Origin of the sequence: Bacillus sp. FF-1 (assembly GCF_028548245.1) — a bacterium.
GTDB lineage: Bacteria > Bacillota > Bacilli > Bacillales > Bacillaceae_G > Bacillus_A > Bacillus_A paranthracis.
On sequence record NZ_JAQQGG010000001.1, the window covers coordinates 691,221 to 748,891 of the forward strand.

Below are 57,671 nucleotides of genomic sequence, written 5' to 3' on the forward strand. Positions count from 1 at the left end.
TCATTATAAATGGCAAAATGCTTCAGGGAGTGAAAGGATTAGCAGGAGAGCTTGGTCATATGATAATTGTTCATAATGGAGAAAAATGTAGTTGTGGCGGAGAGGGATGTTATGAGAGATATGCATCGACTTCGGCATTGATTCGTCAGTATAAAGAAGCATCAAAAATTCAAGGGCTAGAGATAGGTACAATCACAGGTGAAGAAATTATAGAACGTATGTACAGAGGAGAACGATTGGCAAAGGATGTATATGAACAGTTTCTACAGTATGTTGTTGCTGGTTTAGTAAATATTACTTATATATTTAACCCCGAATTAATTATTATTGGGGGAGGTATTACAGAGCAAGGTGAACCATTTTTGAAACAAATTCAAGAAAGGTTCCATGATAAAATAATGGATATCTATCAAAATAAGGTGGAAATCGCTTTAGCATCATTACATAATGATGCTGGTGTATATGGAGCTTGTTATGTAGCGTTGAATCAATGTGAGGAAAAGTCAATGAAGAAATAATTTTAGAAGATATTTATCTAGAATAGTTAACACGTAGAGCTTTTTATTTTCAAACAACCATTATCTTGTTTATATATCAGCTGATGGTTGTTTTTGTTTGAAATATTAATAGGAATATACATTTGTTGATGATGTGCTATAAAGTATGTACGGATGTGATTTATCATTTTGGTTCTCGATTTGAAGTATAAGTCAAAGGGAATAGAATTATGAAGAAATTACCAAAAAAGTATGGTAAGATAACATTGTCATACAACAAGGGGGATTTGTTTTATGGAAAATGGAGTTCTTGCTAAAGTAGATGTAACGAAAAGAATTGAATCGAAATCTAAGTACAATAAGAAACTTGAAAAATATCAAAGGCGCTTATTAGCGTTGCAGCAAATTGTAAAAGAAGAAAAAATTGCAGTTATGCTCGTTATGGAAGGCTGGGATGCGGCTGGAAAAGGTGGGGCGATTAAACGAGTGACGGAACACCTTGATCCGCGTGGGTTTCAAGTAAATCCAATTGGAGCACCAGCACCTCATGAAAAACGATACCATTACTTGCAACGTTTCTGGCGGAAACTTCCTCAATACGGGCAAATCACCATTTTTGATCGCTCGTGGTATGGCCGTGTGTTAGTTGAGCGTGTGGAAGGTTTTGCTACACAGGAAGAATGGATGAGAGCATATGATGAGATTAATGATTTTGAAAAATTATTAACCGATGATCATTACATAATAGGGAAGTTCTTCTATCATATCAGTAAAGATGAACAATTAAAGAGGTTTAAAGATAGAGAGAACAATCCTTTGAAAAGATGGAAAATTACAGACGAAGATTGGCGAAACCGCGAAAAATGGGACGAGTATGTTGAAGCAATGGAAGAAATGTTTGAAAAAACAAATAAGCCAAATGCGAAATGGCAAATTATTGCGAGTAACGATAAATTGTATGCTCGTTTGAAAACGTTGAAAGTGATTATTTCGTTAATTGAGGATTACCTTTTAGAACATAATATAGAATTACCTTCGTATTATTATGAGATGAAAGAAGGTAAGACAGAAGATTTTAAAACGAATTAAGATGTAGTTGTAAAATAGTACAAAGTTTGTTTATGAAATATAAAGTAGAAATACCCTGTAATTTTGAACAATAAAATTACAGGGTGTTTTTTATTTAGAAACATTTTACAAATAACAGAATAAGGTATATAATCAATAATCATATTAACATTGTTAATATGATTATTGATTATATACTATGTGGGGGTCTTATTTTGAAAGGAAGAGATGTTGTTTTAGGCTTATTAATGGGAAAAGAATTGTCTGGTTATGATATTAAAATTGTGTTTGAAGATGTATTTACTCATTTCTTTGATGGAAGTTTTGGGATGATCTATCCAACGTTACGTCAGTTGGAAAAAGAGGGGAAAATAAAAAAAGAAGTTGTTATGCAAGAAGGGAAACCGAATAAGAAAATGTACTTTATTACAGATGCAGGGCGTGAAGAGTTTTATCAATACATGCAAACGGATGTAGAGAAAGATGTTTTACGTTCAGATTTTTTAATGAGGATGTATTTCGGTAATTATAGTGATGATAAGACAATTAAAAAATGGATTGAGGATGAAATTGAAAAGAAAGAAGCATATATTACGGATCTTCGTTTGAAATATGAAAAGTGGAGAAACGGTATTACTTTTGTCGAGGAAATTTCACTCGATGTAGGTATTGCATCTTATAGTGCTCAAGTAGAGACATTGAAAAGAAAACTAGAACAACTAGAAGCAAAAGAACACGATAAAATGGAAGAATGAAAAACACGTTCATTATAAATAAAGGAGTAGATGAACATGGAGCAATCAAAGGGTATTAAGATTGTCTTTTTAATGTGCTTAGGTATTTTTCTTTGTATGATTGATACAACAATTATGAATATAGCGTTACCAGCGATACAAACGAGTGTAAATACTTCATTGGAAAAAATGTCTTGGGTATTAAATGTTTATACAATGACAATAGCAGTACTTGCTATCCCGCTAGGGCGGATAGCTGATATCTTTGGAAAAGCAAAGATGTATATTCTTGGTCTGGTGATTTTTGGTGGTGGATCGGTACTTTGTGCTTTTGCTAATACAGGGGATTTTCTTATCTTTTCCCGTTTTATACAAAGTGTAGGGGCAGCGATTTTATTTCCAACTAGTATGGTAATTGGTGTATCAGCTATGCCGTTAGCTAAGAGGCATGTTGCACTAGCAATTTTAGGCGTAACACAAGGACTGTCAGCTGCAATGGGACCAGTAATAGGCGGAATTATTACACAAAATTTCGGTTGGAGATGGGTGTTCTTCGTTAATGTTCCAATTTGTATTCTTGGAATCATTTTATGCTGCTTTATGCTACAAATAAAAAATGAAGAACGTATTACCTCAAAAATAGATTGGATAGGATTGCTATTAAGTAGCACAGCAATTTTTTCTTTTACTCTCATATTAGTAAAAGGTAATACATGGGGATGGCAAAGTAAGATTGCATTGTTTTGTTATGCAATTAGCACTATTTCTCTTATTCTATTTGTTTTAGTAGAGCGAAAGATTCATAACCCCATGGTGAATTTAAATTTATTTAAAGATCGAATGTTTGTCGGAGCATCTATCGTTGTCATATTAAGTAATTTATTTTTAATTGGAGTTACTGTATTGCTTCCGACGTTCTTGACGAAAATACAAGGTCGAACGGAAATTGAAGCAGCTTTTTTAGTGACACCTATTTCAGCAATGATATTTTTTGTCTCACCAGCTGCAGCAACTTTAATTAAAAAACTCGGAAAAGTAACTATTATTTTATCAGGCTTTCTTGTGATGGGCTTATCTTATTATTGGTTGCAAATGATTGATGTTAATTCAACAAATATAGAAATTATTATTCCATGTATGATATTGGGTGTTGGGTATGGTTTAGTAGTAGGTCCAATTACAGTTTTAAGTGCTTCTTCGTTTGAAGGGGAATTATTAACTGCTTCTCAAAGTGTCGTGTCAATGTTGCGGCAAGTAGGTATTGTTTTAGCGGTCGCAATATTTGTATCTAACTTAACTCACAACTTAACTGTAAATAAAGAGAATGTATATCGTTATGCAGAAGAAAAGGTGCGTAATATTCATGTAGGTAATACTCAGCAAGCGGAGATATTACAAATGACAAAAGAAAAAATAGAGAATCAAAGTATAGAAACGAATGTAGAAAAGCATCAAAATGAAAAATTTGTAGGGTTACATAAAGAGAAAAAAGACGAATTAATTCACCAAAAAGTAGATGAAGTGTTAAATGCTGTTCCAGTAGAATATAGAGATATAAAAAGAGAAGAAGTTATGAATCAAGTGACAAATGAAGTTGAAAAACAAGAGGAAAGTATAAAGAAAGAAGTACTCGCATTTTCGAATGATGTAAACCATTATGCTAAGAATCAGATGGCGATGAGTTTTACAGATTTATATAAAGCGAGTGTGCCAATTATTTTAATTTGTGCTTTAGTAAGTTTGTTATTTTCGGAAAGAAAGGTTTTGAGTAAAAAGAAAAGTGGAAGAGTAGTAGAGGAAGTGTAAAGAAAACGGGCTAATAGCAGCCTGTTTTTTGTTTTTTGATTACATATTGTGAATGGTAGTATTTTTAATATAGCATGAGAGAAGTCGAGTTCGGTTAGAAAGTTTTTTAGAATGAAAGAGAAGAATGGAAAATGGCATTGAATATGTAACGTTAAACATAGTACATTAACAAGAGGGTTTAATTTTAAAGGGAGGATGAGGAATTGTTAGATAGGGCGGGGGCTTTAATAAGTAATCGTATGTATACAGAGGAAGAGCAACAAAAATTATACAAAAGAACGTTAATAATCGTAAGTATTTCACAAATGTTCGGCGGAGCTGGGTTAGCTGCTGGGATTACAGTAGGTGCACTTCTTGCGCAGCAAATGCTTGGGACAGATGCATTTGCAGGTTTACCGGCTGCTATGTTTACGATGGGATCTGCGATAGCGGCTTTCTTTGTTGGGAAGTTATCGCAAAAGTATGGTCGCCGCGTAGGGCTTGCAGCGGGTTTTATAGTAGGTGGACTAGGGGCTATTGGAGTTGTATTGGCAGCTTTAATAAATAGTATTATTCTTTTACTAGTTTCTTTACTCATATATGGCGCGGGTACAGCTACAAATTTACAAGCGCGTTATGCTGGAACGGATTTAGCGAATAAGAAGCAAAGAGCAACTGCCATTAGTATTACGATGGTAATGACGACTTTTGGTGCAGTCGCAGGTCCAAATTTAGTAGGTGTAATGGGAAGGTTTGCTCATTCAATTGGAATTCCTGAACTTGCTGGCCCATTCATATTATCAGCGGCGGCGTTTATACTGGCGGGTCTTGTCCTTTTTGTTATGCTACGTCCAGATCCGTTACTTATTGCTAATATGATAGAATCATATAAACAAGAACATACATATAAAGGGCAAGCGGTAATAGAAGAAGCGAAAGAAAATAAAAGAGGCATTACAGTTGGAGCTATCGTAATGATACTTACGCAAATCGTGATGGTTGCGATTATGACGATGACGCCAGTTCATATGGGACACCACGGTCATGCTTTAAGTGCAGTAGGTCTTGTAATTGGTTTTCATGTAGGTGCAATGTATCTTCCATCTCTCGTTACAGGAATATTAATTGATAAAATTGGCAGAACTAAGATGAGTATAGCTGGTGGAGTAATCTTATTAGCAGCAGGTGTCATAGCTGCGATAGCGCCGAGTGATTCTTTAATACTATTAATCGTTGCTTTGTCTTTACTTGGATTAGGGTGGAACCTCGGTTTAATAAGTGGTACTGCTCAAATTGTTGATGCAACTATACCTTCCACACGTGCAAAAACACAAGGGAAGATAGATGTGTTTATTGCGTTAGCTGGAGCTTCTGGTGGAGCGATGTCAGGAATGGTAGTAGCGAATTCAAGTTATGCGGCATTGTCATTAGCTGGAGGAGTGTTAGCTTTCATGCTTATTCCTGTTGTGATATGGTCTCGAAAAGGAGAAAGAAATTAAAGAAGAGGTTCTAGTTATTGACTAGAACCTCTTTTTCATGCATTTAACTTAAATCCCACTCCACAATAAGACCTAAATGTGTAAGACCACCACCAAATCCGTACAGTAAAAGTGTGTCTCCGTTATTTAATTTCCCTTCTTTTCTAGCTAAATCTAGAGCGAGTGGAATAGAGACAGAAGATGTATTCCCCATATATTCCACGCTCGTTAATGTTTTTTGTATTGGAATTTGAGATTTTTCACAAATAGATTCAATCATGCGTAAGTTAGCGCTATGAGGAATGAGCCAGTCTATATCATCTTTTTGCATATTTGCAGTATGTAATAGTTCTTTTATACCTGCTGGCACCGTACGTGTTGCCCATTTATATACTTCTCTTCCATTTTGAACGATTTTTTCATTTGTTTGCAGTTGTGTGCCATTCATAGTGGTAGATAAATTTGTTCTGTATAGGTGAATTCCGCCGTCACCGTTTGTGCCCATGTGATACGCGATAAAGCTTGGTTTGTTTTCATCTCTTTCTAATAAAATAGCGCCAGCACCATCGCCAAATAAAATGCAGGTCGTTCTATCGGTGTAATCAGTAACTTTTGATAATGTCTCTGTCGCTACGACAAGTACTTTTTTATGTGATCCAGAAGTAATCAAGCTATTACCGACGTGCAAGCCATATGTGAAACCAGCGCAAGTGGCATTTAAATCAAATGCCATTGTATGAGGTATGTTGAAGTATTGTTGTATTTGGCAAGCAACACTAGGGAAAACGTAATCAGCAGTAGTAGTAGCGACAATGATACAGTCGACATCTTCTAAGTTTTTCTTATATGTTGTACATAAATTTTCAACTGCTTTAATGGCTAAGTTTGAGGCGTATTCATCTTCGCTAGCGATTCTTCTTTCCTTCATTCCTGTTCTTTGTACAATCCATTCATCATTCGTATCGATCATTTTTTCTAAATCATGATTTGATAATATTTGTTCTGGAACATGAGTACCAATTGCAGTAATACGGGATTTAGAATTCATAGGAACAGCTCCTAACTTTATTTTATAACCTGATACTAATATCAGGTTATAAAAATGTCAATATAGATTTTTAGTGTATTGAACGACTTAGCTTACTATGGAGGAATTTAGCGAGTGTTGTAAAAATAATATACGAGAAGTTTCTAAAATTGATAATGAAGGGAGTTGGGCTCCTTGAAAAGAATTTTACGTATGTTGCCTTTTGTCATTATTTGTAGCTTTATTTTTATTATTTTTCCAGAGAAATCTTATGCTTGTGATTGTATTAACGTATCAGCAGAAGAGGCTTTTCAAAAAAAACGATGTAGTGTTTGAGGGACAAGTAATTGAGGTTGGAAGGAAAGAAGGAGGTGGAATTGAAGTATTATTTGAAGTGAAGAAAATTTGGAAAGGGACAAATTCTTCGCAAATTATTGTATATACAAATGGTGGTGATTGTGTGTTTCATTTTGTGGAAGGAGGAGAGTACTTAATATATTCTTCTCAAAGAGGATCTGAAAAACAATTACACACAAATAGTTGTAGTGGAACGAAGAGATTAGATGAGGCAGGGGCGGACAAAGTGGCTTTACGTCAAATTGCAAAAGAGTCTGTTCCAACGAAGAAAGTGGATTTAAAAGGGGAGATGGTGAGCGGTTTCAGTTGGTGGCAAGTTGCTATCATTTCCATTTGTCTATTATTAATCATTGTTTTTGTTGTGAGAAGAACTCGCAAAAAATGACGATTAAAGTAAATATATAAAGATTTTCTTTCTGTTTCTATAGGTGGTTTAATCTTGTGAAAGCGAATTACTTATGCTACACTTTATGTAACTTAAAATGAACGGAGGGGCTTCCTTTGATCTTAATCAGATTACGTCTCAATACTTTGTGCCAATAATTGAATAGCGCTCAAAGGCTCTGTCTGTGTACAGAGTGAACGGGATTGGTCTGCCTATTTTAAAGGAACCCTTTATTAAGCTTATATGTGAAAAAGAGGGAGGGACGAATACGCCCTCTTTTTGTTTTGCCTTTATAAATAGAATGGGATTGTATAGGTGAACACTTATAGTGGATACGCATACGATCTTGGGACTTTTTAACTATGAGATAGGATGAAAGCACAACTTTCTTCTATTTCTTTGGTGAACCCTTATCCGTTTACGAAAACACAGGCAGCGACCTGTGTTTTTTATTTTACGTAATCGAAATGGAGGAATAAATATATGGAAGAATTATTACAAAGAGCAGTTTTAGTTGGAGTAAATTTAGGTAATGAGGATGATTTTGCATATTCGATGGAAGAGCTAACGAATCTTGCAGAAGCTTGTGATGTAGAGGTAATTGGACAAGTGACGCAAAATTTACAACGTGTAAATCCATCCCATTATATTGGAAAAGGAAAGATTGAAGAAGTAGCAGCCTATGTAAATGAAGTAGGTGCGAATATGGTCATCTTTAATGACGAATTATCGCCTTCTCAAATTCGAAATTTAGAAGCAGATTTAGATTGTAAAGTAATTGACCGTACCATATTAATTTTAGACATTTTTGCGCAACGTGCGAAAACGAAAGAAGCGCAGTTGCAAGTAGAAGTGGCCCACCTTCAGTATATGATGCCTCGTTTAATTGGTCTTCGTGAATCGTTAGGAAGACAGAGCGGCGGTGTTGGTACGAAAAATAAAGGTGTCGGTGAGAAGAAATTAGAGTTGGATCGTCGTAAAATTGAAGAACAAATTTCAGTTTTAAATAAAGATTTAGAAGCTCTTGTTGCGCAGCGTCAAACGCAGCGAAAACAACGTAAGAAAAATGAAATTCCTGTTGTAGCATTAGTAGGTTATACGAACGCAGGAAAATCAACGACGATGAATGCGATGCTTGAAATTTATAATGGGACAGAAGAAAAACAAGTATTTGAAAAAGATATGTTATTTGCAACGTTAGAAACATCGGTGCGAAATATTGATTTACCAGATAATAAATCATTCTTATTAACAGATACAGTTGGATTTGTAAGTAAATTACCACATCATCTTGTGAAAGCATTCCGTTCAACGTTAGAAGAAGTAGCGGAAGCAGACTTACTTATTCACGTTGTAGATTATGCAAATCCGAATTATGAACAGTTAATTGATATTACAAATGAAACGTTAAAGAAAATTGGAGTAGAAAATATTCCAACAATCTATGCTTATAACAAATCAGATATGGTAGATGTTGAAATTCCGAAAGTACAAGAAGACCGCGTTTATTTATCAGCGAAGAAACACGTTGGAATTGAAGAACTTGTCGAAATGATTCGCTCACACATTTATAAAGAGTATACGAAGTGTGAAATGCTAATTCCGTATGATCAAGGACAGGTAGTTTCTTATTTCAATACTCATGCGCACGTTCTATCTACGAGTTATGAAAACGAAGGTACGAAACTAGAAGTGGAATGTAAGACGAGCGATTACGAAAAGTATAAGCGTTTTGCAATTTAATAAAGAAGGCGATCCTAATATGTTTTAGGATCGCCTTTTTCTTATTCCGTAATAGAGGCCCACTTATAAGAATAAATTCCTGCAAATGGACGAACAACAACACCTTTTACTGTTGGACGTTCTAAATATACAAGTCCTGATTGGAAGATTGGAGCGATAGCTGCATCATCTTTAAGTAAGATTTTCTCTGCATCTTGGAACGCTTTCCAACGTGCTGGTAAGTCAGTTACTAAAGTAGAGCTCGTTTTCTCAATTAATTCGTCGTATTGTTTGTTTGAGTAACTCATCTTATTAAACGGTCCGTCTGTGACGAACATATTTAAAAATGTTGTAGGATCAGGATAATCTGGTCCCCATGTAGAAAGTGAAATGTCATAATCACCATTTCCTTCACGATCTAAAAATGCTTTTACTGGAAGTGGTTGTAATGTGATTTTTAATCCAGGTAAGTTTTTCTCCAGCTCACCTTTTAAAAACTCACTAATTTTTTTATCGTTAGACTCATCTGTTGTTATGATTGAAAGAGAAGCGTTTTGTAAATTTGTTTCTTTTTTCGCAGTTTCCCATAGTGTTTTAGCTTCTTTCACATTTGTTTCTACTTTTACATGACTTGTACTGCGAAAATCTTTATTGTCAGGTCCTTTTACGAATCCTTTTGGAACGAATGCATTCGCAGGTATAGAACCATTGTTTAAAATCGTTGTTGCGATTCCTTGTTTATCAAAAGCAAGCGAAATAGCTTTACGAGCATTTTTGTTTGCTAATAAAGGGTTCTTTTGACTAAATCGGAAAAATGTCACAGAAGGACGTTCCATTTTCTTTAAGCTTGGATCTTTTTGATATTTATCAACAAACTCTGAATTGATCGTAATACGGTCTACTTGTTTACTTTCAAATAAATTAACGGCTGTTGAAGTATCTTTTACGATATTTACATTAATTTCATTTAATTTCACATTTTTATTATCCCAGTAGTTCGGGTTTTTTGTCATTTTATAACTTGTATCATGTTTCCATTCACTTAATTGGAAAGGTCCGTTATAAACTACATTTGCAGCTTCAAGTCCGTAATTTTTCCCTTGTGCTTCTACAACCTTTTTGTTTTGAGGATAAAATGTTGCAAATCCCATTAAACCTAAAAAGTATGGAACAGGGTGTTCTAACTGTACTTCAAGAGTTTTATTATCAATCGCCTTTACACCAAATGAATCAATTGGCAATTCTTTTTTATTTATTTTTTCAGCGTTTTTAATATCGAACATAATATGTGCGTATTCAGAAGCAGTTTCTGGATTAACGGCCCGTTTCCATGCATATTCAAAATCATGGGCAGTTACTGGATCGCCATTTGACCATTTTGAATCGTGTAATGTAAATGTATATGTTTTTCCGTCTTCGCTCAGTTTGTATGATTCAGCGGCTGCAGGAACAGGTTTATTGTCAGGACCAGGCATATATAATCCTTCCATTATGTTGTTTAATGCAGCGTAAGAAAACCCATCGGTTGCGATAGATGAATCAAGTGTAGAAATTTCCCCAGCTTCTACAATGTTTAATACTTGTTTCGAAGATTCTTTTTTCTTCTCTCCGGTAGTTGTTGCCTCTTGTTTTTGACCACATGCTGTTAAAAACATAGATAATGTGATTGAGAGTGCAACGATTCCCTTTGTTTTTTTCTTCATAGTTGTCATCCTTTCCTTCATCTCTGCCTTAGTATAAAAGAAAATATAGAAAATTTCTATAAATAAATCCGATAAAGCATATAGAAAAAATATATTATTTAAAAGGTGATATTTCTGGAAAAAGAAATGAAACCATTATAGAATAGAAATGTTTCAAAAGTCAGAATTTATTACACCTACTGTAATAAATATATATTTTGTACAGGAAGGAGAAATACACATATGCAGGCAGTTTCGCAAAAAAACAGAGTAGAAACACCGACAATATATCGAATATTATTTGCGATTAGTTTCGGTCATTTTTTAAATGATTCGATGCAAGCAGTTGTGCCCGCGTTGTTTCCTATTTTGGAAAAAACGATGAATTTATCCTATATGCAAGTAGGGTGGATTGCGTTTGCGTTAAATATGACATCATCGATTATGCAACCGGTTTTTGGTATGTATTCGGATAAGAAGCCGTCACCATTTTTATTACCGCTCGGTATGTTTTCGAGTATGCTTGGGATGATTGGACTCGCGTTTGCACCGAACTTTATTATTGTTATTATTTCTGTTTTATTTATCGGATTAGGTTCCGCAGTCTTTCATCCAGAAGGCGCCCGAGTTGCTTATATGGCAGCAGGGACGAAACGAGGTTTAGCGCAAGCGATTTATCAAGTGGGAGGAAATACAGGTAATTCTTTAGCTCCTATTTTTACAGCGTTAATTTTCGTTCCGCTTGGGCAAATTGGTTCTTTAGGTTTTACGGCCTTTGCAGCGGTAGGAATTGTATTATTAATTTTCGTATCAAATTGGTATAGGAATGAATTAGCGACTGGCGCTGTGAGGAGAAAAAAGAGGGCTGCGCTTGAGGCGGAAAATGCGATTGTAAGTACACATATTAAATTTGTTATTTTACTTCTTGTTTTCCTTACTTTTGTACGCTCTTGGTACGGTGCTGGTATCGGGAATTTTTATCAATTTTACTTAATTGAGCATTACGGTTTATCTATAAAAAATGCTCAGTATTTCGTATTCGCATTTATGATTGCTGGTGTGTTAGGAACCTTCTTTGGTGGTCCATTAGCAGATCGATTTGGAAAGAAAACAATTATTGTATTTTCAATGCTAGGTTCAGCCCCACTTGCACTTTTATTACCCCACGTTTCGCTCGTATGGGTCATACCGCTATTTTTATGTATCGGTTTTATTAGCTCGAGTAGTTTTAGTGTAATTGTTGTATATGCGCAAGAGCTTGTTCCTGGAAAAGTAGGAATGGTATCTGGATTAATTGTAGGGCTTGCGTTTGGACTCGGCGCTTTAGGCTCTGTAGTTCTTGGGAAATTGGCTGACATATATAGTCTACAATTCATTATGTTACTATGTAGTTGTCTACCATTAATTGGACTTACTTCTTGGTTATTACCAAGTGATAAGAAAACGATAGAATAGGGGATGCACTATGAAATTATGTGAAAATGTTACAGAATTAATAGGAGATACACCTGTCGTCCGTTTATCTAAATTTATTCCAGAAGACGCAGCAGATGTGTATGTAAAACTAGAAATGTTTAATCCATCACGCAGTGTGAAAGACCGTGCTGCCTATAATTTATTGCACGTTGCAGAAGAGAATGGTCTTATCAAACCAGGAGATACAATTATTGAGCCAACAAGTGGTAATACAGGAATTGGTTTAGCGATGAACGCGGCTGCGAAAGGATATAAAGCGATTTTAATTATGCCGGACAATATGTCAAAAGAGCGTATAAATTTATTGAAAGCATACGGTGCAGAAGTAGTTTTAACACCGGCAGAACAAAGAATGCCAGGAGCAATTGCGAAGGCGTTAGAATTGCAAGAGAAAATTCCAAATAGTTTTATTCCGCAGCAATTTGAAAATCCAGCAAACCCGAATATTCATCGTTATACAACTGCACTTGAAATTTATGAACAAATGGATGGAGAGCTTGATGCATTTGTAGCAACGGCAGGAACAGGCGGAACGATTACTGGGACTGGTGAAACGTTAAAAGAGAAACTACCCAATTTATATGTTGCAGTAGTAGAACCGAAAGGATCTCCTGTTTTATCCGGAGGTGTTCCAGGTCCTCATAAACTAGTAGGAACAAGTCCAGGGTTTATCCCGAAAAACTTAAATACGGAAGTGTATAACGAAATTATTCAAATTGCAGACGAAGAGGCTTTAACGACAATGAGAAACTTAGCTAGACAAGAGGGGTTATTAGTTGGGCCGTCTTCTGGTGCTTCTGTTTACGCAGCGATTATGATTGCGAAACGATTAGGTGCTGGTAAAAAAGTTTTATGTATTGCACCTGATACAGGTGAGCGTTATTTGAGTATGGGATTATTTGAATGAAAATGATAGAAACCCCTTAATGGTGAAAGAGAGCTATTAAGGGGTTTGTTGTAGATTATTTAGAGAGGAGAAGCACAATGAAACTATTAAAACCAACATATGAATATAGCAAACAAATTATGGAGTATCGCGATGCGTTTTTACATGCTGATGAACAACCACACGGCAGTAGTTCTTTACAAAATTTTGATTCTCTCGATGAATGGTTTGAAAAAGTGAGTATACAAGAAGCGGGAGAAAACTTACAAGGTAATCGAGTACCGTCTAGCCAATTTTTAAGTTTTGAAAAAGGGGAACTTATAGGTTTTGTAAATATTAGACATCGACTAAACTCAGAATTATTGCGGGAAAGTGGTCATATTGGATATAGTGTCCATCCAAATAAACGTCGCCAAGGTTACGCTACAAAACAACTACAATTTGCATTGGATGAAGCACAAAAATTAGGATTGCAGAAAGTGTTAATAACTTGTGATAAAGCTAATATCGCTTCGGCTAAAACGATTCAAAAGGTTGGCGGTGTGTTAGAAAATGAAGTAGTTTCTTCTCAGACTGGGGAAATTGTACAACGTTATTGGGTAGAAATATGATGTAGTGGAACTTTGAAAAGGGAATAAAATGTGTAATATCGAAATAAATAAAAGAAGTAAGGCTGTAATGCAATTATAGGGGGAAATGAAGTGGGATTAAAAGAGAAAGCAATAGAAATGTCAGAGATTTATAGGAAGAACCCAAAAGTGGAGGCTATTATTTTAGCCGGTTCAGTAGCTAGAAAGCTAGAAGATGAACATTCAGATATAGAACTACATATTTTATGGTCAATGCCACCAGAGAATGAGGATCGTAAAGGGCCTATTAACTATATTGGTGGAACAATTTTGTCATATCATCCTTATGAGGAAGAAGAATGGTCGGAAACGTATTTGACGAAAGAAGGAATTAAATTAGAGATTAGTAACTTTTTAACAGAAACAGTAGAGAAAGTGATTTCGGATGTGGTGGATCAATATGATATAAGTTATGAAAAACAATGTATTGTATCATCCGTGCATGACGGTGTTAGTTTGTATGGAGAAGAGAAAGTACATGCATTAAAAGATAGAGTGGTAGCATATCCAGAAAATCTAGCGAAACGGATGATTTCAGAAAATCTTTGGTTAAGCAATCGCTGGCATAATCGAGAGGCACTTTTAAAACGAAAAGACTGGCTTATGCTATATGATGTTATTTGTGAAGCACAAAGGAATATATTTGGTGTCTTATTTGGTTTGAATAAAATGTATGTACATCACCCGGCGTTTAAATGGATGCCATATAATGTGGAACGAATGATTATTAAGCCTGAAAACTTATATGAGCGTATGGCGAATGCTTTAATAGGGAAACCGGAGTATAGTGTACAGGAGTTAGAAGTGTTAATCGAGGAGCTATTACAGTTAGTAGAACACCATGCTCCAGAATTACATATCGCGGAACAGCAAAAGCGTATTCAATATGCGAAATAAAAAACAAAGAGATGTAACCCTTGTTACATCTCTTTGTTTTTTATTTTACTAATTTCCCCAGTATAGGTAAGCGTTGAATTCTATCACCGAGAATATGTGAAGCAAGTCCACTTGTTAATACGAATAAAAGGTAAACAAGCCCTCCTACAGCGCCACATATAACGACAATGAGAAGTGATTCCATATAAGTTTGTCCAGGAATTAACCATGTTAAAATTGATTTTAATGCCATCACAACAGCAGACATTGCTGCGGAGTAAATTGTAATAAGAAATACTGTTTTTGCTGTCTCACCAATTTTAAATTTCGCAAACTTAACGATGCAGTACAACATAATACTATTGGAAACGAGGTATCCAAGAATGGTTCCAAGTACAGCACCGTGTCCGCCAAATAAATGTAAGAGCGGTGTATTTACTACAACTTTAACGAGAATTCCGGCTGAGAATGCAATCATTGTTTTTCGTTGATAATCGATTCCTTGTAAAATAGCTGCTGAAACTGTGAAAATCGCACTTAATATAGCAGACGGTGCGAATGAAATTAAATATTGTGATCCACCAAGTGCGATTTCAGGATTTACATAAACCATGCGGAATGCATCGTAAGCGATGCTAGCAAGACCAAATGCAGCCGGGATTGTGAAGAATAATAAGACTTGAAATATCTTTGAAATTTGTTCTTGTAATTCTTCTAATTTCCCGCTTGTATAAGATTTCGTTATAGCCGGAATGATCGTTAAGGAGAATCCAGTTGCAAGTGAAGCTGGAATCATAATTAACTTTTGGGCATAGTTCGTTATATAAGCGAAAACTGCATTTGCTGTTTCTAACGGCTCTCCCATCGCTCTAAGGACATCAGCTACAGTATATTGATCTACTAACGTGTAGAGTGGAATTGCGATGCCGACAAATACAATTGGGATGGCATATCGAAGTAATTCTATATAAATATTTTTTAATGGAATATTGGATGCTCTTGATTTTAATTCACCTTCGGGAGGTTTTAACCCATTATATTTTTTCCAGTACATCATTAAAATAGAGACGCTTGCAAGTGCTCCGATAACAGCTCCAAACGTAGCAACTGCAACAGAAGAGGCTACGGAACCTCCTAATAGTTTTGAGACGATAAAGCTACCAACTAAAATGAAAACAACGCGTGCAATTTGTTCTACGACTTGAGAAACAGCGCTTGGTTTCATATGTTGAAATCCTTGGAAATAACCACGTGTAACGCTCATTGCTGGTACGAGAATAAGTGCGAAACTTAATGCTCGCATCGTAAGTGTTACGTCAGAGATAAATTGTGGATCTGGCGTTTTCGAGCGAATAATAAATTGTGATATGTACGGTGCTCCAATAAATAAAACTAAAAACCCTAAAAATCCCATAAACAACATTAATTTTACGCTAGAGTTGTATAATTTTTTGCTTGTACTATAATCACCAAGCGCATTATGCTTTGCAACGAATTTGGAAACGGCAATAGGGATACCGGCAGTTGAAAAGCTTAATAAAATTCCGTACCAAGAGTATGCATATCCATATAAAGCGACCCCTTGTGTTCCGACTAATAGTTGAAAAGGGAAGAAGTATATAAAACCTAATATACGTGAAATCATTGTTGCGCCGCTTAATAAAGCAGTTCCTTTTAAAACTTTTGAAGTAGACAAAATTCTTTCCTCCTACTCGTGCTGTCTTACGTTTATCGTATATTACTATAAACCTGTTAGAGTAGTTAATATAGTATGGAACATAAATATTCTAATATTATTCACTTAAAAGTCATATTTTACATTTTCAAATAGAATGTAATACGTAAAAATTCAAAATATAAGTTGACACTATTTTTAATGTGTGATAAAAATGATAGTAATCAATTCGGAAAATAATATTTGGGCAATGAAAGGGTATAGTAGTGAATATCTCCCTATTACAGAGAGCTGATGGTTGGTGTGAATCAGTATATAGATTATTCATGAAGTTCGTCCTGGAGCATCTTTCATAAATCTCACATTATGAGGAAATGAAAGACGGTAGTTTATACCGTTATCAAATAAAGTGGTGAAGATTGTTTCACAACTAGGGTGGTACCGCGATATTTATCGTCCCTACGTATTTACGTAGGGACGTTTTTTATTTAGGTCTTACTTTGTTGTGGCTTCATAACTAGGGTGGTACCGCGATAATTTATCGTCCCTACGTATTTGCGTAGGGACGTTTTTTATTTAGGTCCTAACTTTGGTGTATCTTCATAACTAGGGTGGTACCGCGATATTTTTGTCGTCCCTACGTATTTACGTAGGGGCGTTTTTTATTAGTAGAGAGGAAGTGAACGTATTAGAAAAGAGTGTGGATAGAACAATATAAATACCGAATTGTAAAACAGAAAAAGATAAAGAGAGGAGATTAACAAATGAATTCACAGCAATGGACATCGAAATTAGGTTTCGTATTAGCTGCGGCAGGTTCAGCAATTGGTCTAGGGGCTATTTGGAAGTTCCCGTATATGGCCGGAATTGGAGGGGGCGGCGCGTTCTTCCTTATTTTCATCGGTTTCACATTATTAATTGGTTTACCGCTATTATTAGCTGAATTCGTTATCGGAAGAAGTACACAAAAAGAGGCTGTTGATGCGTATAGAGAAATCGCACCAAAAACATTATGGCCATGGTTAGGGAAATTAGGGATTGTAACTTGTTTCATATTACTTTCTTTCTACAGTGTTGTAGGAGGCTGGATTTTATTATATTTATGGAATGCAATTACAGGTAGACTATGGGAAGGAAATGGCGCATACGAAGCTACGTTTGGTGAAATCATTTCCAATCCGTATTTAGCAGTAGGATCACAGCTATTATTCATCCTTATTACTATTTTTATCGTAAGTAAAGGTGTACAAAATGGTGTTGAAAAAGTAAATAAATATTTCATGCCAGCACTATTCGTTTTATTCTTTGTATTAATCGTTCGTGCACTTACGTTAGATGGTGCAGGAGAAGGGGTTCGTTTCTTCTTACAACCTGATTTCTCACATGTAACATCAGAAGTTATTTTATATGCGATGGGACAATCGTTCTTCTCACTATCAGTCGGAGTAGCAGTAATGGTAACGTATAGCTCATACTTACCGAAAGAGGAAAGTTTACCGCGTTCAGCATTTTCTATCGTAGCTTTAACGCTTGTGATTACATTACTTGCAGGACTTGCAATTTTCCCAGTAGTGTTCGCATTTGGAATGGAACCATCTCAAGGACCGGGACTATTATTTATCGTACTGCCAGCTATTTTTAGTAAAATGGCATTCGGAAAATTCTTCTTCATCGTTTTCTTACTACTATTCTTCTTTGCTACTATTACATCAGCGATTTCGATGTTAGAAATTAGCGTGGCATCTTTAACTGCAAAAGGTAAAGGGAAACGTGAAAAAATGGCTTTAATCGTAGGTTTATTAATCTTCGTTGTAGGAGTACCATCAGCATTGTCATTTGGTATATTAAGCGATCTGAAGATTTTCGGAAAGACAGTCTTTGATTTAGCGGATTATGCAGTTAGTAACGTATTAATGCCACTTGGTGTTTTATTAGTTTCTATCTTTGTTCCTTTAAAAATGAAGAAAGATGTATTAATGAAAGAGCTTGGTGTAAGTAAAAATAAAGGCTATAAATTATTCGTATTATGGTTATTCTTACTTCGCTTCATCGCACCAATTGCGATTATTATCGTATTCTTAAATGTACTTGGCATTATTTAAACAAAAAGGTAGCGTATCATTGTATGATACGCTACCTTTCTTACTTTGTTCTTTTTTGTAGTTCGTTTACTGTTACGAACTGATAGCCCTTCTTAGATAAAGAGTCTAAAATACCTTCAATGGTCTGTAAACTTTCATTAGACTCATCATACATAGAGTGCAGTAAAATGATAGAACCTGGTTTTACATTTTTATTAACATATTCAATTTTATCAGCAGCAGATTTATAAAAAGTATCAGGTTCAAGGTCCCAGGTGATTGTTTCGATATTGTTTTTATTTAAATAATAGGGCAGACCAATTAGCTTTTTCCCGTTAGGTGGTCTAAAATCAATTGCGCCTGTAAATCCTGTTTGGCGGATTAATGCATTCGTTTTTTCTATTTCTTCTTTAATAAAAGAAGGTGTTTTAAAAACCATTCTGTTATGAGAATATGTATGGTTTCCAATTTGGTGTCCAGATTGTACGATAGATTCTCCTAACGATAGGTTTTTCTCTAATTCATTTCCAATTAAAAAGAAAGTAGCTTTTGCATTGTATGTATCTAGTAGCGGTAATATTTGTTTTACATTGTTAGTAGGGCCATCATCAAAAGTTAAAGCAATCACCTTTTCATTTGTTTCTACTCGATTTGTTAAATCTCCAAATAATTGAAAGCTTCTTGCATTCATCAATTTGTATGTTCCGAATAATGCTACAGTAATAATGAATAATGTAATGATTGTAATGATTATTTTCTTTTTCATAAAGCAACCTCACTATAGTTTTTGATTGGACTAAAAAGTATTATATCAAACTAAGTAATTTCATGCTTTAAAAAGGATGTGGATGCAAGGGGAAGGAATTTATCATATAATGTAATGAAAAAGGTATATTAGGAGGTGTTTACATGGCGATTATAATTCAATTGCCAGACACTGCAGCGTCTCATGCAAAGCCAAGTATGGAAATGGCGATACTTTGCGTGAGGTAGACAGGTAATATACAATTCATCGCCAAAATGAGCTTGTATCATTTTTTGTATTTGGCTTTGCACCTTATTGAAATGAACCATAAAAAATAAGGGGCGAGCAGAAATGAAATACGTAAAAGCTAAGGCAGTTTTACCAGAGAGTTTAATTACTGAAATTCAAAAGTATATACAAGGTGAAACAATTTACATTCCAAAACAAGAAACGAAACATTATAAATGGGGAACACGATCTGGAGGAAGAAAACAGTTAGATGAAAGAAACAAAGCCATTAAAGAAGCGTTTAAAAGTGGAATTGCTATTCATCAACTTGCAGAAGAGTATTTTCTTTCCGGAGAAACGATTAAAAAGATTGTGTATTCTAAATGAAAAAAAGAGTCTAGTTCAAATATTATTTTGAACTAGACTCTTTTTTGCTTTGTATCTATTGGATATATAGCTTATGAATGGGAAAGATAATAGAAAAATATGTCGTTTTTTTACTAAATAGAACATTTGAGTGAAAAGCAGAAAGGTGAGCATATATGAATCATATTGGACAAATAACGATAGAGCTTTTAATTGGTTTCTTTGTTCTATTAATTGCTACAAAAATATTAGGGAAAACACAAATATCTCAGCTGACGCCATTTGATTTTATTTCTGCTATTGTTCTTGGTGAGCTCGTTGGAAATTCAATATATGATCCTAAAATTAAAGTGTGGTCTATTTTATATTCAGTATTTGTATGGGTAATTTTAATTTATACAATAGAAGTGATAACGCAAAAAATAAGAGGAACAAGAAGGTTTTTTGAAGGATATCCTTCCATTATTATTCGTAATGGAAAGATTGATCGTGAACAATTAAGTGTAAATCATTTGGACATTAACCAATTACAACAAATGCTTAGGCAACAAAAAGATATATTTTCAATCCGAGAAGTTGAATATATGATATTAGAACCTAACGGAAATATAAGTGTTCTGAAAAAAAGTAAATACGAATCTCCCACTATAAATGATTTAAGTTTAAAACATAAGCCTGTATACTTACCAATTTCATTAATTAGTGATGGAAAAGTAGTGAAAGATAATTTGAGAGAAGCTGGTTTTGATGAAGGATGGCTGTATAAGCAAATAAAACAAAAGGGGATTACTAAGTTTGAAGACGTATTATATGCGGAATGGAAAACAGATGATGGCTTCTTTTGTCAGGAAATGGAGCGGTAAAATATAATCGATGTATGTAATATTCGTTTCTAAGTTATCTTTTACATACCAAAAAGCTAAATCATTGTATACAATAAGATTAGATCAACAATTTGTATGGAGTGATAAAGATGGAAGCTTTTATTAGAAGTGATCAATATAATTTTATAAAATCACAAGCTTATATTTTAGCGAATGGGCACGCAACGGCAAATGATAGAGGTGTCATTCAAGCGTTAAAATCATTAGCAATTGAAAAGATAATACATGTATTTGAGAATTTAACGGATGAGCAGAAAGAGTTAATCGATACGGTATTAACAGTTCAAAATAGAGAAGATGCAGAATCGTTTTTAATGAAAATAAATCCGTACGTCATTCCGTTTCAGGAAGTTACAGCACAAACATTAAAAAAATTATTTCCTAAGGTGAAAAAATTAAAACTTCCTGATATGGAAGAAATGGACATGAAAGAATTATCTTATTTAAGCTGGATTGATAAAGGGTCAAGCAGGAAATTTATTATAGCAAAAAATGATAAAAATAAGTTTGTTGGTCTGCAAGGAACGTTTCAAAGTTTAAATAAAAAGAGCATTTGTTCTTTATGTCACGGACATGAAGAGGTAGGGATGTTTTTAGTTGAAATTAAAGGTGATATACCAGGAACTTTCGTGAAAAAGGGAAACTATATTTGCAAAGATGCCGTGGCCTGTAATCAGAATATGAAATCACTTGATAAATTACAGGATTTTATTGAGAGATTGAAGAAATAAAATGGAAAACCTCTAGTGCTTAAACTGGAGGTTTTTTATTTAAGAAACGGTAATAGATTTCTTTTTTAAAAGATATAATTTATAAATAAAACATAGGAGAGCTAAAGAAATGTTTAAAAAGTTTTTACTTTCTTTACCGGATGTTTTACTTATATGTATTGTTATCTACATAACGTACACAACTACTCTTAGTTTTGTACAGATGTTAGTAATTTCAATTACAATCGGAATCGTTGGTGGTTTTGTTATAAGAATTTGTAAGGATGTATTCACGTATATAAGGTGGACAATGAAACAAAGGAAATCTTGAATATGTTAAATAGCTATAAGGAGAAAATAAAATGACTAATAAAAAGAATAAAACTAAAAATGAGATAATACTTTGGACATTAACAGCTGTTGTTTTTATCATTGTATGGTACTTTTTTCAAAGATAAAAATGCATCGTACTTAAAAGGTACGATGCATTTTTATTATTTTTTTTGCCAATTTTCTTTTATAAAGTCTGCACGGCCAGATTCTTTTTGCTCAGTAGCATATTTCTCTGGATTTTTTTTATAGAAATGTTGATGGTATTCTTCAGCCTCATAAAAAGGTGCAGCCGGGCGAATTTCAGTTACGATTGGCTCTTTAAACATACCGCTTTCCGCAAGAGTTTGTTTTGATTTTTCAGCAAGTTCTTTTTGCGTTTCGGTATGATAAAAAATAGCGGTGCGATAAGATGGACCACGGTCAAAGAATTGTCCGCCATCATCAGTTGGATCGATTTGTGGCCAATATAAATCCAGTAATTTTTCATATGGGAAAATAGAAGGATCAAATGTAATTTGTACAACTTCTAAATGACCAGATGTACCCGCTTTTACTTGTTCATATGTTGGATTTTTTACATGACCACCTGCATAGCCAGAAAGTACTTTATGAATACCGGGAAGTTCATCAAACGGCTTTACCATGCACCAAAAGCAACCGCCTGCGAAGGTTGCGAGTTCGTATGTTTTTTCGGACATTGTTGTAATCCTCCTAAATATATATGTTTTATATAGTATTATATAAAAAGTTTTATTGCGCAATAAAAAAGATTCGAAAATATATGTAGTATTAAAAAAAATCAAAAAACATGTTGACAATGAAAAGAACAACGTCCTATAATACGTTTAACAAATGAAAGTTAATTAAGAATTTTCTAACTTTATATGTTGTATATGCAAAGAAGAGGAAAGTAGATGATTATGATCGTTTCAGAGAGCTACTCCAAGGCTGTGAGAGTAGTAACAATCGAGTCATTGAAGATCACCTCGGAGCATCGCTTGCGAAAGGGAAACTGAGTAGAGGGCGACGGCATCGTCTCCGGTAAAAGGACGGGGGTCTAATTGGACCTACAGAGCTTATATTTCGTGAGAAGTATAAGGAAGCTGAGTGGTAACGCGAAACTCTCGCCTCAGCAATCAAAGCTACTAAATTGTAGTAGTTGATTGCTGAGGCGAGAGTTTTTATTTTAAAAAATAGAATAAGAAAATGCGTAGAAGAGGAGAGTAAATGATAAAGATTGTTTCAGAGAGCTGCCCAAAGGCTGTGAGGGTGGTAACAATCAAATCTTTGAAAATCACCTCGGAGCACTATTTTTGAAAGCTAGTAAAAAGTAGCGGAGTTGTTTCCGATAGAAAAACAAAAGTCTAATTGGACTTGCAGAGCTTACATTTCGTGAGAAGTGTAAGGAAGCTGAGTGGTACCACGATTCCCTCGTCTCAGCAATGGATTGCTATAAGTATGTAATCGATTGTTGAGACGAGTATATTTTTAAGATTTATATACTGAATATTCTGTTAAAAAATACTCATCTCAGCAATCGATATAGAAATAGATTGCAAAAATAGAGAGAAAAAAAGAGGAGCGATGTGAGATGGGAAATCAGTACATTTATATGAATGGGGAATTTGTAGAAAAAGAAAAGGCAGTTGTTTCAGTATATGATCACGGTTTTTTATACGGAGACGGTGTATTTGAAGGGATTCGTAGTTACGGTGGAAATGTATTTTGTTTAAAAGAACATGTAAAACGATTATATGAATCGGCAAAATCTATTTTACTTACAATCCCGCTGACGGTTGACGAAATGGAAGAAGCAGTTTTACAGACACTTCAAAAAAATGAGTATGCAGATGCTTATATTCGGTTAATTGTTTCAAGAGGAAAAGGGGACTTAGGGCTCGATCCGAGAAGTTGTGTGAAACCGAGCGTTATTATCATTGCAGAACAATTAAAGTTATTCCCACAGGAATTTTACGATAATGGATTAAGCGTTGTATCTGTTGCATCAAGACGTAATACGCCAGATGCTTTAGACCCACGTATTAAGTCAATGAACTACTTAAATAACGTACTTGTAAAAATTGAAGCGGCACAAGCAGGAGTGCTAGAGGCTCTTATGTTAAATCAACAAGGATATGTTTGTGAAGGATCTGGAGATAATGTTTTCGTTGTGAAAGATGGAAAAGTATTAACCCCGCCATCCTATTTAGGAGCATTAGAAGGTATTACAAGAAATAGTGTTATTGAGCTATGTGAGCGACTTCATATTCCATGTGAGGAAAGGCCATTTACTCGCCATGACGTATATGTAGCAGATGAAGTATTTTTAACGGGAACGGCAGCAGAATTAATTCCTGTTGTAAAAGTTGATTCAAGAGAAATTGGAGATGGGAAACCAGGAAGTGTAACGAAACAATTGACAGAGGAATTTAAAAAGTTAACGAGGGAAAGAGGAGTACGTGTTCCAGGATTGGCGGAAAGCTTACTGTAGGTAGGGAGAGGAGTTAATTAAAATGGAGCAACAGTATACAACATATGAGAAATTACAGTGTGAAGATGTGACAGGAGCTGGACACGTTATTCAATGCTTGAAGAATTTAGGCGTAACGACTGTTTTCGGTTATCCGGGCGGAGCGATTTTGCCAGTGTACGATGCGTTATACGGAAGTGGTTTAAAGCACATTTTAACTCGTCATGAACAAGCTGCTATTCATGCGGCAGAAGGATATGCGAGAGCTTCTGGAAAGGTCGGGGTAGTCTTTGCTACCTCTGGCCCAGGGGCGACAAATCTAGTTACGGGCTTAGCAGATGCTTATATGGATTCGATTCCTTTAGTTGTCATTACAGGGCAAGTTGCAACGCCTTTAATTGGTAAAGATGGATTTCAAGAAGCGGATGTTGTCGGAATTACAGTACCTGTTACGAAGCATAATTACCAAGTTCGTGATGTAAATCATGTATCACGAATTGTGCAAGAAGCTTTTTACATCGCCAAAAGCGGACGACCGGGACCAGTATTAATCGATATTCCAAAAGATGTTCAAAATGCAAAAGTCACCAGTTTCTTTAATGAAGAAGTTGATATTCCGGGGTACAAACCAGAACTCGTACCAGACAGCATGAAACTTAGAGAGGTAGCGAAAGAAATTTCAAAAGCAAAACGTCCACTTCTTTATATTGGAGGAGGTGTCATTCATTCAGATGGATCTGATGAACTGATCAAATTTGCAAGAGAAAATCGTATTCCAGTCGTGTCAACTTTAATGGGACTAGGTGCGTATCCGCCGGGAGATCCATTATTTTTAGGAATGCTCGGTATGCATGGAACGTATGCTGCAAACATGGCAGTAACAGAATGTGACTTATTACTTGCTTTAGGTGTTCGTTTTGATGACCGTGTAACAGGAAAATTAGAACTCTTTTCTCCGCATTCGAAAAAGGTACATATTGATATAGATCCTTCGGAGTTTCATAAAAATGTAACTGTGGAATATCCAGTTGTTGGAGATGTGAAAAAAGCGTTACACATGTTGTTACATATGCCGATTTGTACACAGACAGATGAATGGATTACGAAAACCGAGGAATGGAAAGCGGAATACCCTCTTTCCTATATTCAAAAAGAAAGTGAGTTAAAACCACAGCATGTTATTAGCTTAGTAAGTGAATTAACGAATGGTGAAGCGATTGTTACGACAGAAGTAGGACAGCATCAAATGTGGGCTGCGCATTTTTATAAAGCGAAAAACCCGCGGACTTTTCTAACATCAGGTGGATTAGGAACGATGGGATTTGGCTTCCCGGCGGCAGTTGGTGCTCAGCTTGCAAAAGAAGAAGAACTCGTTATTTGTATTGCAGGTGATGCTTCTTTTCAAATGAATATTCAAGAACTACAAACAATTGCTGAAAATAACATCCCTGTAAAAGTATTTATTATAAACAATAAATTTTTAGGGATGGTAAGGCAATGGCAAGAAATGTTTTATGAAAACCGATTGTCAGAGTCGAAAATTGGATCTCCAGATTTTGTGAAAGTGGCAGAAGCTTATGGAGTGAAAGGATTAAGAGCGACAAATGCAACCGAGGCGAAACAAGTGATGTTAGAAGCATTTGCTCATGAAGGACCTGTCGTAGTTGATTTTTGTGTAGAAGAAGGTGAAAACGTATTTCCGATGGTTCCACCAAATAAAGGGAATAACGAAATGATTATGAAGAGGTGGGAAGAATGAGTCATACTTTTTCATTAGTTATCGATAACGATCCAAATGTCTTATTACGCATAAGTGGAATTTTTGCTCGGCGTGGTTATTATATATCTTCATTAAATTTAAATGAAAGTGAAATGGAGTTAACGGCAGTTTGTACAGAACAAGAAGCAACATTACTCGTCGGTCAGTTGAAAAAGTTAATCAATGTACTGCAAGTAAACAAATTATAAGGAGTGTATGGAGTATGAAAACATATTATGAGCAAGATGCAAATGTAGAGTTATTACAAGGGAAAGCAGTTGCGGTAATTGGCTATGGATCTCAAGGTCATGCGCAGGCACAAAATTTACGCGATTCTGGTGTGGAAGTGGTAGTTGGTGTTCGGCCTGGTAAGTCTTTTGAAGTAGCAAAAGCAGATGGATTTGAAGTAATGTCTGTTTCAGAAGCAGTTCGAACCGCGCAAGTTGTACAAATGTTACTGCCAGATGAACAGCAAGCTCATGTGTATAAAGCAGAGGTAGAAGAGAATCTTCGTGAAGGACAAATGTTACTTTTTTCACATGGATTTAACATTCACTTCGGCCAAATTAATCCGCCAAGTTACGTAGATGTAGCGATGGTTGCGCCAAAAAGTCCAGGTCATCTCGTTCGCCGTGTATTTCAAGAAGGAAATGGTGTTCCAGCATTAGTCGCAGTACATCAAGATGCAACGGGCACCGCATTACATGTAGCACTTGCGTATGCAAAAGGTGTAGGGTGTACACGTGCAGGTGTAATTGAAACGACATTCCAAGAAGAAACAGAGACGGATTTATTTGGTGAGCAAGCGGTACTTTGCGGAGGTGTAACTGCACTTGTGAAAGCTGGTTTTGAAACGTTAACAGAAGGCGGATATCGTCCTGAAATTGCATACTTCGAATGTTTACATGAATTAAAGTTAATTGTTGATTTAATGTACGAAGGTGGTTTAACGAACATGCGCCATTCTATTTCCGATACGGCAGAGTTCGGAGATTATGTAACAGGATCGAGAATTGTTACAGATGAAACGAAGAAAGAAATGAAACGAGTACTTACAGAAATTCAGCAAGGTGAATTCGCGAAGAAATGGATTTTAGAAAACCAAGCTGGGCGTCCAACGTATAATGCGATGAAAAAAGCAGAGCAAAATCATCAGTTAGAAAAAGTAGGAGCAGAGCTTCGTGAAATGATGAGCTGGATTCATGCACCGAAAGAATTAGTAAAGAAATAGAGTAATAGATTGTAAGTGAAAAATACGTAAGAGGGGATTTGACAAGATGAGAAGTGACATGATTAAAAAAGGTTTTGATAAAGCGCCGCATCGTAGTTTATTAAAAGCAACTGGTTTGAAAGATGAAGATTTTGATAAACCGTTTATAGCTATTTGTAATTCTTTTATTGAAATTATTCCAGGTCATAAGCACTTAAATGAGTTTGGGAAACTTGTTAAAGAAGCAGTACGTGCAGCAGGCATGGTTCCATTTGAATTTAATACAATTGGAGTAGATGACGGTATTGCGATGGGGCATATCGGTATGCGCTATTCGCTTCCGAGTCGAGAAATCATTGCAGATTCAGTAGAAACGGTTGTAAATGCACACTGGTTTGATGGCATGATTTGTATTCCAAACTGTGACAAAATCACACCTGGTATGATGATGGCTGCACTACGCATTAATATTCCGACTGTGTTTGTTTCGGGCGGCCCGATGGCAGCAGGAAAAACATCTAAAGGAGAAGTTGTCGATTTAAGTTCTGTGTTCGAAGGAGTAGGAGCGTATCAATCTGGGAAAATTTCAGAAGAAGAATTAAAGGATATTGAAGATCATGGTTGTCCATCTTGTGGTTCTTGTTCCGGTATGTTTACAGCGAACTCTATGAACTGTTTATGTGAAGTGTTAGGTTTAGCTCTTCCTGGTAACGGAAGTATTTTGGCTATTGATCCGAGACGTGAGGAGTTAATTAAAGAAGCAGCAGAGAAATTAAAGATTTTAATTGAAAGAGATATTAAACCGAGAGACATTGTAACGGAAGAAGCAATTGATGATGCGTTCGCGCTTGATATGGCGATGGGCGGTTCAACAAATACAGTGTTACATACATTAGCACTCGCACATGAGGCAGGACTAGATTATGATATGAGCCGTATTGATGCTGTTTCAAGGCGTGTACCACATTTATGTAAAGTAAGCCCTGCTTCTAATTGGCATATGGAAGATATTGATCGCGCGGGCGGGATTAGTGCAATTTTGAAAGAGATGAGCCGAAAAGAAGGGGTACTTCATTTAGATCGTATTACTGCTACGGGGCAGACGTTAAGAGAGAACATTGCTCATGCAGAGATTAAAGATAAGGAAGTTATTCATTCTCTTGAAAACCCTCATAGTGAAGAAGGTGGATTACGTATATTAAAAGGAAACCTTGCGAAGGATGGGGCAGTTATTAAAAGTGGGGCAACTGAAGTAAAACGATTTGAAGGACCATGCGTTATTTTTAATTCACAAGATGAGGCTCTTGCGGGTATTATGCTTGGGAAAGTGAAGAAAGGCGATGTAGTTGTTATTCGTTATGAAGGACCAAGAGGCGGTCCTGGTATGCCGGAAATGTTAGCACCAACGTCAGCGATTGCTGGCATGGGATTAGGTGCAGATGTTGCGTTGTTAACCGATGGTCGTTTCTCTGGTGCTTCACGTGGTATTTCAGTAGGGCATATTTCGCCAGAAGCAGCTGCGGGCGGAACGATTGCACTTCTTGAACAAGGGGATATCGTTTGTATCGATGTTGAGGAAAGGTTGTTAGAAGTAAGAATTAGTGATGAAGAATTAGATAAGCGTAAAAAAGAATGGAAACGACCAGAACCGAAAGTGAAAACGGGATGGCTTGGGCGCTACGCACAGATGGTAACGTCGGCGAATACAGGTGCAGTCCTAAAAGTCCCAAATTTTGATTGAGCCAATATAAAAGAGATAAGGATGATATGAAATGGTGCAAAAGGTAAAGGAGAGAGTGAAAATTGAAGATATCTTAATGGCTCATAATTGCATGAAGGATATCGTTATTAAAACACCGTTACAACGTGATACAGTTTTATCTGAGAAATATGATTGTGACGTTTATGTAAAACGAGAAGACTTACAATTAATTCGCTCTTTCAAAATTCGTGGTGCGTATAATCTAATTCAAAGTTTACCGAAAGTACAATTACAAAACGGTGTTGTTTGTGCAAGTGCTGGTAATCATGCGCAAGGAGTAGCTTATACGTGTAATTTATTGAAGATTCCGTCAAAAATTTTCATGCCGACGACGACACCTAAACAAAAAGTGTCACAAGTACAATTTTTCGGTGGTGATTTTGCGGAAATTGTATTAGTTGGTGATACATTTGATAGCTCTTTCCAAGAAGCACAGCGTTATTGTGAAGAAAATAGAATGACATTTGTTCATCCGTTTGATGATCCGTACGTAGTTGCTGGTCAAGGGACAGTGGCAGTTGAAATTATGCATGATATGGAGAAACCGGTTGATTATATCTTTACAGCAATTGGTGGTGGTGGATTAGCATCAGGTGTTGGTACATATGTGAAAGGTGTTAGTCCTGCTACACAGGTCATTGGGGTAGAGCCAATGGGAGCTGCATCTATGAAAGAGGCTTTTCTTCAAAATGATAATGTCGCATTGGAGAAAATAGATAGTTTTGTTGATGGGGCAGCGGTTAAAAAGGTAGGAAAGTTAACATTTGAAACTTGTAAAGATGTAATTGATGACATTGTTTTAGTACCAGAGGGAAAGGTTTGTACGACGATTTTAGAACTGTATAAGAAAAATGCGATTGTAGCTGAACCAGCTGGTGCACTCTCTATTGCAGCGCTTGATTTATATAGAGATGAAATAAAAGGTAAAACAGTTGTTTGTACGCTAAGTGGTGGAAATAATGATATTGATAGAATGCAAGAAATGAAAGAACGATCTCTCATTTATGAAGGATTAAAGCATTATTTCATCATTGAATTCCCACAGCGTTCAGGTGCGTTAAGAGAATTTCTTGATAAAGGATTAGGGCCAGAAGATGATATTACTCGCTTTGAGTATATTAAGAAACATAATAAGGAAAATGGTCCAGCATTAGTCGGAGTAGAATTAAAACATAAAGAAGATTACGAGCAGTTAATTACCCGTTTTAAAGAAAATAACATTCAATTTATGGAGCTTAATAAAAATCCTGTTTTGTTTGATTTGCTTATTTAATAGAAGGAAAGAGTTAGCACCCAAATAAAAAAGATAGATACAAGCGGGGAATATAATGCTTGTTCTATCTTTTTTAAAGTTAAACTAGATACTCATTAAATTCAAGAAGAATAAAGCTAGCTAACCAAAAAAATATCGCAATGCGAATAATTACATACATTGTAAATTCAAAAGGAGTAAGGTTTCTCTCACGCTTTATTTTTCTTAGAAATCTAACAGAGAAAACTGAACATAAAAGTAGAACTGCTATAGAAATTTTATAAACGTTCTCTAACAAACTTACATTTTCTAATAAGTCTTTCAGCATGTTTATCACCTATTCTGTAAAGTATATCACAGAGAAATAGATCTTGAGCTGTCTAGTTTCGTTTGTTTTTTATTTTCCCTGCATCATCAATTTCTACATCGCTTGAAACTTCTTGTAAATATTGTAGAGCTTTTCTCTTTTCCTCCTCATTCACAGGGGAAACTTGGTTGTTACGGATGATATAAGGATTGAATGACATTTGGACATCCTTTCCTTTAAAAGTTAAAGTTAATACACCAGTTTCAGCACTTTTTCCGTTCACATAACTTGGGAATAAAAAGTTTCCTAATGAGTAAGCGACAGGAACATTATTATAATATTCAAACCCTTGTAACCAATGTGGATGACTTCCGACAATCGCGTCGGCTCCTGCTGTAACCATTTTATTTACATATTGTTTTTGATAATCTACCGGACGATTTGATTTTTCGACACCCCAATGCATATAGACAATTAAATAGTCTGCATCTTTCTTTTGCTCTTTAATTGTTTTTGTTACAAGATTTAAATCATACCCGTTCGCAACGCCAGGTTTATTGTCATCAGCTACCCAAGTGAAATCAGGCATAAATCGGACGAATGACAGGAATTTGAATTTTTTTCCTTTTACAGTCATTTCTCGTGCAGTATATGCGTCTTTTGCATTTTTTCCGGCTCCAATGTAAGGGAACTTTGATTTTTCTACGTAAGAGATTGTATCTAGTAATCCCTCTTGTCCGTAATCAAGTGTATGATTATTCCCGATATTTACGATGTCATAACCGGTGTTTTTTATAGCTTGAAGCGTGGATGGATCACTTTTAATCCAAAACAGTTGTCCAGGAGCTTTTTTTTCTCTCGTTGTAAATGCAGACTCTAAATTAACGAAAGAAATATCAGCTTTTGTTATTTCTTCTTTTACATGCTGGAATGGATAATCAGCCCCGTTTTTTTCGATTACCGGACGTAATTGCCAATCGAACATTGTATCACCAGAAAAGGTGAGGGTAATTTCTGGGTCTTCTATTTTCTTTTCTCTCGTTGAAGCAGTTTTGCTAGATTTGTTTTGGAAATCGGGTTTGTCTTTCGCTTTTGAAGTAAAAGAGTGGTTAATTAATACAACAATTGGCGTAATGCAAAAGGCTATTAACAAAAATCGTTTTAGTAAAGTTTTCATAAATACCTTCCCTTTTGAGTTTATCCCGCAATTAAATTAGCAATGAGTCTATAAAAAGTAATTGGTTTATGTACAGATATAAAAAATGCGGTTTATGTATTGAAAAAAACATTTGTTAATATTCTCAATATTAAGTTAACATATAGATAACCTGTAAATCAATGAATAAACCAAAATATAGAAATAAAGAATTCGAAGGGTGAAGAATGAGAAATGGTTATATTAGGAGCAGTTGTAAATGGGATTTGCATTATATTTGGTACTTTACTAGGTAAATTATTTAGTAGAATACCAGAAAGTATGAAGGGAACAATTATGCATGCAATCGGTTTAGCGGTTACTGTACTTGGACTTCAAATGGCATTGAAAAGTGAAAATTTTCTTGTTGTCATACTAAGTTTAGTAATTGGTACCGTCATCGGGGAATGGTTACAATTAGAGGGAAAGTTAAAACAGTTAGGAGATTGGCTAGAAAATAAAGTTGGATCGAAAGGGAAAGGGAGCATATCAGAAGGTTTTGTAACAGCTACTTTAATATTTGCAATTGGCGCGATGGGGATACTTGGTGCACTCGACAGTGGAATTCGCGGAAATCATGATATTTTATTTACAAAGGCAATTATCGATGGATTCATTTCTATTATATTAACGACAACTTTAGGAATTGGCGTAGTATTTTCAGCGATTCCCGTTATTTTATATGAGGGTGGTATTGCAATTTTTGCAACACAAATTAATAGTTTGGTCCCGAAGGAATTAATGAATCAATTTATAGTAGAAATGACAGCTACAGGTGGTATTATGATAGCCGCTATTGGATTGAACTTGCTTAGTATTATTAAAATCAAGGTGGCAAATTTACTTCCAGGTATATTGGTAGTGGGTGTAATTGTTTCAATTATTTATGGTTACGGTTTGTTAGTAAATTAGTAGAGGATGGAAATACATATGGAGGAGTTTCAATTTACAAAACGTGTGCATAACATATTGGAGATTGCAGTAGAAGAGGCAGAATGTAATATCATTCAACCAGTTCATTTATTTATTGGCATGTGTAAAGAAGGTACTGGCGTTTGTGGCGAGTTGTATATGTATTTGTTCCGTAATATGGGTACGGATTTTTCAGAAAAATTTTCATTACGAAAACAATATGATTTAACGGATCAAGATTATAAAAAAATAGGACAATATAAATTATCCCATAAGACGCTAGAAATTTTACAAATAGCGAAAAAACGTATGGAACGTTTTCAGCAAGTAATAATTAATGAAGGACATGTTATATATGCATTATTTCGTGTAAATCCAGTTATTGAAAATGCACAGATGCAAAGAGATATATTACGTATTATAGCTGAGCCAAGAGATTTAGCAGTCGATTTAAAAAGTTTTGTTCCTATTTATAATGATTTAACTTGTACTGTTAGAAAGGCTAACGCTTCTGATTTTGAACAATTAGCAATTTTTGTTGAAGCAGAATTTGGTGAACGGTGGTTACATTCGATAGAGTATGGATTTCGTACATATAAAGAAAACTTACCTATTTATATAGCAGAGCAAGAAGAAGTGATAGTAGGTTTCGCTTGTTATGACGTAGTGAGAGGAAAGAAAGGATTGTTTGGTCCAATGGGCACGGCGAAACAAAATCGTGTGAAAGGTGTAGGGAAGCAATTGTTACATTGTAGTCTACATAGTATGAAGCAAGAGGGTTATGAATATGCAATTATTGGGCAAGCGGGCCCAATTGAGTTTTATGAGAGATGTTGTAATGCACGTTTAATACCGATCATGGATTATTAACCAACTTCATTTAGGTGGAGTTGGTTTTATTATGAAAAAAATGTGGGAATGTAGTGATTTTTATTAGAAAATAGCGGGTTTTGTAGTAAATCTTACAAATAAAGCAAATTACTAAACTTTTTATAAGAAAGGGTGTAGAATGGGTATCTAAAGAAAGAAGGTGTGAAAATGGCCAGCTGGAAACGAAATTTAATGATTTGTTGGCTAGGTTGTTTTACCACTGCAGCCGGTATGAGTTTAGTAATTCCTTTTTTATCTTTTTATATTGAGGAATTAGGGGTGACTGGCACTTCTAGTATTGCACAGTGGTCGGGACTTGCATTTGGTGTAACATTTTTAATGGGTGCGATCGTATCACCAATATGGGGAAAGCTTGGTGATATACATGGACGGAAATTGATGCTAATTCGTGCTAGCCTTGGTATGGCGATTATTATGACGCTTATGGGGTTTGTAACGGATGTATATCAACTAGTCGCACTAAGATTTTTGATGGGAGCAGTATCTGGTTTCCTTTCAACAGCAATGACATTTATTGCAGCAGAAACTCCGCAAGAGCATTCAGGTTGGGCGATCTCCACAATTTCAACTGGTGGCGTGAGCGGTTCTTTACTTGGACCGTTACTTGGAGGTTATTTATCTGAGTTAATTGGAATGCGTCATGTTTTTCTTGTTACAGGAGCTTTTTTATTCCTTTCCTTTCTCATCGTTTTTTTCTTTCTACATGAAGAAAATCACTCTGCTCAAGCAAAAAAAGTACAAACGAAAAAAGTATGGACGATGGTTCCAGCTAAACATTTGATTATTAGTTTGTTTGTAACAACATTTATTATTCAACTTGCTAATATGTCTGTTCAGCCAATTGTTACATTGTACGTGAAAAATTTAGTTGGTCCTCAAACAGCGCATATTGAAACAATTGCAGGCGCCGTTATGTCAGCGACAGGATTAGCTGTTATTTTGGCAGCACCAAGATTAGGACGATTATCAGATCATATCGGTCCTCAAAAAACGTTAGTTGTAGCGTTGTTTGCTGCAGGAATTATTTTTATCCCGCAAGCATTTGTAACCTCAGCTTGGCAACTATTAATTCTTAGATTTTTATTAGGTATTGCACAAGCAGGATTATTACCTTCCGTACAAACTCTACTAAAACAACATACACCAACTCATGTAACGGGACGAATATTTGGATATAATCAATCGTTTCAGTTTTTAGGAAATATGATTGGACCAGTACTTGGTGGACAAATTGCAGCACATGCAGGGTTTCAATATGTTTTCTTCTCTACATCATCACTATTGTTTATTGCGTGTATTTGGGTTTATTTTCATAATAAGAACGAAGAGGTATCAGAGAAACGACATTTGGAAGTTAGTTAACTAAGTGAATGAAAAAAGGATGAAGCAATGATTGCTTCATCCTTTTTTCTTTAAAATTGGAGACAAAGATAACTTAATGTACCAAGCTCGTAACTACGGTGAATGACTTCACCGCTATTTTCACCACTTCCCATAGCGATAAATAAAGGAACAAAATGCTCTGCTCTTGGTACTGCTAATTGTGCATGAGGCGCATTGTTTTCCCAATTAAACAACGCATCTTTATCGTTAGTCTGCATATGTTTTATAATCCAATCATCAAATTCAATTGCCCATTGTTCGGGTGTAGTTTGATTCCATTTCAGTGCTCGTAAGTTATGAACGGTAACACCGCTACCGATTACTAAAATATCTTCTTGTCCAAGTCCTTTTAATGCTTCTCCAATCTTAAATTGTTCTTTTGCAGAAAGGAATGGATTTACTGATATTTGTATGACAGGAATATTTGCTTCTGGATACATACGGTGCAATAGTGTCCATGAGCCGTGATCTAAACCTCTCGTCATATTATGATGAACTGGAATACCTTTGTTTTTAAATTTTGTTTCTAACATGGATGCAATGCTAGAAGAACCTTTTGCACGATACTTAATTTCATATAACTCTGGAGGAAAACCTCCAAAATCATAAATTGTTTCATATTCGTTATCTGATGAGGAAATCGTTAATACTTCACTTTCCCAGTGAGCAGTGAAAATAACAATTGCTTTCGGTTTATATGTTTCTCCAAGTGTTTTTAAAAAACTTGTATAATCTGTATCTTGAATAGCGAGCATTGGTGAACCATGTGCTAAAAATAGTGATGGCATCATAGTAGAAACCTCCTAAAAACATAATAATTACTTTATGTAAGTAACTATATGATTTTATGATGTTTTCGTCAACATAAATAGTTTGACAGCTAATCGGAAAAGGTAGGCATTTGTCATAATGAAAGCAATTGCATATAATACATAATAAGAATAATGAATAGATATTCATTTTTGAGATACATAATAGAGTTGGGGGCTGACGAAATGAACGTACAGGAAAGTTTCGTTACGGCATTGGATGAATCAGAAATTTATTTACGCAAGTGGTTACCAGAATGTGAACCGAAAGGGATTATTCAAATTGCGCACGGTATGACAGAACATGCAGGTGTTTATACAGACTTTATTGATGCGTTATTAGAAGCAGGGTATGGTGTTTATGCGCATGATCATAAAGGCCATGGGAAAACAGTAAAAAGAGAAGAAGACTATGGTCATTTTGAACCAAATGTAGGTTGGAGTAAGGCTGTATCTGATATTATTTTTGTATCAGAAACGGTAAGAAAAGAGCAGACATGCCCGTTATTTTTACTTGGCCATAGCATGGGTTCTTTTTTATCAAGACGAGCTGTGCAACTTAGAGGCGAACTATATGATGGATTCCTTATTTCAGGAACTGGTGGAAACCCAGGGTTCTTAGGAGTCATTGGTCATAGAGTAGCGACAATTGAGATGAAATTACGCGGGGCAAAAACGAAAAGTCCCATGCTAAACTTTTTATCTTTCGGAAATTTCAATTCGCACTTTAAACCAAATCGCACAAAATTTGATTGGTTATCTTCAGATAACAGTCAAGTAGATAAATATATTGCGGATCCATTATGTGGATTCATTTGTACGACTAGTTTTTATCGAGAATTATTTTCTGGTGTGTTAGAAGTAAATAAACTAGAAGAGTTTAAGAAAACACCGCAAAACCTTCCAATACATATTTTTTCAGGAGATCGTGATCCTGTTGGAGATATGGGAAAAGGTGTAAAAGAAGTATATGAAAATTATAAAAAATGTGGCGTAAAAGATGTAACGCTGCGTCTATATGAAAATGGAAGACATGAAATGTTCCATGAAGTGAATAGAGAAGAAGTATTTCAAGATTTGATTTCGTGGTTAGAAGAACATAATAAATGAGAATGAAAGCTAAGTCCAGACTGTTTATAGTTTGGACTTTTTGTTTGTAGGTGTTGCAAGTATTTACTGATGTAGTGTTCATGTCATTTTTACATATTTGAAGGTAGGTTATATTCTATATAATTAAATAAGCAGAAAGCCTTGTGCAAATGAGGAGATAAATGTATAAAATTAATAATCAAACTTTTTATAAAGCAACAGAGGCCATACATAATAGTAGTATAATAGTGAATGAGGTGTTAATAGAATGGAAGATAAAACATTAGGTTTACTATTAGATGTTGTTGGGGAATTATTTTCAGATGAAATTTCAATTGCTGTATCGAATACGAAAGAATATATATACTATCGGCCAAGTAAACGAATTGATTTAAAGATTAGTGTCGGTGATCCTATAAAGGAAGGAACGATTGCTCATAAAGCAATGGTGACAAACCAAAAAACCTCTGAGTTTATGAATCGGGATGTTTTTGGTATTCCTTATCATGGTATGGCCGTACCATTCTCAAACAATGGAAAGCTTGAAGGTTGCGTGACAGCCATTTATCCAGCTTTAACGGACGGAAAATCAGTCGTTACTTTAAAAACAACGGACGGCTGGATTCCGGTTCCTTTTTCAAAAGTCATGTATTTAGAGGCGAAAGATAAAAAGACGTATGTAAATGCAGAAGAGTTAACAGGGACACATAAATACTCGTTACAAGAATTCGAATACTTACTTCCGAAAGATTCATTTATTAGATGCCACCGTTCCTTTATTGTAAATGTGAATCATATTCAAGCGATTTATCCTGATACTCATTCTACTTTTTTACTTTCTATGGATAATGGAGAGAGGGTTCCAGTTAGTCAATCATACGCTAGTTATTTTCGTAAACTTCTAGGATTCTAAATTATTCTGCTTTAGAGACTAGATTCGCTGTTTTGTCTGAATTTTTGCCATTGTATACTGAAATCCCTATTTAGATACTGTTAAAGTGTAAAATAATTATGAATATTCATAGGGAGAGGGATTACATATGGAGAATAATTTGGATAGAATTAGGGATGAACGTCTGAAAGATCGCGTAGTTACACCTGAAGAAGCAGCTTCATGGATTGAAAGTGGAATGACTTTAGGCTTAAGTGGGTTTACACGTGCAGGTGATGTAAAAGCAGTCCCATTTGCGCTTGTAAACCGAGTTAAGAATGATACATCTTTTAAAGTAAATGTTTATACTGGTGCCTCTTTAGGTTCTGATGTAGATAAATTATTTGCGGAAGCAGGAATTTTAGGGAAAAGATTGCCTTTCCAAGCTGATGCGACTATGCGAAAAGGAATTAATAACGGAGATTTTTTATTTGTGGACCAGCACTTATCTCATACATCAGAGTTACTTCGCGCTGACGTTATGGATGTAGATTTTGCTATTTTGGAAGCGGTTGCGATTACTGAAGATGGCATGATTATTCCAACAACTTCAATAGGAAATTCTTTAGCGTTTTCTTTAAATGCTAAGTCCATTATTATTGAAATGAATATGGCTCAATCCACGCAGTTAGAAGGACTGCATGATTTATATGAACCAGGTAAACAAGGAGAAAGACTTCCAATTCCAATTGTGAAAACGGATGATCGAATTGGAACGATTGGCATTCCAATCGATGTTGAAAAGGTGAAAGGGATTGTGTTTACGAACCAATTAGACTCACCATCGACAATTGTTCCTCCGGATGAAGAAACTGTTATTATGGCACAGCATTTAATAGAGTTCCTTCGAAAAGAAGTCGAAGTAGGCCGATTAACAAATCGTTTAGCACCGTTACAATCAGGAATTGGCTCAGTGGCTAATGCTGTTCTTCATGGAATGTTAGATTCGGAGTTTGAAGATTTAGAAGTGTATTCTGAAGTTTTACAAGATGCGGTCTTTGATCTTATGGATGCTGGAAAAGTCAATTTTGCTTCATGCTGTTCAATCACACTCTCTGAGGAGAAAATGCAAAAAGTATTTTCCAACTTTGAAAAATATCGTGACAAATTAATGATGCGCCCGCAAGAGATTTCTAATCATCCTGAAATCATTCGTCGCCTCGGATTAATCTCGATTAATACTGCTTTAGAATTAGATATATACGGAAATGTGAACTCTACTCACGTTTTAGGCACAAAAATGATGAATGGTATCGGTGGTTCTGGTGATTTTGCGAGAAATGCTCGCCTAGCTATCTTTGTTACGAAATCGATTGCGAAAGGTGGCAACATTTCAAGTATCGTTCCTTTTGTTTCACATGTGGACCATACGGAACACGATGTAGATGTTATCGTCACTGAACAAGGGTATGTTGATCTAAGAGGACTGGCCCCAAGAGAAAGAGTGGAATTAATTATCGAGAATTGCGCACATCCAATGTATCGTGATCAGCTAAGAGCTTATTACGAAGAAGCTAAAACGAGAGGTGGACAAACTCCTCATGTTTTAGAAAAAGCTTTTTCTTGGCATACGAATTATGCTAAAAATGGAACAATGCTTGAGGCGGTAGTAGAAACTGTATAGGTGTGTATCGTTAGAAATAGTAAAACGAAAGATTGAGTTTGAAAAAAATTTTAGAAGAAGAAAACGCCAACTTTCAAAGATGGCGTTTTTTTCTTTAAATACATTGTTACAGGCCGTACTGATTATAATAAAGATTTATGAAAATAAGAGGGTTTTTTAATTACTTTTCGAATCATTTTAATAGTTTACATATCGAAGGTGAGGAGAAAGAATCATGAAGATAAGAGAAGCGTTATTAAGTGAAGCAAATGAATTAAGTGAACTCGCACTACAATCAAAAGCGACGTGGGATTATAGTGAAGAATTCATAATTGCCTGTAAGGAAGATTTAACTATTACAGAAGAGTATATAAATAATAATTTTGTATATGTTTTTGAAAACGATAATACGAAGATTGGATTTTTCTCATTTTTACGTAATGATAAAGCTCTCGATTTCCTGTACATTCATCCTCGTTACAAAGGGAAAGGCTACGGGAAAATAATGTGGAAGTATGTAATAGAAAAAGCAAATGAACTAGGCTTAAAAAGTTTTACGATTGATAGTGATCCGAATGCAAAAGGATATTACTTGAAAATGGGCGCACAGTTAATCGGAGAGACACCATCAACGGTCTTTAAGGATCGTTTACTGCCTCTTTTGAAATATGATGTGTAAAACTATTAATAGTAGGGGAAGATTAGAGTGGATGATGTAAAGGAAAAAAGAATATATGAAGCATTAATAAGATCGTGGTCGATTGAAACAAGTTCAAAGTGGACGACTGAGAATCCAGCAAAGGGACAGTGTGGTGTAACGGCTTTGGTCGTTCAAGACATATACGGAGGAGAGATTAAAAAGACAAAAGTAAGAGAGGCGTGGCACTTTTATAACTTTATAGATGGACAGAGGTTTGATTTTACAGAGGCTCAATTTAATGAAAAACTGAATTATATGGATATAGAATCAAATCGAGAAGAAGCATTTGCAGATACAAATGAAAAACAATATTGCATGTTGAAGAAAAAGATAACGAAAGAATTGAAATTATCTTTTGACTCTTAATCTTTAATAAGTTACTATAATGGTGGTAACTTATTAAAGGGAACTTCATAGAGTTGAAAGGGGAAATACTTTTGAAAACAACTTATGTAAACGCTACAATCGTAACGATGAATGAACAAAATGAAGTGATAGAAAATGGATATATCATTGTAGAAAATGATCAAATTATAGATGTGAAGAGCGGAGAATTCGCTAATGATTTTGAAGTAGATGAAGTAATTGACATGAAAGGAAAATGGGTTTTACCAGGGCTTGTCAATACACATACACACGTTGTAATGAGTCTCTTAAGAGGTATTGGTGATGATATGTTATTACAGCCGTGGCTTGAGACAAGAATTTGGCCACTTGAAAGTCAATTTACTCCAGAACTTGCGGTTGCTAGTACGGAATTAGGATTACTTGAAATGGTGAAAAGTGGTACAACATCTTTCTCTGATATGTTTAATCCAATTGGAGTAGATCAAGATGCAATTATGGAAACGGTATCAAGGAGCGGGATGCGAGCTGCTGTTTCAAGAACTTTATTTAGCTTCGGAACGAAAGAGGATGAAAAGAAAGCAATTGAAGAAGCTGAGAAATATGTGAAGCGTTACTATAACGAAAGTGGTATGTTAACTACGATGGTTGCACCGCATAGTCCATATACATGCAGTACAGAACTGTTAGAAGAGTGTGCACGTATTGCAGTAGAAAATCAAACGATGGTTCATATTCACCTTTCCGAAACAGAGCGTGAAGTACGTGATATTGAAGCGCAGTACGGAAAACGTCCAGTAGAATATGCGGCAAGTTGTGGATTGTTTAAACGACCAACAGTGATTGCACACGGTGTAGTATTAGATGACAATGAGCGTGCATTTTTAGCGGAACATGACGTTCGAGTAGCTCATAATCCGAATAGTAATTTAAAACTAGGGTCTGGTATAGCGAATGTAAAAGCGATGTTAGAAGCAGGGATGAAAGTAGGAATTGCAACAGATAGTGTTGCATCTAACAATAATTTAGATATGTTTGAAGAAATGCGCATAGCGACTTTACTACAAAAAGGTATTCACCAAGATGCAACAGCGTTACCGGTTGAAACAGCTCTTACACTTGCAACTAAAGGAGCGGCTGAAGTAATCGGCATGAAACAAACAGGATCACTTGAGGTTGGAAAGTGCGCTGATTTCATTACAATTGATCCGTCTAATAAGCCCCATTTACAACCAGCAGATGAAGTATTATCGCATCTTGTATATGCTGCTAGTGGAAAAGATATAAGCGATGTAATTATTAACGGAAAACATGTCGTTTGGAATGGCGAATGTAAAACGTTAGATGAAGAGCGTATTATATTTGAAGCAAGTCGATATAAACGAGGTTTGCAAAGATAGGTATTTTCAGGATGTGGAGAAAGTCTTCTCCACATCCTGTTTTTGTGTCTGAACCTTTTTATTAATAAAAAGAAGTTAAGAATTTAGATAAAATCATTAGTTTCAAAAATCCTTTACATCATAATGATTATTTAAAGGATTTTGATGTTTCTTATTCTTTTGTCGCGTTGACCCATTTAATAATGTCCTGAATTACGTATTTAGGAATATTAGCAGGGATTTCATATTCACTAGGAAGACTTAATTCCCCATCACCCTCTGTGAAGAAATGATTCAATTTTGGGTATTCATTGAACTGAACATTCCTGCGGTTTGAAAGCCCTTCCTGCCATTTTATATATTCATTTTTTACTGTTACTTGATAATCGCGTGCTCCTTGCAGAATCAGTAAAGGTTCTTTTCGTGATCTTGCCTCTTCAACAGGACGCCACCTAGAAACATCATACATAAAATGAGGCGATCCCAAATTGTAGCCAGTTGGAGGATGCTCAGGATTGAACGTAGGGTCTTGGATAAAAGCGAACTGTCTTTTTAGTTCATCGATTACTTCCTTTGACGCCCCTAGGTATTGATTCTGATCAATGGCAATGTCAGTCAAGGGGCGTGCAGGTGGTGCGAGTAAGATACTTCCTCTAACAAGTGAAGAAGGTGATTTGCTTAGTATACGTGGCATTGCGCCAGCTCCTAGACTATGTCCAAGAATGAAAATATTATTTGGATCAATGCCTTCCTGCTGCGCTGCTGATTTTGCTGCATATATTGCATCATCTGTAGTATCACGGTCTAACGTAACAGGTTCTGCACTCATCTTTAATGCGTGTTCTAAGGTACGTTTTTCATAGCGCAACACTGCAATTCCGTTGGATGAAAGGCCCACCGCAAGATCGCGTAAGATTTTTGTTCCCATATATGTGCTATCGCGATCATGGATGCCAGCACCATGAACAAGAACAACTACGGGTAGCTTTTCACCAGGCTTATGTTTCGGAACCGTTAATGTCGCTGGTAACGGATAGGTGGAATTTCCGATGACGATTTCACGTTCTTGATAAGAGTCAGGTTGATCATAGCTAGGATGCGGGATGGTATATGATTCCTTGGGAGGCCTTTCTCCAATTTCATCTACTTTCCCGCCAGGTGTAAATTTAAGGAGTAGCGGTATGGTAGTTCCTTCGATAACTGCTGGCATTTCCACCGTCTGATGGACTAAGTTTCGTTCTTTTATCACGGGGGGCCCCATGCTTTTTATACCGCTCCAGCCACTCTGTGTCCACCAGTTTTGTAATGTGTTTGCTGTAAACTTGGATTGAAAAGCAGCAGACGTCAACTGAAGTGCCTCTGCATATTTATCTTGCTGGAGATATTCAAAAAATAATGAGGTACGCTCCGTTAAAGAGACTCGTTTTTTTTCTACAGATGGTTCCTCATGTGTATTTGCGTGAATAGCTGTTGTAAGCGGAAAAGATGAAATGCCTAAAGAAAAGAGCAGGGTAAAGGAAAGTATTGATTTTTGTATTTTCTTTTTTTTATTCATGTTTTAACCTCCAATATGTGATGGTGAAAAATAGGTATGATAAATTAAGGTTCTGTTGTAACAACGTCTAAACCATTGATATGTTCATCTAAAACCAACAGTTCTGGTTTTGTCGTAATCGCTCTAGTAACTCCTAATCTCTCTTTCTTCACTTTATATTTTGACTATACGAAACAAAGTTCTCGTTTTTCTTACTTGATCCTTACAAAATCCTTAAGTGTATAAGATTTGTAAAATATCACTTGCTACTTGACCTGAATTTCAAAAAAAAGCGGCATTTCTTAATGGAGATAAAAAAATATCCCAACCAAACTGTACCTATATGTCTATTAAGTTAATTATGGGGGGATTTATATGAAACAGAAGAAAAGTTAAAGCAAAAAGGGAGGTATACAATAGGAGATGTTTTTTAAACTTGAGCGAACAGCGTAGATTATACATTCAATCTTTAGTGATCCTTTTTAAAAGGGTCACTTTTTTCTTGAACGAATAAATATTCAAAAGAATGTCGCATCTTTCTGTTCATATTTCTGCTATAATATATAACGCTTTATAATATTTTATATTTAAGGAGAACAACTCATGAAGCGAAAAAAGAGCCATTTAATGGTAATGGCACTTGTTATATCTTTATTATTAACAGCTTGTAATAATAAGGAAAATAAAAGTGATGCAGAGTCAAAAAAACAAGTATTAAATGTAACAGTATCAGAAGAGATTCCTTCTCTTGATACCGCGAAAACGATGGATGGTACGTCAGCGCACGTTATGCAAAACATATTTGAAGGGTTGTATGTATTAGATGATCAAGATCAGCCTATTCCAGCGGTAGCAAAATCGTTTAAAAGAAGTGAAGATGGTAAAAAATATACATTTGATTTGCGTAAAGATGCAAAATGGTCAAATGGGGACAATGTGACAGCTCATGATTTTATGTTTGCGTGGAAACGTGCAATTACCCCTGAAACAGCGTCTCAATATGCGTCCATGCTCTTTTATGTAAAAAATGCGAAAGAGATTAATAAGGGGACGATGCCTCTTGATGAACTTGGAGTTACGGTTATAAATGATTATAAGTTAGAGGTGGAACTAGAACAGCCAATTCCTTATTTTTTACAGTTGTTAGCACTACCTATATACCTACCACAGCATGAATCATTTTTGAAAGAACAAGGAAAGAACTATGCATTGGAACCTAGTAATCTCCTATATAACGGTCCATTTATATTAGAGAAATGGAAGCATGAACAAGAGTTTCAATTAAAGAAGAATGCTACCTATTGGGATCAAAAGAAAGTGAAATTAGATGAAATAAACTTTCAAATTGTAAAGGATACAATGACCGCTGTTAATTTATACGAAGCTGGTAATTTGGACCGGGTGCCTATTAATTCTCAATTTGTAGACAAGTATAAAGGGGATAAGGAGTTACATATGTCGAGCGAACCTGCAATTGCTATGCTACGTTTTAATGAAAAAAATAGTGCGTTAGCAAATAAGAAAGTGCGACAGGCTATTTCATTCGCGTTAAATAAAGAGGATTTCGTTGCTCATTTTATTAATAACGGAGCAAAACCTGCAACTGGGCTAGTACCAGTTGGGCATATCAATGAAGAAACGGGAAAAGATTTTAGGGAAGAAAACGGAAACCTTTCTTTATATGATGTACAAAGTGCGAAAAAAAATTGGGAAGAAGCGAAAAAAGAGCTTGGAGTAGAACAAGTAAACTTCGAGTTTTTAACATTTGAACAAGATAACGCAAAACGTATGGCAGAATATATAAAAGGTGATTTAGAAAAGAATTTACAAGGATTAACGATACAAATTAAACAACAGCCATTTAAGCAAAAATTACAGTTAGAACAAACAGGTGATTACGATATAACTATGGCAAATTGGGGACCAGACTATAAAGACCCAATTAGTTATTTAGAACTATTTACGACGGGTAATCCGAATAATAAAATGAGTTACTCCAATCCTCGTTACGATGAATTAATAAAGAAAGCGAAAACTGATCTCGTACTAGAACCAGAGAAACGATGGGGAGCATTGCTAGAAGCTGAGCAGGTATTATTAGAAGATGCAGCTGTAGCGCCGCTGTATCATATTGGTTCAGCTTATGTACAAAAGGATTACGTAAAGGGAATTGAAAAGCATCAATTTGGTGGTGTTTATACTTATAAAAATGCTTATATCGCTAATAAATAAATAAATAAAAAAACCTTACTTATTAAAAGTAAGGTTTTTTTACAGAGGACAGGGAAATCCTTTGGTAGTGTTCCTAGCATATAAAGAAGAGAAGTGCAAAATTGTAGTTACACATTCATAAGAAGTTGCAACAAATAGTTTGTTTAAGTAAAAAGAAGAATAGAAATATAGCATACAAGGAATAAGGGAATGTAGTATAAATCAACATACAAGCATTTTCTTTCTGTAACTATGTTTGTTTTTAATTATATAAAAAAAATATTAGATTATATATTTTGTCCTTGGTATACTTAAAAGGTAATTTGGGGTATTAAGATGAATTGATAGAGGTGTTTGTGTGGAATTATTTGAGTTTTATAAAAAAAAGGGGAAGTTTAAGTGTTTGATTGGAATTGGGCTCTTTCTTTATGGATTAATTGGTATATATAATACTCGAGGTAATATTAATTGGGGACCAGTAATTTTTATTATTATAGTTTCATTTGTTGTTTTTGGTATTGGATTTTGGCAACTAAGAAAAGGCGATTTATTAAAAGAAAATATAGTTGAAAATGATTTGAAGTTTTGGGATATCGATACTTATATTTTATTAGAATTACCTGAAAATAATAAACATTTGGGCTTATATACTCCTGATGGGATATATGTAGCAGGAACAAAGATGGTTTCTTCAACATTACCTGTTTTAAAAAATAAACAAGTTTTTGGATTGGAAGCAAGTGATGGAGAAATTCTAGCATATTTTCATAGTGAAGTTGAAAATTATGATTGGGCTATTTATGATTCAAATTATAATTGTGTAGGGATGTTTAAAGAAAATATGATACAAGGATTTGGAATGGTACGTGGTGCTTTAACGAATGAAAAAAAGATAAAAATTTCTGAAGTAGAAGTTGAATTTGATTTTTTCGAAACTTCTTTTCGTACAATGGATAACCGGATATTAATAAACTGTAAAAGAGGATATATGCCTTTGGAATGGAGCGAAAGATTCGGATTAAATGTACCTATTATTAAATTAGGTAATAATATTTCTAATGCTGAAAAGATATTTGGTTTAGGGGTTCTTATCTATATTTTAGAAACAATTAAAGTAAGAAAGAGTAGGATTTTTAATGATTAAAATTAAATGTTTATGTTATAAGATTTATTGAATGTGTTATTAGGGTAGGGGGATATCCATGGGGAATATACAAGTTAGACCGGAAGAATTGAGAAGAATTGCAAAGAATTTTAAATATGCTAGTAATATAGAATCAGATCGTCATTTGAAAATTCAAGGGGAATTATTAAATCTTCAAATGAGATGGATTGGTGCTTCAAGTTTAAGTTTTTATAATGATCTACCTAGAATGAATAAAGCACATGAATCTTTTCTTAATATTATAAAGCAAATAGAAGATGAATTACTTCGTATAGCAGAGAAATTTGAAAAAGCTGATATGGAATATTCGTCTAAAAACTCTAAAAATGATTCACTTTTGATGAATTCAAAGTCAGCGGTTGAAGCGGGAGTTGGAGTAGTTGTAAAAGGAATTGGTAATGTAATTAATGGTGAAAAGTATGAAAAGTCACTTGTAGATGAAAAAGGAAATGGTGGTCTATTTATTAAAGGTCTTACAGTTGAAGCCGAGCCGTTTGTAAGTTCTCGTACTTATGATAGATTTGATGTGAAAGATAAAAACAAGAGGGAACAAACTTTTGGACCTATGGTTGGTTTTACAGTAGCCCAAGCTGGAATAGAACAAGAGAATATTAGAGGATTTGGAGTAGGAGCTGAAGCTAAAGTAGCACTTGCTACTGCAGAGTTAGGTGCTCATGTAGAAAATGGGAATTTACATATAGGAGCTGAAGCTACTCTGGTAAAATATGAGAGTGCTATAAAAATCCCACTTCCATTTTCTGATAAAAAATTACAAATTGGAGGATCGGCGTCACTTGGGACAGTCGGGGGATCTTTAGAAGCTGGAAAAAGTGGAGTGAAATTCCATGTACCATTTGGTCCTGGTGTAGGTTTATGGGGATTTGGTGGAGAATTTGCTATTAAAGAATAAAGGGGAAAATTAGTATGAATAAGAAAGTGAAAATTTTAAAATATTTTATGGTTATATTAGCTTGCATTGCAATTTTTGGGACAGTTTTACCTAATGCATTAGATCCAAATGAATCATTAGCAGGGAAAATTTCAATTGCAACTTTCGGTACAATTGGAGCTTGTTTACTATTCTCTATTATGTATTTTATTGTAAAAAAAGCTATTTTAAGAGGTGGGAAATAAGATGGGACAAAATTTAGAGTTAGAATTACTTCCAATAGGTTCTGTTGTAATGTTTAAAGATTGGGAACATCCATTAATGGTTTATGGAAGAAGACAGATGGATTCTGAAACAAAAACAACATGGGATTATGTATGTTGTTATTTCCCTCATGGTAATATTTCTTCAGAGTACAATTTCTTTTTGAATCATGAAGATATCTCTAGTGTGTTACATCTTGGTTTTATTAATGAAACAGAATTAGAGTTTCAAAAATTATTTAAAAAAGAAATTGAAGAAAAACAGTGATTCTTTTTAGGTGTTGGTGTTTTTGAAATAGTTAAAGAATGGATCTTAATTCACATATACATAAAAAAGGGGAATTTCTATGAAATCATTACGTTTATTTATGATTCTCACTCTTGTTGTATTGTTAAGCGCGTGCAATACAGCAACACAAGTTACAAAGGTTCAAAAAAATGGCGAAACGACTTTAAAAATTGGTTCTCTGCAAGGGTATTACGATGTACAAACGCTTAAAGCTGAAAAAGGAAATGTGGAAATCCCTTATGAAGCAGCTGTTGAAGAAGGTACGATTTTATTACAAGTTACAAAAGATGATAAGGTTATTTATGAAGAAGAAATCACTTCTCAAAAAGAAGGTTTGCTTTCTTTTGAAGCTCCAAAATCCGGATCATATGATTTAATTGTACGGGTGAAGGGTGAAAAAGAGAAAGCGAAAGAAATTCAAATACATACTAAGCTATGAAAAAACGGCAAGTGGAATGCACCCGCTTGCCGTTTCCATTTTCAGTTGATTTTGTTACAACATATGTTTATTAATTTAAGAGGTGATCTTTCGAAATTCCTCATGAAGTTAAAATAAGAGATGAACAAAAAATATGTTACAACTTTGGCATGGTAGTAACGGAATTTATAACTCTCTTTTACATAATAAAAAGACTGGGTTTGATACATTTTTATTCGAAAGAGATGTAGATGGTAAAAAGCAAGTAGTAGTAGTATTTAGGGGGAGGGACATAAGGTGATGTTCTTTTTGGAGAAGATGCCTTAGACCTTACTACAGATATTGATTATATATGGGGGAAATAAGTTGAAAAGCATTGAAGTTCTAAATACATACATTGAAGGGATTTCTGTTGCAATCCCTACGTGGTTAAAGCATCTAATTGAGGCAGAGGAGATACATCAAAACTATGAGAATGTACAAGTACTTGGTGCATTAAAAACAGATGCAGTGTTGTACTATGTACACCGTACGCTGCAAGTGTTAGATGGACTGTCTTTAGGTGAAGAAGCATATCGTATTATTGAAAAGGTACTAACGTATAGTGAGCTTGCAAAGGTAGGATCTTTAAAACAGCGGGAGCAATGGAAGAAAAAAGGGATTAATCTATTGGTACATAACGAGGGTTCTGCTGATATCTTTAGTGATATTCAGTTTATTGAACGTGTAGAGACAAACTTAAACTCTACTGAATATTTGTTTATTCAAGATTTAATTAGAACACATGGATTAATCGGGCAGTATATACGCGGGGAGGCTCGTTTGGACTCTCATGTTGATTTAGTTAACACATATAAAGAAGAATATGGAGACGTTAGGTTAAAGGAGATTCTATACTATCTTAACCAATGCATTATTGAGGGCGTATCAAAAGCTTTGTGGAGTGAAGTGAAGAACGATGTGAAGATTACAATTGATGGTCTGTTTGATGGTTATATGGAGCCATTTACTTCTCGTATACATAGACTCACGCCAAAACATAAGGAGTCAGCATTTGAAAAAGATATAATTATGGGGAGCGAGAAGAGTGACATTCAAACATTCTTATCTGATAAGGATTTGTGGTATGTAGAACCGTCTATGCATGCTCTTAGCTTTGAGGATATTTGGACAGTTTTTGTTATGTTAAAGAATGAGATAGGCACTAGAAAAGTTCAGCATATACATTTCGAGAAATTGATGCAGCAGCTACATTATGATTTCAAAGGTGAAAAAAAGGACAACGTGTATCGTAAGCGAGTTATTGAGAAGTATTTACGGGAGTACCGTGAGAACGAGAAACCGAATACAACGCATGTTTCTTTTCAGGTTAAAGTCGATGAAGATATGAAGACTGCGTATGTGTCGTTTCGGTTTTCTGCTGTAGGTGAGGCGTTAATTACCTTCTGTGTAGAGGCAGAAAAGATAGATATGATGCATGCTCGGGCAAATGTCCTGCTGTTTGATTTCTTCGGGTTACGAAAGGATGCATATGATAGATTCCATAACGAAGAAGTGTATCTGGAGCATATGAATAGCTCGGCTGATGATAAACGAATTATTCTTGATTACATAAAGGGAGATACGATTGTATATTCTTCTATCCTTCATGAGCTGTTCTCTTATATCGAGTATGAAGGTAGGAAATTTAATCATGAAGTAATTAAAAAGGGGCTGCAGACTGCTTATGAGGTATTAAAGCCAGGAGGCCGTATTATCATTCGTGATGGCATCATGACCGAAGATAAAAGGTTAATGCGGGTGATTCGTTTTAAAGATGCAGGCGGAATGAAGTTCTTAGAGCAGTATGTCCAAGAATTTAAGGGGCGTATAATCCAGTATGAGGTACTTGCAGACAATACAGTCAAAATGCCTGTTAATGATGCAATGGAGTTCTTATATACGTATACTTGGGGCGAGGATTCCTTTGTTCATGAAGTGCAGGAGCAGTTTGGAATTTTTACGCCAAACGACTATAAGGACTTCGTAAAGGGTATCTTTGGAGATAAAGTAAATATCGTTCAAGCTATGAACTATTTGCAGGATGGATATACAAACCATCTTAGCGAGAAAATCGAGTTTACAGATGAGTCTGGGAATGATATTGCGCTACCAGATAGTACGTTCTTTATGGTTTTAGAAAAGAGGTAATGATGTTGGAAAACTTTAAAAATACTATTTTAAAACAACTTAATTTAAATTTGATGAGTTGAAGAAAGCAGAGATGTTAATATAAATACCCCTTTAGATAATTTAGTCTAAAGGGGTATTTATATTAAAAAAAGAGATTTTGTAATTGGTGAAGAGGAAGGTAGAAACATTAGATCAACAGTAGGGTAGGAAGAGAATGATTTGTGATACATCTCACACCATAAATACATATATAACTTTACAATTAGAATATCAATTGATGGGAGGGTTAATATTGATGAATCTTGATTTTAATAATAATCCATTTATTGTAATATGGGAGTTGACAAGAGCATGTCAATTAAAATGTCTGCATTGTCGTGCAGAAGCACAGTATCATCGTCATCCTCTAGAGTTAACATTTGAAGAAGGAAAAAAACTAATTGATGATATATATGAAATGGAAAATCCAATGCTTGTATTTACTGGTGGAGATCCATTAATGCGTCCAGATGTATATGATATTGCGGAATATGCTGTGAAAAAAGGTGTTCGAGTATCTATGACGCCAAGTGCCACCCCGAAAGTTACGAAAGAAGCGATTCAAAAAGCAAAAGAAGTAGGACTTGCTAGATGGGCATTTAGTTTAGATGGACCAACAGCTGAAATACACGATCATTTTAGAGGGACAGAAGGGTCATTTCAATTAACGATGAATGCGATTCGTTATTTGCATGAATTAAAAATTCCTATTCAAATTAATACCGTTGTTTCTAATTATAATGTGGATGTACTTGAAGAGATGGCAGTGTTAATAGAAGAATTAGAATGTGTACTCTGGAGTATATTTTTCTTAGTTCCAATAGGGCGAGGGAAGGAAAAAGATATGATTTCACCAGCTCAACATGAAAGGGTATTCCGTTGGCTATATCAACTTAGTAAAAAGGTTTCTTTTGATATTAAAACAACAGCTGGTCAGCACTATAGACGTGTTGTGATCCAAGAAAAAATGAAAGAACATAAAAAGGAAAAACAGGTCATTCAATATCAGGATGTATTGATGAATGGGATGACGGGGCGAGTTAATGGGCTTGGGCGTGCTCCAAAAGGGGTGAATGATGGAAACGGTTTTGTATTTATTTCTCATATTGGAGATGTATATCCAAGTGGGTTATTGCCGATTAAAACCGGGAATATTAGAACAAATTCGCTAGCTGAAATCTATCGGAACTCCCCTGTTTTTCAAAATCTTCGTAATCCTGACAAGTATAAGGGAAAGTGTGGTGTTTGTGAGTTTCGATATGTTTGTGGGGGATCTCGTTCTAGAGCATATGCAATGACGGGGGATTATATGGAAAGTGAGCCTTTCTGCGTATACGTACCAAAAGCATTGCGAAAACAGAAAAAGAACATAAAAAAGGGCTATGAGTAAAAGCTTACTCACAGCCCTTTTTTAATGTTTTATAAAGTATAGTACTTCGCATCCTTCATTAAAAATTCGCTACCTATAACTGTTGTACTGAAACAAGTTTTTTACACATGTATTCTATTAAAACGATTTTAATAAAGAATAAAAATTCGTATCATAGGGAATGTCATCTTGATACATATAATTTTTTAGAACGCCTTCTTTTTCAAAGCCTAATTTTAATAGTACTTTATTGGAAGCTTCATTTTCAAGAAATACAATTGCTCCGATCCGCTTTAAATGAATCGTATGGAAACCGTATGATATAACCTCAGAAACAGCTTCAGTCGCATATCCTTGTCCCCAGTGTTCAGGCAAAAAGGCATAACTTATATTGGCCCGTTTATGCTCAGAAGACCAATCGTGAAAACCAATGGTACCGATGAGTTCTTTCTTGTCTTTTGATTCGATTCCCCATTTTATACCGCTTCTTGCATTGTAACTCAGTTTAAAGTTATGAATAATTTGTTTCACTTGATCAATATCTTGTAACGGTTTTTGGCCATAATAGCGCAGTACGTCAGTATTAGAAAAGCATTTTAGTATACTTGGTGCATCTTCTTCGGTAAGTTCTCGTAGAATGAGTCGGTCGGTTTTCAATATAGGAAACATGCTTTCACTCCATTTCTTTTGAAACTAGAATGTGTTGTTATTATATAATTTAGTCTGAAAATAAAGATTATTAAAGAGGGGAGTATGGCTTTAATTTATGATAAAATTGATTGTGGAATATATTTCAAAAAGAGGTTTGTATATGGAGAAAAATTCAATTTTAATTGTAGATGACGATCAAGATATTGTTCGATTTATGAACGTGAATTTAATGCAAGAAGGTTTTAAAGTTTTTAGTGCTCATAACGGAGAAGAGGCTTTAGAAATTATAAATAATAATAGCATTCAACTTGCTATTTTGGATATTATGATGCCACAAATGGATGGGATAGAATTGTGTAGAAGAATTAGAGAGAAACATAGTTTGCCAATTATGTTTTTAAGTGCAAAATCATCGGACGTAGATAAAGTCGTCGGATTTAGTACGGGAGCAGATGATTATATTGTGAAGCCGTTCAGTACAATTGAATTAATTGCAAGAGTGAAGGCTCAATTAAGAAGGTATACATATTTCAATCAAAATGCTGTCCAAGTAATAGAAAAGAAAATAAATATTAGAGGTTTAGAAATAGATGAAGCGTCTAGAACAGTAATGTTATATGGAGAAACAATCAATCTTACGAAAACTGAATATGATATTTTGTATTTAATGGCAGCTGCAAAGAATCGTGTATTTACTATTGAAGAAATATATGAGAGCGTTTGGAAAGAAAGGGCTTATGAAAGCAATAATACAGTAATGGTTCATATCGCAAGATTAAGAAATAAAGTTGAAGAGAATCCAAAAGAACCGAAGTTTATTCAAAATGTTTGGGGAGTCGGATATAAAATTGAAGATTAAATCATTACAAGGCATTAGAGCTAAGTTTTTTATCGCATTCATATGTAGCATCTTGTTAGCGACTGTAAGTATAATAGTGTTTCAAATTTTGGTTGGAAATATATATAGTCAGGTTAATGTTTTAGAGGAAAAATATTCATTTTTATATTTTATAGTTTTTTTGATTTTTACTACAACATACTTTGCATTCATGACAAAAACGCTGATGAAAAGGTTGTCTCAAATTAACAAGAACGTGAAAGAAATAAGTGAAGGTAATTTTGAAATACATATACCTATTTCGAAAAGCGATGAGATTGGTGAACTAGCGACAAATGTTAATAGAATGGCGAAAAGCTTAAAAGAGTCTATCGAGAATGAAAAAAAATCACAGGAAATGAAAAATGAAATGATTAGTAATATTTCGCATGACTTACGAACGCCAGTAACATCTTTAATCGGTTATGCGGACTTATTAGGAAATAAGCTGCATGCAAATGGAGAAGAATGTGAACAGTATGTAAGCATATTAAAGCGAAAAAGTTATGAATTAAAAAATCAAGTTGATGAATTATTAGAATACTGTCAAATAAATTATAGAGAGATTGAATTACATAAAAGTGTAGTAAATATGAAAGCGTTAATGGAACAAATTATGATTGATTTTGTACCACAACTAGATGATGCCGATATGAGCTTTTGTATGAAAGGTGATAAGGAGTTACATGTGGAAATGGATGTAGCACTTATGGTGAGGTTATTCGAAAATGTAATTAGTAATAGTATTATGTACGGGAAAGACGGAAAGGAGATTGTAATTCAAATTTCTAAAAGAGACATGAATGTTGAAATAGAAATTAAAAATTTTGGGCAATGTATTCCGGATGAGAACCTGCCTTATGTTTTTGAGAAGTTTTATCGTGGTGAAAAATCACGCAGCTCTCATACAGGTGGAAAAGGAATGGGACTTGCAATTGCGAAAAGTATAGCAGAACTTCATAAAGGAGATATCGCTGTACGTAGTAACGATAAAGAAACAGTTTTTACTATCGTTTTACCGCAGTATAAAGAAATGTAAGAAAGTCGTAAGTATTTCTTACGTATGTTGTAATTTTCAATTCGTATCATGTAGAACAAGGATATGAGAGTGGGGATATAACATGTGGAAGAAATATGTGTTGGTAATTTTAGTTGCTTTTTTACTTACAAGTTGGAGTGTAATTTATTTAGTTAATGGTATTATATCAGTCGTTTTTTGGTGGAGTATACAAGCCTTTAGCTTCGTATCAAGCTTTATTTTGATAGGGTCAGTATTACTATTTGTGTGGAAAGGCATTTTCAGAAAGCGAATAGATAGAACGCTACTCTTCATTGTGCTTTTTTCTATAATTGGAGCTTGGCCCTTAGGATGGTTCGCTAACAGAGGCGGACTTGCTTACCCGGCAGATGTACATTCTACGAGCCCTAAAGTAGTCGTGCGCTTTCCTTTAAATGAACGAGCATTAATAGGTTGGGGTGGTGATCGTTTAGAAACGAACTATCACGTTATCAAACCAAATGAGCGCTGGGCATATGATATTCTCATTCCTCCTGCTGAAGTGAAAAGTAGTAAGTTGGATGATTATGGAATATATGGAGCGAAAGTAATGGCACCAGCTTCTGGAACAGTTGTATCAATTAATAATGATGAAAAAGATTTAGTTCCGGGATCGGATGATTTTCAGTCAATGGCGGGAAATCATATTTATTTACGACTAGATGAAACAGGGACATTTTTGGTTCTTGCGCATTTAAAGAAAGGGTCAATTAAAGTGAAGGAAGGACAACATGTAAATGAAGGAGAATTTCTTGCTCAAGTAGGTAACTCAGGAAGTTCAAGTGAGCCACATTTACATATTCATCATCAAAGGCAGGATCCATCCAAGGTAAGTATATTTTTTTCGGAAGGATTACCACTTTACTTTCGAACTGAGAAGGGTGTGATAATGCCGGAAAAAGGAGAATATATAAAAAGACATTAGGGGGAAACGCTGATGTGGGAGAAATATTATATCGAAACTGATAGAGGGAAATTTGAGTATTTTCAAAAGGGAGAAGGAAAACCACTTTGTGTAACACATTTATACAGTGAGTTTAATAGTAATGGTAATTTATTTGCTTCTGCATTTACGAATCATTACACAGTGTACCTTATAAACTTAAGAGGATGCGGAAATTCTACACATGACACCACCAAATATAATTTGGGAATGGTAGATGCAGTACGTGATTTAGAAGCGATACGTGAGGCGTTGAATTTTAAAGATTGGACATATGCAGGTCATTCAACAGGTGGAATGCTAGCTTTACAATATGCGATAATGTGTCCAGAGAGGCTTGTAAAAATTATAGCTGGCGGATTATGTGCATCAGCTGAGTATATGAATCATAAAAATAGTATTTATTGTAGAGATAATGATCAAAATGCTCGTTTAAGAGAAATATTTGCAGTGCTCAGGGACGTAGCTTCTACAATTGATGAGAGGCGTGCCGTAAATAAAGAGTGGACAATGATGTCTTTATATAATGAAACAGCGTATGATGAAATGATTGCTAGACCGAACAGCGGTAAAACAGTATCAAAGCGTCTTGATTATTTTTCTTATAAGGAGTTACCTACATTTGATTTACGTTTACAATTAGAGAATGTAAATATACCAGCCCATATTTACGCTGGAATTTATGATGCACAGTGTCCGTATGAATTTGCAGTGGAAGTAGCGGAGCTTATGCCAAATGCGATAATGTCGACATTTGAATATAGTAATCATTTTCCATTTATTGAGGAGGAAGAAGAGTTTATAAAATTTGTTGAAAGCACGGTCTGTCATGTAAATGGATGATGAAAATCTATAATTTAAAAAGAAGAAGGCTGTCTTTAACAGAAATTTGAGACAGCCTTCTTCTTTCATTACCCTACAAATGTTTGATACAGTAAGAAAATATTTAAAATGATAACAAGTACAGCAATGATCCAAGCGATAAAGGTAGTTATGCGGTGGTTAACGAGTGCCCCCATAATTTTTTTACTACTTGTAAACATAATAAGTGGTACTAATGCAAAGGCAATACCGAATGATAAGACGACTTGACTCATGACTAGAGCGTAAGTTGGATTTACACCTAAAGCGATAATAACTAATGGTGGAATCATTGTAATAAATCGGCGTAAGTATAACGGAATATGCATTCGAATGAAACCTTGCATAATAATATCACCTGACATTGTACCGACAGAAGAGCTAGATAGTCCTGCTGATAAGAGACCAATTCCAAATAAAGCAGCTGATACAGGACCGACTAAGTTGCTAAACTGGTTAAAAGCGACATCAAGATCTTCGACATGCAAGCCGTTTTTAAAGAATAGTGCAGCAGCAACAATTAACATACTTGCATTAATTGCTCCAGCGATAATCATTGCGATAATGATATCAATAAACTCGAAGCGGAAAATCTTTTTCTTTTGTTCATCATTTGTTCCGACTACGCGGCGCTGTGTTAAGGCGGAATGTAAATAGATTGCGTGCGGCATAACTGTCGCACCTAAAATTCCGGCTGCAAGTAATATACTGTCTACGCCTTGAAATTTTGGGATGAAAAGTCCTGAAAGTAGGGGACTTAATTCCGGTTTTGCATAAAAGACTTGTACACCAAAAGCGATAACAACGATAAAAATCATTCCTGTTATAATCGCTTCTAATGGACGGAAGCCTCTACGTTGAAATTCAAGAATAATAAATGATCCAGCAGCTGTAATTAAAGCAGCTGGTAACATTGGAATTCCAAATAATAAATACAATCCGAGTGCTGCCCCGATAAATTCAGCTAAATCAGTCGCCATAATAACGAGTTCACCTTGTATCCATAAGCCGATGGAAACAGGTTTTGGGAAGTTTTCTCGAGCAATTTCAGGAAGGTTCCTACCTGTAGCGATTCCTAATTTAGCTGATAAAGTTTGGATTAATACAGCCATTAAATTAGAAGCAAGAATTACCCAGAGTAATAAATATCCATATTGTGATCCAGCGGCAATATTTGTCGCGAAATTGCCAGGGTCAATATAAGCGACTGAAGCAATGAAAGCAGGACCTAAGAATGGTAAAAGTCTTTTTAAGCCTTTCGTTTGTCCGCTTAATGCTAAATGCGCTGATTGAACAGTTGTACTTTGAGAAG

The 57,671-nt window shown here is 35.2% G+C and carries 53 protein-coding genes, 1 pseudogene and 3 other annotated features (2 of these 57 cut by a window edge); of the genes and pseudogenes, 43 read left to right on the forward strand and 11 right to left on the reverse strand.

The features are described from left to right. The 5 genes from PQF83_RS03665 to PQF83_RS03685 form a co-directional block, all read left to right on the forward strand. A protein-coding gene (locus PQF83_RS03665; protein WP_000521671.1) for an ROK family protein crosses the window boundary here: on the forward strand, positions 1-518 show its 3' portion. It extends 424 nt beyond the left edge of the window; the window shows 518 of its 942 coding nt (coding positions 425-942); the start codon falls outside the window, past its left edge; it ends in the stop codon at positions 516-518. 273 nt (positions 519-791) lie between these two features. After that, the gene (locus PQF83_RS03670) at positions 792-1,586 is read left to right on the forward strand and encodes a polyphosphate kinase 2 family protein (RefSeq protein ID WP_000427393.1); all 795 of its coding nucleotides are present in this window, start codon (positions 792-794) and stop codon (positions 1,584-1,586) included. Positions 1,587-1,780: 194 nt separating this feature from the next. Then, positions 1,781-2,320 carry a PadR family transcriptional regulator gene (locus PQF83_RS03675; RefSeq protein WP_000678337.1) on the forward strand — a complete coding sequence of 180 codons (540 nt, stop codon included), beginning with the start codon at positions 1,781-1,783 and terminating at the stop codon, positions 2,318-2,320. Between the two features lie 36 nt (positions 2,321-2,356). After that, on the forward strand, positions 2,357-4,105 hold the full coding sequence (locus tag PQF83_RS03680) for an MFS transporter (RefSeq protein ID WP_000438136.1): 1,749 nt from the start codon (positions 2,357-2,359) through the stop codon (positions 4,103-4,105). Between the two features lie 203 nt (positions 4,106-4,308). Then, on the forward strand, positions 4,309-5,583 hold the full coding sequence (locus PQF83_RS03685; protein ID WP_000886928.1) for an MFS transporter: 1,275 nt from the start codon (positions 4,309-4,311) through the stop codon (positions 5,581-5,583). A gap of 43 nt (positions 5,584-5,626) precedes the next feature. On the opposite strand, the gene PQF83_RS03690 is transcribed toward PQF83_RS03685, so the two are convergent. Next, positions 5,627-6,610 (reverse strand): ketoacyl-ACP synthase III, encoded by a 984-nt coding sequence (locus PQF83_RS03690; protein WP_001086306.1) that lies wholly within the window; start codon positions 6,608-6,610, stop codon positions 5,627-5,629. A gap of 174 nt (positions 6,611-6,784) precedes the next feature. Here PQF83_RS03690 and PQF83_RS03695 point away from each other — a divergent pair. Both PQF83_RS03695 and hflX read left to right on the forward strand, forming a co-directional pair. Continuing rightward, positions 6,785-7,331: pseudogene (locus tag PQF83_RS03695) on the forward strand (cobalamin biosynthesis protein CbiN). Positions 7,332-7,814: 483 nt separating this feature from the next. Beyond that, positions 7,815-9,074 (forward strand): GTPase HflX, encoded by a 1,260-nt coding sequence (hflX, locus tag PQF83_RS03700; protein WP_000391885.1) that lies wholly within the window; start codon positions 7,815-7,817, stop codon positions 9,072-9,074. Positions 9,075-9,115: 41 nt separating this feature from the next. Here the strand turns inward: hflX and PQF83_RS03705 are convergent, their stop codons facing one another. After that, positions 9,116-10,756, reverse strand: coding sequence for a peptide ABC transporter substrate-binding protein (locus PQF83_RS03705; protein WP_000730643.1), 1,641 nt, complete (start codon positions 10,754-10,756; stop codon positions 9,116-9,118). Positions 10,757-10,978: 222 nt separating this feature from the next. Here PQF83_RS03705 and PQF83_RS03710 point away from each other — a divergent pair, with 222 nt between their 5' ends. The 4 genes from PQF83_RS03710 to PQF83_RS03725 all read left to right on the forward strand — a co-directional run bounded on the left by PQF83_RS03710 (position 10,979) and on the right by PQF83_RS03725 (position 14,623). Continuing rightward, the gene (locus PQF83_RS03710; protein WP_001149408.1) at positions 10,979-12,190 is read left to right on the forward strand and encodes an MFS transporter; all 1,212 of its coding nucleotides are present in this window, start codon (positions 10,979-10,981) and stop codon (positions 12,188-12,190) included. A gap of 10 nt (positions 12,191-12,200) precedes the next feature. Then, the gene (gene cysK / locus PQF83_RS03715) at positions 12,201-13,118 is read left to right on the forward strand and encodes a cysteine synthase A (RefSeq protein ID WP_000762261.1); all 918 of its coding nucleotides are present in this window, start codon (positions 12,201-12,203) and stop codon (positions 13,116-13,118) included. 77 nt (positions 13,119-13,195) lie between these two features. Beyond that, positions 13,196-13,708 carry a GNAT family N-acetyltransferase gene (locus PQF83_RS03720; RefSeq protein WP_000771319.1) on the forward strand — a complete coding sequence of 171 codons (513 nt, stop codon included), beginning with the start codon at positions 13,196-13,198 and terminating at the stop codon, positions 13,706-13,708. 90 nt (positions 13,709-13,798) lie between these two features. Beyond that, positions 13,799-14,623 (forward strand): DUF4037 domain-containing protein, encoded by an 825-nt coding sequence (locus PQF83_RS03725; protein WP_000523167.1) that lies wholly within the window; start codon positions 13,799-13,801, stop codon positions 14,621-14,623. 40 nt (positions 14,624-14,663) lie between these two features. Here the strand turns inward: PQF83_RS03725 and PQF83_RS03730 are convergent, their stop codons facing one another. Continuing rightward, complete coding sequence (locus tag PQF83_RS03730) at positions 14,664-16,298, reverse strand: putative polysaccharide biosynthesis protein (protein ID WP_000107894.1); 1,635 nt, start codon at positions 16,296-16,298, stop codon at positions 14,664-14,666. Positions 16,299-16,518: 220 nt separating this feature from the next. After that, positions 16,519-16,741: a binding site (T-box leader), on the forward strand. 300 nt (positions 16,742-17,041) lie between these two features. On the opposite strand from PQF83_RS03730, the gene PQF83_RS03735 reads away from it, so the two are divergent. After that, positions 17,042-18,379 (forward strand): sodium-dependent transporter, encoded by a 1,338-nt coding sequence (locus PQF83_RS03735; RefSeq protein ID WP_001088182.1) that lies wholly within the window; start codon positions 17,042-17,044, stop codon positions 18,377-18,379. Positions 18,380-18,419: 40 nt separating this feature from the next. Here the strand turns inward: PQF83_RS03735 and PQF83_RS03740 are convergent, their stop codons facing one another. Next, the gene (locus PQF83_RS03740; protein ID WP_000726849.1) at positions 18,420-19,124 is read right to left on the reverse strand and encodes a polysaccharide deacetylase family protein; all 705 of its coding nucleotides are present in this window, start codon (positions 19,122-19,124) and stop codon (positions 18,420-18,422) included. Positions 19,125-19,454: 330 nt separating this feature from the next. On the opposite strand from PQF83_RS03740, the gene PQF83_RS03745 reads away from it, so the two are divergent. The 4 genes from PQF83_RS03745 (at position 19,455) to PQF83_RS03760 (ending at position 21,622) form a co-directional block, all read left to right on the forward strand. Continuing rightward, the gene (locus tag PQF83_RS03745) at positions 19,455-19,718 is read left to right on the forward strand and encodes a CD3324 family protein (RefSeq protein WP_000878319.1); all 264 of its coding nucleotides are present in this window, start codon (positions 19,455-19,457) and stop codon (positions 19,716-19,718) included. Positions 19,719-19,873: 155 nt separating this feature from the next. Then, the gene (locus PQF83_RS03750; RefSeq protein WP_001015532.1) at positions 19,874-20,560 is read left to right on the forward strand and encodes a DUF421 domain-containing protein; all 687 of its coding nucleotides are present in this window, start codon (positions 19,874-19,876) and stop codon (positions 20,558-20,560) included. Between the two features lie 110 nt (positions 20,561-20,670). Beyond that, on the forward strand, positions 20,671-21,312 hold the full coding sequence (locus PQF83_RS03755; protein WP_000387076.1) for a FusB/FusC family EF-G-binding protein: 642 nt from the start codon (positions 20,671-20,673) through the stop codon (positions 21,310-21,312). A gap of 109 nt (positions 21,313-21,421) precedes the next feature. Continuing rightward, positions 21,422-21,622 carry a hypothetical protein gene (locus PQF83_RS03760; protein ID WP_000473063.1) on the forward strand — a complete coding sequence of 67 codons (201 nt, stop codon included), beginning with the start codon at positions 21,422-21,424 and terminating at the stop codon, positions 21,620-21,622. A gap of 163 nt (positions 21,623-21,785) precedes the next feature. On the opposite strand, the gene msrA is transcribed toward PQF83_RS03760, so the two are convergent. Further along, positions 21,786-22,322 carry a peptide-methionine (S)-S-oxide reductase MsrA gene (msrA, locus tag PQF83_RS03765; protein ID WP_001291899.1) on the reverse strand — a complete coding sequence of 179 codons (537 nt, stop codon included), beginning with the start codon at positions 22,320-22,322 and terminating at the stop codon, positions 21,786-21,788. 191 nt (positions 22,323-22,513) lie between these two features. After that, positions 22,514-22,759: a binding site (T-box leader), on the forward strand. 67 nt (positions 22,760-22,826) lie between these two features. Beyond that, positions 22,827-23,066: a binding site (T-box leader), on the forward strand. A 149-nt stretch (positions 23,067-23,215) separates the two neighbouring features. Between msrA and ilvE the strand changes: the two genes are divergently transcribed. From ilvE to ilvA, 6 genes are read left to right on the forward strand one after another with little or no spacing between them, the layout of a single operon-like run. Next, complete coding sequence (ilvE, locus tag PQF83_RS03770) at positions 23,216-24,115, forward strand: branched-chain-amino-acid transaminase (protein ID WP_000528129.1); 900 nt, start codon at positions 23,216-23,218, stop codon at positions 24,113-24,115. 22 nt (positions 24,116-24,137) lie between these two features. Further along, the gene (gene ilvB, locus PQF83_RS03775; RefSeq protein ID WP_000437843.1) at positions 24,138-25,853 is read left to right on the forward strand and encodes an acetolactate synthase large subunit; all 1,716 of its coding nucleotides are present in this window, start codon (positions 24,138-24,140) and stop codon (positions 25,851-25,853) included. Next, entirely contained in the window at positions 25,850-26,062 is a 213-nt protein-coding gene (locus PQF83_RS03780; RefSeq protein ID WP_000019906.1) for an ACT domain-containing protein, read from the forward strand. The genes ilvB and PQF83_RS03780 overlap by 4 nt, the downstream gene beginning before the upstream one ends. A gap of 14 nt (positions 26,063-26,076) precedes the next feature. Continuing rightward, positions 26,077-27,084: a ketol-acid reductoisomerase gene (gene ilvC, locus PQF83_RS03785; RefSeq protein ID WP_000861158.1), complete on the forward strand. Its 1,008-nt coding sequence runs from the start codon at positions 26,077-26,079 to the stop codon at positions 27,082-27,084. Between the two features lie 46 nt (positions 27,085-27,130). Next, positions 27,131-28,804, forward strand: a complete 1,674-nt coding sequence (gene ilvD / locus PQF83_RS03790; protein ID WP_001255804.1) for a dihydroxy-acid dehydratase — start codon at positions 27,131-27,133, stop codon at positions 28,802-28,804. A 31-nt stretch (positions 28,805-28,835) separates the two neighbouring features. Beyond that, complete coding sequence (gene ilvA / locus PQF83_RS03795) at positions 28,836-30,098, forward strand: threonine ammonia-lyase IlvA (RefSeq protein ID WP_000250338.1); 1,263 nt, start codon at positions 28,836-28,838, stop codon at positions 30,096-30,098. 79 nt (positions 30,099-30,177) lie between these two features. On the opposite strand, the gene PQF83_RS03800 is transcribed toward ilvA, so the two are convergent. Both PQF83_RS03800 and PQF83_RS03805 read right to left on the reverse strand, forming a co-directional pair. Beyond that, the gene (locus PQF83_RS03800; RefSeq protein ID WP_000910230.1) at positions 30,178-30,405 is read right to left on the reverse strand and encodes a hypothetical protein; all 228 of its coding nucleotides are present in this window, start codon (positions 30,403-30,405) and stop codon (positions 30,178-30,180) included. Positions 30,406-30,457: 52 nt separating this feature from the next. Continuing rightward, entirely contained in the window at positions 30,458-31,561 is a 1,104-nt protein-coding gene (locus PQF83_RS03805; protein WP_000854504.1) for a CapA family protein, read from the reverse strand. A 213-nt stretch (positions 31,562-31,774) separates the two neighbouring features. On the opposite strand from PQF83_RS03805, the gene PQF83_RS03810 reads away from it, so the two are divergent. The 3 genes from PQF83_RS03810 (at position 31,775) to PQF83_RS03820 (ending at position 34,744) form a co-directional block, all read left to right on the forward strand. After that, positions 31,775-32,491, forward strand: coding sequence for a DUF554 domain-containing protein (locus PQF83_RS03810; RefSeq protein WP_000236043.1), 717 nt, complete (start codon positions 31,775-31,777; stop codon positions 32,489-32,491). An 18-nt stretch (positions 32,492-32,509) separates the two neighbouring features. Next, positions 32,510-33,361: a GNAT family N-acetyltransferase gene (locus PQF83_RS03815; protein ID WP_000390867.1), complete on the forward strand. Its 852-nt coding sequence runs from the start codon at positions 32,510-32,512 to the stop codon at positions 33,359-33,361. A gap of 168 nt (positions 33,362-33,529) precedes the next feature. Then, positions 33,530-34,744, forward strand: a complete 1,215-nt coding sequence (locus PQF83_RS03820; RefSeq protein ID WP_000179317.1) for a multidrug efflux MFS transporter — start codon at positions 33,530-33,532, stop codon at positions 34,742-34,744. Between the two features lie 50 nt (positions 34,745-34,794). Here the strand turns inward: PQF83_RS03820 and PQF83_RS03825 are convergent, their stop codons facing one another. After that, a complete protein-coding gene (locus tag PQF83_RS03825; protein WP_000982925.1) occupies positions 34,795-35,556 on the reverse strand; it encodes a DODA-type extradiol aromatic ring-opening family dioxygenase in 762 nt (253 codons plus the stop codon). 204 nt (positions 35,557-35,760) lie between these two features. Here PQF83_RS03825 and PQF83_RS03830 point away from each other — a divergent pair, with 204 nt between their 5' ends. The 6 genes from PQF83_RS03830 (at position 35,761) to PQF83_RS03855 (ending at position 41,642) form a co-directional block, all read left to right on the forward strand. Beyond that, positions 35,761-36,684 (forward strand): alpha/beta fold hydrolase, encoded by a 924-nt coding sequence (locus PQF83_RS03830; RefSeq protein WP_001102561.1) that lies wholly within the window; start codon positions 35,761-35,763, stop codon positions 36,682-36,684. A 247-nt stretch (positions 36,685-36,931) separates the two neighbouring features. After that, the gene (locus PQF83_RS03835) at positions 36,932-37,576 is read left to right on the forward strand and encodes a LytTR family DNA-binding domain-containing protein (RefSeq protein ID WP_000389714.1); all 645 of its coding nucleotides are present in this window, start codon (positions 36,932-36,934) and stop codon (positions 37,574-37,576) included. Between the two features lie 127 nt (positions 37,577-37,703). After that, complete coding sequence (locus tag PQF83_RS03840; RefSeq protein ID WP_000429782.1) at positions 37,704-39,218, forward strand: acetyl-CoA hydrolase/transferase family protein; 1,515 nt, start codon at positions 37,704-37,706, stop codon at positions 39,216-39,218. A 214-nt stretch (positions 39,219-39,432) separates the two neighbouring features. After that, positions 39,433-39,876: a GNAT family N-acetyltransferase gene (locus PQF83_RS03845; protein WP_000701904.1), complete on the forward strand. Its 444-nt coding sequence runs from the start codon at positions 39,433-39,435 to the stop codon at positions 39,874-39,876. A gap of 27 nt (positions 39,877-39,903) precedes the next feature. After that, the gene (locus tag PQF83_RS03850) at positions 39,904-40,263 is read left to right on the forward strand and encodes a YunG family protein (RefSeq protein WP_000342916.1); all 360 of its coding nucleotides are present in this window, start codon (positions 39,904-39,906) and stop codon (positions 40,261-40,263) included. Positions 40,264-40,316: 53 nt separating this feature from the next. Further along, on the forward strand, positions 40,317-41,642 hold the full coding sequence (locus tag PQF83_RS03855; RefSeq protein WP_001997220.1) for a bifunctional S-methyl-5'-thioadenosine deaminase/S-adenosylhomocysteine deaminase: 1,326 nt from the start codon (positions 40,317-40,319) through the stop codon (positions 41,640-41,642). Between the two features lie 151 nt (positions 41,643-41,793). Here the strand turns inward: PQF83_RS03855 and PQF83_RS03860 are convergent, their stop codons facing one another. Next, positions 41,794-43,176 (reverse strand): alpha/beta hydrolase family protein, encoded by a 1,383-nt coding sequence (locus PQF83_RS03860; protein ID WP_001035239.1) that lies wholly within the window; start codon positions 43,174-43,176, stop codon positions 41,794-41,796. 582 nt (positions 43,177-43,758) lie between these two features. On the opposite strand from PQF83_RS03860, the gene PQF83_RS03865 reads away from it, so the two are divergent. The 8 genes from PQF83_RS03865 (at position 43,759) to PQF83_RS03900 (ending at position 51,991) form a co-directional block, all read left to right on the forward strand. Next, positions 43,759-45,387, forward strand: a complete 1,629-nt coding sequence (locus PQF83_RS03865; protein ID WP_000823492.1) for a peptide ABC transporter substrate-binding protein — start codon at positions 43,759-43,761, stop codon at positions 45,385-45,387. Between the two features lie 337 nt (positions 45,388-45,724). After that, a complete protein-coding gene (locus PQF83_RS03870) occupies positions 45,725-46,510 on the forward strand; it encodes a hypothetical protein (protein WP_000418478.1) in 786 nt (261 codons plus the stop codon). A gap of 58 nt (positions 46,511-46,568) precedes the next feature. Beyond that, complete coding sequence (locus tag PQF83_RS03875) at positions 46,569-47,441, forward strand: WXG100 family type VII secretion target (RefSeq protein WP_000526898.1); 873 nt, start codon at positions 46,569-46,571, stop codon at positions 47,439-47,441. Positions 47,442-47,455: 14 nt separating this feature from the next. Beyond that, positions 47,456-47,665, forward strand: a complete 210-nt coding sequence (locus tag PQF83_RS03880; RefSeq protein ID WP_001036914.1) for a hypothetical protein — start codon at positions 47,456-47,458, stop codon at positions 47,663-47,665. A gap of 1 nt (position 47,666) precedes the next feature. Beyond that, the gene (locus PQF83_RS03885; protein ID WP_000531359.1) at positions 47,667-47,951 is read left to right on the forward strand and encodes a DUF4176 domain-containing protein; all 285 of its coding nucleotides are present in this window, start codon (positions 47,667-47,669) and stop codon (positions 47,949-47,951) included. A 79-nt stretch (positions 47,952-48,030) separates the two neighbouring features. Next, positions 48,031-48,411, forward strand: a complete 381-nt coding sequence (locus tag PQF83_RS03890) for a BA_1872 family lipoprotein (RefSeq protein ID WP_000838921.1) — start codon at positions 48,031-48,033, stop codon at positions 48,409-48,411. Positions 48,412-48,756: 345 nt separating this feature from the next. Then, positions 48,757-50,580: a class I SAM-dependent methyltransferase gene (locus PQF83_RS03895; protein ID WP_000835417.1), complete on the forward strand. Its 1,824-nt coding sequence runs from the start codon at positions 48,757-48,759 to the stop codon at positions 50,578-50,580. Positions 50,581-50,857: 277 nt separating this feature from the next. Continuing rightward, positions 50,858-51,991 carry a TIGR04053 family radical SAM/SPASM domain-containing protein gene (locus PQF83_RS03900; RefSeq protein WP_001046898.1) on the forward strand — a complete coding sequence of 378 codons (1,134 nt, stop codon included), beginning with the start codon at positions 50,858-50,860 and terminating at the stop codon, positions 51,989-51,991. A 117-nt stretch (positions 51,992-52,108) separates the two neighbouring features. On the opposite strand, the gene PQF83_RS03905 is transcribed toward PQF83_RS03900, so the two are convergent. Continuing rightward, on the reverse strand, positions 52,109-52,639 hold the full coding sequence (locus PQF83_RS03905) for a GNAT family N-acetyltransferase (RefSeq protein WP_000483981.1): 531 nt from the start codon (positions 52,637-52,639) through the stop codon (positions 52,109-52,111). A 142-nt stretch (positions 52,640-52,781) separates the two neighbouring features. Here PQF83_RS03905 and PQF83_RS03910 point away from each other — a divergent pair, with 142 nt between their 5' ends. The 4 genes from PQF83_RS03910 (at position 52,782) to PQF83_RS03925 (ending at position 56,341) form a co-directional block, all read left to right on the forward strand. Next, complete coding sequence (locus PQF83_RS03910) at positions 52,782-53,480, forward strand: response regulator transcription factor (protein WP_000414538.1); 699 nt, start codon at positions 52,782-52,784, stop codon at positions 53,478-53,480. Continuing rightward, positions 53,470-54,537: a sensor histidine kinase gene (locus tag PQF83_RS03915; protein WP_000695279.1), complete on the forward strand. Its 1,068-nt coding sequence runs from the start codon at positions 53,470-53,472 to the stop codon at positions 54,535-54,537. Before PQF83_RS03910 ends, PQF83_RS03915 begins: the two co-directional genes overlap by 11 nt. A gap of 82 nt (positions 54,538-54,619) precedes the next feature. Further along, entirely contained in the window at positions 54,620-55,480 is an 861-nt protein-coding gene (locus tag PQF83_RS03920; RefSeq protein WP_272792285.1) for a M23 family metallopeptidase, read from the forward strand. A 12-nt stretch (positions 55,481-55,492) separates the two neighbouring features. Continuing rightward, positions 55,493-56,341 carry an alpha/beta fold hydrolase gene (locus tag PQF83_RS03925; protein WP_000263701.1) on the forward strand — a complete coding sequence of 283 codons (849 nt, stop codon included), beginning with the start codon at positions 55,493-55,495 and terminating at the stop codon, positions 56,339-56,341. Positions 56,342-56,409: 68 nt separating this feature from the next. On the opposite strand, the gene PQF83_RS03930 is transcribed toward PQF83_RS03925, so the two are convergent. After that, positions 56,410-57,671: the 3' portion of an Nramp family divalent metal transporter gene (locus tag PQF83_RS03930; protein ID WP_001030647.1), read on the reverse strand. 34 nt of this gene lie beyond the right edge of the window; the window shows 1,262 of its 1,296 coding nt (coding positions 35-1,296); its start codon lies off the right edge, out of view; it ends in the stop codon at positions 56,410-56,412.

What these genes read in the sequence shown, in the direction of transcription:
- PQF83_RS03865 (WP_000823492.1), top strand. Translation starts at nt 43,759, where the DNA reads ATGAAGCGAAAAAAGAGCCATTTAATGGTAATGGCACTTGTTATATCT.
- PQF83_RS03760 (WP_000473063.1), top strand. Translation starts at nt 21,422, where the DNA reads ATGTTTAAAAAGTTTTTACTTTCTTTACCGGATGTTTTACTTATATGT.
- PQF83_RS03820 (WP_000179317.1), top strand. Translation starts at nt 33,530, where the DNA reads ATGGCCAGCTGGAAACGAAATTTAATGATTTGTTGGCTAGGTTGTTTT.
- PQF83_RS03755 (WP_000387076.1), top strand. Translation starts at nt 20,671, where the DNA reads ATGGAAGCTTTTATTAGAAGTGATCAATATAATTTTATAAAATCACAA.
- PQF83_RS03750 (WP_001015532.1), top strand. Translation starts at nt 19,874, where the DNA reads ATGAATCATATTGGACAAATAACGATAGAGCTTTTAATTGGTTTCTTT.
- PQF83_RS03835 (WP_000389714.1), top strand. Translation starts at nt 36,932, where the DNA reads ATGGAAGATAAAACATTAGGTTTACTATTAGATGTTGTTGGGGAATTA.
- PQF83_RS03885 (WP_000531359.1), top strand. Translation starts at nt 47,667, where the DNA reads ATGGGACAAAATTTAGAGTTAGAATTACTTCCAATAGGTTCTGTTGTA.
- PQF83_RS03840 (WP_000429782.1), top strand. Translation starts at nt 37,704, where the DNA reads ATGGAGAATAATTTGGATAGAATTAGGGATGAACGTCTGAAAGATCGC.
- ilvA (WP_000250338.1), top strand. Translation starts at nt 28,836, where the DNA reads ATGGTGCAAAAGGTAAAGGAGAGAGTGAAAATTGAAGATATCTTAATG.
- PQF83_RS03880 (WP_001036914.1), top strand. Translation starts at nt 47,456, where the DNA reads ATGAATAAGAAAGTGAAAATTTTAAAATATTTTATGGTTATATTAGCT.
- PQF83_RS03810 (WP_000236043.1), top strand. Translation starts at nt 31,775, where the DNA reads ATGGTTATATTAGGAGCAGTTGTAAATGGGATTTGCATTATATTTGGT.
- PQF83_RS03780 (WP_000019906.1), top strand. Translation starts at nt 25,850, where the DNA reads ATGAGTCATACTTTTTCATTAGTTATCGATAACGATCCAAATGTCTTA.
- msrA (WP_001291899.1), bottom strand. Translation starts at nt 22,322, where the DNA reads ATGTCCGAAAAAACATACGAACTCGCAACCTTCGCAGGCGGTTGCTTT.
- PQF83_RS03920 (WP_272792285.1), top strand. Translation starts at nt 54,620, where the DNA reads ATGTGGAAGAAATATGTGTTGGTAATTTTAGTTGCTTTTTTACTTACA.
- PQF83_RS03830 (WP_001102561.1), top strand. Translation starts at nt 35,761, where the DNA reads ATGAACGTACAGGAAAGTTTCGTTACGGCATTGGATGAATCAGAAATT.
- PQF83_RS03740 (WP_000726849.1), bottom strand. Translation starts at nt 19,124, where the DNA reads ATGAAAAAGAAAATAATCATTACAATCATTACATTATTCATTATTACT.
- PQF83_RS03845 (WP_000701904.1), top strand. Translation starts at nt 39,433, where the DNA reads ATGAAGATAAGAGAAGCGTTATTAAGTGAAGCAAATGAATTAAGTGAA.
- PQF83_RS03690 (WP_001086306.1), bottom strand. Translation starts at nt 6,610, where the DNA reads ATGAATTCTAAATCCCGTATTACTGCAATTGGTACTCATGTTCCAGAA.
- ilvD (WP_001255804.1), top strand. Translation starts at nt 27,131, where the DNA reads ATGAGAAGTGACATGATTAAAAAAGGTTTTGATAAAGCGCCGCATCGT.
- PQF83_RS03680 (WP_000438136.1), top strand. Translation starts at nt 2,357, where the DNA reads ATGGAGCAATCAAAGGGTATTAAGATTGTCTTTTTAATGTGCTTAGGT.
- ilvC (WP_000861158.1), top strand. Translation starts at nt 26,077, where the DNA reads ATGAAAACATATTATGAGCAAGATGCAAATGTAGAGTTATTACAAGGG.
- PQF83_RS03670 (WP_000427393.1), top strand. Translation starts at nt 792, where the DNA reads ATGGAAAATGGAGTTCTTGCTAAAGTAGATGTAACGAAAAGAATTGAA.
- PQF83_RS03860 (WP_001035239.1), bottom strand. Translation starts at nt 43,176, where the DNA reads ATGAATAAAAAAAAGAAAATACAAAAATCAATACTTTCCTTTACCCTG.
- ilvB (WP_000437843.1), top strand. Translation starts at nt 24,138, where the DNA reads ATGGAGCAACAGTATACAACATATGAGAAATTACAGTGTGAAGATGTG.
- PQF83_RS03745 (WP_000878319.1), top strand. Translation starts at nt 19,455, where the DNA reads ATGAAATACGTAAAAGCTAAGGCAGTTTTACCAGAGAGTTTAATTACT.
- PQF83_RS03900 (WP_001046898.1), top strand. Translation starts at nt 50,858, where the DNA reads ATGAATCTTGATTTTAATAATAATCCATTTATTGTAATATGGGAGTTG.
- PQF83_RS03705 (WP_000730643.1), bottom strand. Translation starts at nt 10,756, where the DNA reads ATGAAGAAAAAAACAAAGGGAATCGTTGCACTCTCAATCACATTATCT.
- ilvE (WP_000528129.1), top strand. Translation starts at nt 23,216, where the DNA reads ATGGGAAATCAGTACATTTATATGAATGGGGAATTTGTAGAAAAAGAA.
- PQF83_RS03720 (WP_000771319.1), top strand. Translation starts at nt 13,196, where the DNA reads ATGAAACTATTAAAACCAACATATGAATATAGCAAACAAATTATGGAG.
- hflX (WP_000391885.1), top strand. Translation starts at nt 7,815, where the DNA reads ATGGAAGAATTATTACAAAGAGCAGTTTTAGTTGGAGTAAATTTAGGT.
- cysK (WP_000762261.1), top strand. Translation starts at nt 12,201, where the DNA reads ATGAAATTATGTGAAAATGTTACAGAATTAATAGGAGATACACCTGTC.
- PQF83_RS03905 (WP_000483981.1), bottom strand. Translation starts at nt 52,639, where the DNA reads ATGTTTCCTATATTGAAAACCGACCGACTCATTCTACGAGAACTTACC.
- PQF83_RS03925 (WP_000263701.1), top strand. Translation starts at nt 55,493, where the DNA reads ATGTGGGAGAAATATTATATCGAAACTGATAGAGGGAAATTTGAGTAT.
- PQF83_RS03875 (WP_000526898.1), top strand. Translation starts at nt 46,569, where the DNA reads ATGGGGAATATACAAGTTAGACCGGAAGAATTGAGAAGAATTGCAAAG.
- PQF83_RS03825 (WP_000982925.1), bottom strand. Translation starts at nt 35,556, where the DNA reads ATGATGCCATCACTATTTTTAGCACATGGTTCACCAATGCTCGCTATT.
- PQF83_RS03890 (WP_000838921.1), top strand. Translation starts at nt 48,031, where the DNA reads ATGAAATCATTACGTTTATTTATGATTCTCACTCTTGTTGTATTGTTA.
- PQF83_RS03710 (WP_001149408.1), top strand. Translation starts at nt 10,979, where the DNA reads ATGCAGGCAGTTTCGCAAAAAAACAGAGTAGAAACACCGACAATATAT.
- PQF83_RS03815 (WP_000390867.1), top strand. Translation starts at nt 32,510, where the DNA reads ATGGAGGAGTTTCAATTTACAAAACGTGTGCATAACATATTGGAGATT.
- PQF83_RS03735 (WP_001088182.1), top strand. Translation starts at nt 17,042, where the DNA reads ATGAATTCACAGCAATGGACATCGAAATTAGGTTTCGTATTAGCTGCG.
- PQF83_RS03910 (WP_000414538.1), top strand. Translation starts at nt 52,782, where the DNA reads ATGGAGAAAAATTCAATTTTAATTGTAGATGACGATCAAGATATTGTT.
- PQF83_RS03800 (WP_000910230.1), bottom strand. Translation starts at nt 30,405, where the DNA reads ATGCTGAAAGACTTATTAGAAAATGTAAGTTTGTTAGAGAACGTTTAT.
- PQF83_RS03805 (WP_000854504.1), bottom strand. Translation starts at nt 31,561, where the DNA reads ATGAAAACTTTACTAAAACGATTTTTGTTAATAGCCTTTTGCATTACG.